This window comes from Fluviicola taffensis DSM 16823 (genome assembly GCF_943372375.1).
Classification (GTDB): domain Bacteria; phylum Bacteroidota; class Bacteroidia; order Flavobacteriales_D; family Crocinitomicaceae; genus Fluviicola; species Fluviicola taffensis_A.
Genome location: NZ_CALRYJ010000004.1, coordinates 230,687 through 288,357 on the forward strand (window position 1 = coordinate 230,687; position 57,671 = coordinate 288,357).

Below are 57,671 nucleotides of genomic sequence, written 5' to 3' on the forward strand. Positions count from 1 at the left end.
TTCCGCGCAGCATACTCGTTACCACGAGGTCATTGAATTTCAAGGGAACTAAATGGGACTCCTGATAGGTTTCAAACAAATTCAATTCACAATAATCCAAGGTGTGAACGGTTCGGTTCTCCACCAATGTTTTCAAGGAAGATTCATTGGTCAGTCCGGGTGTCAGCAATTTTTGTCCTGAAGTTCTCATAGTTCCAATTAGCTCCTTAAGGTAAGCATTTTCAGGGAAACTTCGACTACGTTCAGCTACCTTTTATAAAAAATCTTAAGAATTCAGACTTGACAAAAGTACTTGGCTATATTAAACATAACTCCTTATAAATAAGGAAGTTGACTGAGTGTAGTCGAAGGCAACTTATTAATGGATCACGCTCACATTCCCCCGGAAAAAGTACTCCTGATTATTTCCATCTACTACTTTGAGAACATAGACGTAGAGATTTGGAGCAACCAGTTTTCCGCTTTGCTGATGGACACCATCCCAACCTACTGTCGGGTCATTGGTTTGGAATACCACTTGTCCCCAACGATCGACAATGGAAAACTCGTATTTGGAAATATCCTGGAAGGAAACCACCGGAATGAAGATCGGATTCAATCCACCCGGAGTAAACGCATTCGGCACGTAAACCAATGGTTCAATAACCGCGCATGCATCATTTGAAAGACTCAATTCCTGAATCCCATATTGATTGGTCGCTTCTTCTGCAATCACATAATAACAAACTTTACCGCTATGCTCGAAGCCCAATTCATCCACCAAATCTTCAAAATAACGTTGACTTGGAGGGACAACTGCTGTCGGTGTTGGCGGGAAAAACCCATCAATTCCGCGATAAATCTGATATTGCAGAACGCCTCCGTCGTAATCCCCGTATTGGGACCAATTCAGATAAGTCGACAATTTTGTCTGATCCGCTGTCACCCGCAATAAGACGGTTCTCGCTTTATTTGAAATCGCACCCAAACTTCCACAACTGTCCACAACAACTGCACGATAGGTATAACTGAAGTTATCCACGTCGACATCCGTGTCTGTGATTGAAAGCGTAGAACTGGATGCGGGAACTTCTCCCAATAAATCAAATTGACCTGTTGCCAAATTGAACTTTTCAAAACGCACTGCCTGCACATTGGTTCCGGTTGAAATCTCATGACGCAGAACGATCGTACTTTGATCCACTGTTGCTACCCGCAAATAATTGATCGCAGGTGGCGTAGGTGCTGTGATAAAAAACGATTGAAGGTTCGAAAATGCCTCAAAACCATTGGAATTATTCGCTTGGATGGTGACTGTGTAATTCTGCAACGGAATACAATCCAAATTGTAAAATTCGTCCGTAGTTGTTCCAACTGCTACCCAGGGACCAGTTCCCTGTTTCACGAAAATCGTATAACCTGTCAGATTCGCTCCCCAACCGACATAAGGTGTCCAAGTCAATTCTGCTTGCGCGTTACAACTATTGGTTGAATACGTGAGATACATGCTGGTATTCAATTCGGCTTTTGCAGAAGTTTGATAAGTTGGTGGAATTGCAGGAGTGAAACACGAATCAAAGGCTGCTATCGAATACGTTTCAGGTCCTGTAATCGGAATCGGATGATTGTATGTTGTATTGGCGATTCCCCAAACGGTATCGATTTCAACAATGAATCCATTCGCATCTTTATGATAAACAATGTATCCATAAGTATCCGGCGCATAATTCTGATCCCAGGTAATCACCACATTCCCCGTAAGCGTATCAATGGAAACACTTGAAATAACCGGGATTTTCGGCGTGATGTCATCTTGCAGATTATCTCCGATAATATTGGACGACCACTGACAAGTCGGAGTGGAATAAACGACCTGGTAATTCAAAAACGCGGAACAGATATCGATGGTATCGATGAAATGGGTGGTAGTGTATGGAAGTACCGCTAACGAAGTCCAGGTTCCGGTCGGATATTCTCTGTAAATCGTGCAAAAATTATCCATTCCCGGAAGCGGGTTCGGAGCCGGAAGATTCCAATCCAACACTGCTGTTCCATTTGCAGGGTTCAACAAATCCAAATGGACATTTTTAACCGTATCACTCGATAAAGTGACATTACATCCTGATTTCACCTGAACGTAGTAATCGTTTTCAATCCCGGGATTTGGAACCGTAACAGTGGTTGTTCCGATCGGATAATTTCCAATCAGTCCGTTTTGAATGGAATACAATTCAAAATCCACAAAGGTGTTATTCGGGTTCAGAACGGGATCCCATGTGATATCCAGGTTGCCATTCGGTTGCGAAGAAATGCAGTTGATCGTAGTTGCAGGAATGATTCCCGGATTCTTCACATGAATGGTAATTGTCTTGAAAGTCGTTTTAGGGATCTGACAGAAATTATCCTGCACTCTGAACACAAATGTATAGGTCTTTTCGTCGTCACTATTTCCATGTGCATCAACCAAGTGTGCACAATCTGTTTGCCACGAAAAATTGGTCGATACTCCTTGAACTCCTGTAATAATCGGTGTTTGATTCAAGGTTGCGCAAGGTGCCACGTCACAACCGGAAGTACTTGTAAAGTTCGTCCCGAATTGGGAACCACTTGCATTGAGGTAATTGCTCTGAGGGGTTCCGTCTTGCAAAAATTCCACATCCGTTGCCGTAAGTGTAAAGTTGACCAATGCTCCGGCATTCACCGTTGTTTCAAAAAGACCTGCAAAAGGACCATTGATCACAGGAGCGTTATTGGGCGCCGCACAATTCGTGACAATTAACTGCATTTCGCGCTCAACTTCAGCTATCAGAACTCCATTCCGATAAGATTGTGCAATGACTTTGACTACAAATCCACCGATGGTGAACGAACGAAAACTCAAATGTCCGTTTTGTGAGTCCAGGGTCAGAGGAACATTCCCGGCATTGAATGTCGCATCCGGTGTTGGATTCGTAGCTCCAAAACCAGGTTCATAGGGAACAAAATCAGGATCTACCGGAGGATTATAAGTGGTTCCTTCAATGCGATCCATTGGGGCTGCCAATATCGTTACGACAGAATCCAGGTCTTCATCTACCGGATGCATGTTGTATTCGTAGTTTTCACCGGCACAAAGTACCAGGTAAGGATCTTGCAAAAATTGAGGCGAATTGTCGTTACACACACCAGCCACAGCTCCTGGAATCGCATACATCGTAGCCCGGATTGTCACCCCGTAATTGGTCGGGTTCGACAAATTGGTGATGCTTCCATTTCTGGAAAAGTTACTGTAAGTGATAATCCAACCTTGTGAAGGCGGAACTCCGGACAAAATAACCGGACTGGATTGATAAATGATCTTTTCAATGGCTCCTACTCCATTTCCTGCATTTGCTCCTGAGCCACATGAAAGTGGATTCGGAGAACCGGCAACTTGTGTACAACTGGGGGAAATATCCGTTCTGCTTACAAATAAAACGGGGATTGTCGACAAAGAGGGATGATTCCAGATTTTCAGATTCTCCGAAACAGGATTTACATCCACACCATTGCAATCGCGGTAAAAAACCAATTGAAACACGTAGCCATTTCCCGTACATTTCCACGTGATTTCACCACCCATCACATGAGTAGCATTTGCTTTAAAACATAAAGCACTTAGGATCACGAAGAGAAATACCCGAATCATAAAGTCTATAACGTAAAAATCGTCGTTTTAGTTTATATTGTTATCTCCCGCGGATTGCACGGATTTCGCAGATTATCTGAATTCCATAATATGAAATAAAAATCTGCGTCTTCTGCGAGATTTGCGGGAAATATTTAAAACATCTTAATACATTATTTAAACGTACAAATTCCAAATGAGTTGTGTCTTAACCCGCAGTAACAATTAAAAAGTCTTCGAAATTCAAATATTGCTTTGCCAATTCCTGTATACGAGCCGGAGTAATGTGTTTCACTTTCTGGATCGCCTCATCGTAAAATGCTAAAGTAAGATCGTACATATCCACACTGTTGTACATGTCCAGCATGGCGTACGGTCCATCGGCACTTTTCAACAATTGACCCAACATGTAATTTTTTACCAAGCCCAATTCGTCTTCCGATACCAATTCATCCTGCAAACGCTTTAGCTCGAATTTGATTTCATTCAGCGTCAGATCCAGCACCTCTTTTCCAACTTCGGTAACAATGACGAAATAACCTGTCTGGTTCATATCCATCATTCCGGAACCGATTCCGTAAGTATATCCTTTGTCTTCGCGGATATTAGACATCAATCGGGAACCGAAATAATCACCCAAAATGGTGTTCAGGACCTGGAAATCGATGTAATCCGGATGTGATTTCGGGAATAGGAAACGCCCCATTCGAAGAGCACATTGTACGGCGTCGTTTTTAGGAAAATCAATGCGTTGTGCCTGAAATTTAAAGTCTCCGGCATGCTGCGCTTTTCCATCAACTGCCCATTTACCGAACAGATCGATCAAAGCATCCACTTCATCCACTTCCAAATCTCCTACCAGCGTAATCCGTGTCAGACCTTCCAGATAATGTTGTTTCCAATATTTCTTGTATGCCATCAAACTCGGTTCATCGTAATCGGATTCATCTGAAATAGTGGAATAATCGACATTTGATGCAAACAGGTGTTTTCTGAATTGTTGTTGTGCAACGTATTTCACTTTCTGCTGATTGACTGCAAATTGCTGTCTCATGGAGCGTAACACATCTTCGACTTCCGATTCCCTGAAAGCAAGTCCCTGAATTGCATCTGCAACAATATTGGAAATCGCGCGGATGTGTTCGCGCAAGCAATAAATGCTTACAACTGCTGTTTCAAATGAGATATCCGTATCTAAAAATCCGCCTAAAGCATCAATTTTCTCATGAATTTCAACGGATGAAAGTTCATTCGTTCCTGATAACAAGAGACTATGGACAATGGCAGGAATACTTTTGTTTCCGCGCGTAATTCCCGCATCAAAAAACAGGTCCAGGCGAACCGTTTCATTCGGAACTTCTTTCATCCAAAGCAATTTGACGTCTTGGGTAACGTCAAAAATATGAGGTTTGACAAACGAAATGTGATCTACCTGTTTCGTTTCTGGCTGTTGGTTTCTCACACTCATTCTTTGATGGATTTAACGCGTAAAAGAGAAGTATTTTCTTTTTTAAACAATTGGTTTGCAACTATTTTTATCTGCTCGGCAGTGATACTTTGGTATAGGTTATTTTCCTCGTTCACGCCGTTGGCATCTCCCAGCAATTCATACATGCACAAATTCATGGCACGGTTCAGAAGACCCTGTTCCTGGAATTCCTTTACTGTCCGGATCTTATTCAAAAGCTTGGAGGTTTCTGCTTCGGACATGAGTTCTTTTTTGATATCATCAAACAACGGCCAAAGTGCTTTGTCCAGTTCTTCGAATGAAACACCATCACTCAACTTCCCGTCAATGATTAATAATCCTTCGTCCAATGACCCGGTAATGTATGCATTGATCGAGGTCACCAATTTCAGCTCTTTTTTCAGTTTGGAATACAAACGGGAAGATTTTTCACGCCCCAAGGCATCCGAAATGATATCTGTCACATAGTACTCAAAACTCTTCCGTTCCGGCATTTTGAAGGAATAGTAAAAGGCATCATTGGGAACTTTCCGTTCGATGGTCAATTCACGGAATTCGGTTTGAACGGGTTCCTTTGGCAGAATCCGCTCCGGTTTTAAAGATGCAGGAATATCTCCGTACCACTTCTCCACCAAACGTTTGGTTTCTTCCAAAGAGATGTTTCCCGCAATACACAAAATTGCATTTGCAGGATGGTAATGTGCTTTAAAGAATGCCTTCACATCGTCCATGGTAGCTTCTTCGATATGCTGGATGTTTTTCCCGATGGTCGCCCATTTATAGGGATGTTTCTTATATGCCAAGGGTCTCAATTCCAACCAGACGTCTCCATAAGGTTGATTCAGGTAACGTTGTTTGAATTCCTCAATCACCACGTTGCGTTGTACTTCCAGACTTTTCGGAGTGAAAGCCAAAGAAAGCATCCGGTCGCTTTCCAGCCACAAGGCTGTTTCAATATTTTGAACCGGTAAGGTGTCGTAATAATTGGTAATATCGTTTGAGGTGAAGGCATTGCTTTCACCACCGGCACGCTGCAACGGAGCATCAAAATCCGGAATATTCACGGAACCACCAAACATCAGGTGCTCAAACAAATGGGCAAAACCGGTTTTCTCTTCCGATTCGTCCCTTGCACCCACATCATAAAGCGTATTGACCACCGCCATTGGAGTGGTCGGATCAAAATGGTGCAGGACCGTCAATCCGTTTTCTAATTTAAATCGGTCAAATTCAATCATTCAAATGCATATTTTGCGTCACTTCGTTCGTTCAAAGCAAGCTTAAATTCGGTAATTATTTCGTTGACAATTTCTCCTGCGGGTTTCATTTCTTTGATCAATCCGGAAATTTGTCCCACTTCCAGCTCACCTTCGATCAGATCTCCCTCAAACATGCCCTTTTTTGCTCTTCCTCTTCCCAACAACTCATGCAACTCTTCATTCGTAGCGCAGCGTTCATAAGCTTCCTCCACTTTTTCAAAAAATGGGTTCTTGATGAGTCGAACAGGTGTCAATTCTTTCAGAGTCAACATCGTATCTCCTTCATTCGTTTTCAATACTTCTTCCTTGAAATTCGGATGTGCGGATGATTCCGGTGATGCGATAAAACGGGATCCGATCTGAACCGCGTCTGCTCCTAGTGTCATTGCGGCAAGCATTCCTCTTCCTGTTCCAATTCCTCCGGCGGCAATCAATGGAATCGAGACAACAGCTTTCACAAGTGGAATCAGGCACATAGTCGTTGTTTCATCGCGACCGTTGTGACCACCTGCTTCAAATCCTTCTGCAACAATGGCATCCACTCCGGCTTCCTGTGCCTTCAAAGCGAATTTTGCCGAAGAAACCACATGAACAACGGTAATTCCGGCTTCTTTCAAGCGAGCGGTGTATGTTTTCGGATTTCCCGCTGAAGTGAAAACAATGGGAACCTGGTGTTTGATGATCGTTTCGATATGTGCTTCAATATTCGGGTAAAGCATCGGAAGGTTTACCGCAAATGGTTTCTGCGTTGCTTCTTTGCATTTGCGGATATGTTCATCCAGAATTTCAGGATACATGGATCCGGAACCGATGATTCCGAGTCCGCCGGCATTGGAAACAGCGCTGGCTAATTCCCATCCGGAACACCAGATCATTCCTGCCTGGATCAGGGGATATTTTATTTGAAAAAGTTCAGTGATTTTATTTTTCATGAGAGAGATTCCTGCTTTCGACTATTCAATAACGAAAATACAAAGAATACCTTGAAAAGATGACTTTCAGGGTATACTTTACCACAGATGCACAGATATTGGAGGCGCTTACCAGTCGCCTCTTAAGTAAACACTCGAAAAGCTTGCCCGGTAGTTGAGCAATAATCAGCTCATTTGCAGATCAAATACCAAAACAATTTGAGTCACAACATCGAAGGTGGGATCGGAATCAAAGTTGGTGTTTAAAATTTATACCCAATAAAAACAGAAGCTATACCTCCCCATCCATTATCGGTCCTTTTATATGATAGTATTCCATCTCTAACATCCGTTTTAGATTGATACCAACCAATACCAAAATAAGAGCCTAAATAGAATCCTTTTACAATTGTGAATTTCACCCCATATCCAAGGTATGCTTCAGTACCGATTTTCGTTTCTTTTGCAGATGGTTCAAAAACAGTAGAATAATTTAATCTACGATAAAAATACCCCATATGAAATAATACAAATGAACTAAACCATTTCTCATCTCCAGTTGGATAAAACTTGTAATTCAATTCTCCACCAATGACTTTTTGATATGACCCCACTGCGAAATCACCAAGCCCAAACCGTGGACCTAAATCAATTTGGTGTTTTTTATAATTGATAGTAAACAAAACCGAAGCGGGTAATCCATCAGACGTTACCGATAGATTAAGGGCAAAACCATATCTTACAAGTTTTTTGGAGATTTCTTTTTCTTCATCCTCACGAATGGAATCAACCAACACGTTGTAATTGGTAGAGTACGACAAATTATTATCTAACTTTTCGTTTGAATATCTATTTTGAGCACTTCCTAAAAATGATAATGAGCAACAAAGTAGTATGATCTGTTTTTTCATGGGTACAAATTTTCAAAATAGTGGAAAATGTCATTTCAGTGAATTAGCTCTTGACTTTGCAAGTTTAATGCTTTTTTGATTTTTAGTTACACTTTTGCGCACTAAAAATCAGTTCGGTAGACTTTTACAACTAATTTACTCAATTGTGTGTAATTTCAATTAACCTGCAAGCTAAAATTCCTCCTTGCGGCTAATCAAAAACACAAAAGAATCCCCTCTTAACGTTGGAAGAAGTAGTTTTTTGCTGGTAGGTGTGAAAAATTTTTCACACCTACCAGCAATCACATCCGTATATAGAAACTTCTAAACAAAAAAATCCCCAATCTCGCATGCACGGGATTGGGGATTTTTTAAATTCTTGAATGAATTATTCCGCTTTCAATTGCTTGATAGACTCATCAATTTCTTTCGAAAGTTCCGGCATTTGTTTTTTCAGGTTTTCCATAGACTTGATTGTCTCTTCCTTAAACTCACCGTAACCGCTGCATTCTTTCATTTCTTTACGCAATTTCTCCTGACTTTCCTTGTCATTCTTTCCTTCGTAAATTTTCTTACATTTCGCTTCTTCCGCTTTATGTCCTTCGATAAATTTCTTTTGGAAAGTACCGTCAAAATTATGCTCACGATCACCTTTCATCATTTCCGTAGCCATGTCAGTACATTCGCACAATTCACTCTGTTTTGTACAAGATTGAATCGTCATGAATCCCAATCCGATTACGGCAATTAGTTTTAAATTTTTCATTCCTCTGAATTTAAGTTGAGTAAACATAGTAATATAATTCCGAATGCCGAATGCCGAGTTACGAATTCTAGAGGTCATCTTTCGGAATACTCCGATTGCTTCAGGCTAACTATGATGTCAACAGCTTACTTTATCACCGTAATATGACCTGTCAGATCATAGTGCACATCATCTTTTCCAAGCGCTGCAATTTTGTACGTGTAAATTCCATCCTGAACCACCTTTCCTTTATAAGTTGCATCCCAACCAAAATCCACCTCTTTCGATTCATAGATCACTTCTCCCCACCGGTCAAAAATGAGGATACGGAATTCGGAGATATTGGTGTACTTCACCCGGAAAATATCGTTGAATCCATCTCCTGTTCCCGGGGTGAACGAATTTGGAACATACAAGGTGGACGTTTCGGATAACCCGACATAGATGCTGTCAACTACAATACACCCATTCGCATCCATTACTGTAACAGCAAACCAATTGGAGCTGATAACTGTTGTGAATGGATTTTTGATCGCGTTATCATTCAGGCTTCCTTCACTCGACCAAAAGTAAACCAATGGCGCTGTTCCCCCAGTAGTTTGAGCATCCAGATGAACGACATTCCCATATTGCACATCCAGTGCATTTGTAGCTGTTGCATTGACAGACAATGGCGGGTAAAGCATAATCTGAATCGTCACAACACTATCACAAGTGCCTGTAGGAAATGTTTGCGTATAGGTTCCTGCTTGCGTGTAAGGGACATTATTGTGAATAAAGGTCTCACCAACACATATAGTATGTGTAATCGTGGAAAATTTAGCCGGTAAAACGGTTAAATGTAGTGTGGCAATGCTATCACAACCAGAAACCGTTGTAATGGTCTCGATATATGTTCCGGTGTTTTGATAATAGTTATTTCCCAGCAACACACTGTCCCCACTGCAAATGGTTGAATCCATTACTGACGGAACTCCATTTACACTCAAATAAGTAACTGTGAAATCATAACAACCGGCCACATTTTGGAGCGAATCAATATAAATACCTGAACTGTTGACAAAAACTCCCGGTCTGATTTCCAGACTATCTCCATAACAAATCACCACCTGATTGGTATCAATTTGCGATTCCAGAATCAAAACAGAAGTCTGGATGATGCTGTCACATCCGTTCACTGACTGCAAAACTTCGTTATAGACTCCGGGTTCGTAATAGGTTCCCGAAATCAAGATAGAATCTTCCGGACAAACAAAATAATCGTGGTTAACGATGCCGTTCATTGTTACATGATAGTTCATGTAAAACGTATCGATACAACCATTGATATTGACAATTTTTGAGATCTGGTAGATTCCCGTATCAGCAGGAGTCACCGGAATAAGAACCAAACTATCTCCAATGAATATCTGATTGGAAGGTGTAACCCATTCATAGGTTGTATGAACAGATGATGGAAAAACAATGTGTGAATTATTGCAGTCTGTAATTGCTTGCGGATCGATAAAGGTGATCGAATCTACTGTTACTTGTTTAGAGGAGGCATTTCCACACGCATCAAAAATCCGAACGGTGTAAATTCCAGCAATACTTACCAAAAAAGTATTGCTGTTTTGAAGCGGGAATAATTGAGGTCCTGCAATAATCTCGTATTGGTACGGAGCAACTCCTTTACTGGTATCGGGAATCAATTCCAGGTGTAAACTATTGTTGCACAAGATGGTATTATTGGTCAAAACATCCGGAAATTCATAGGGTTCAATGTTGATTGTATCAATGATCAGGGCACAAGGCATAGGAGTATCATTGATCTCATATTGTGGGATGGCTTCATACAGAAAGGTAATCTCGTATGGTCCGTCCGGTAAATTTAAAAGGGAATCATTGTTAAATGCCCCATAAAAACTAAAGATTTGATCCTTCAGGATTGTATCATTGATAAGATCACGGATTATTACATGTCCGCCGCCATTCATGGTATAGTAAATTCGGTTCTCACCCGGACAGCCTTTTCTATAACTATGATTGTAACCCAAACTGGTCACATCCTGTGGAAGAATGGTAAACGAACCCGGAAGTTCATTTCCGCAATCGTCTATTACTTGGTAGGTATAAGTTCCTACTGCCAGATTGCTTATAAAGAAGTAATTTATTCCTGGAATAGTATCGGGATAGGAATAGGTGTCGGAATAAGCAAATTCAGGATTTGTACTTCCTAAAGTTGCAGGGCCGGAGAGCAAAACAAGTCTTGAATTCGTGCCGAAACCACTGGTTCCGACTCGGTAAGTTCCAACAACAGAATCAATACAGGCATCGTATAGGACACTCCCACCGTTTATAACTGGCGGAGCTTCACCTGGAATTAAATAATCTTCTTCGAATGTCTGACCACAGCCATCCGTAATCACCAAATGATAGTTTTCTCCAGGTACCAATTCATCCACAATCGATACTCCGGCAATCATTGAATTTCCGGGAACAGTTACGGAAGTAACAATTCCTGTGGATAAATCGGTCAACGTATAACTTACCGGAGGCATCAGAAAGGTGTGATAAGTTAAATAAGGGTTTGGAAGATTTGTAAATGATGCATTGACCGAATTCCCACATTGGTTAAAACTGTAACTCGGATAAAAGTTAAACGGATAAGAATTTAGTAAAGGTGAAGTCACCTGGTACCCGCAGCTATTGGTAACAGTTACCTGAACAAAATCCCCATAGGTCAATCCCGGAATTGTTTGTGCAATCTGAATATACCCGTGAAGATCCAATTGGGATGAATCGATAAAAGTCTCTGTTGCTGTTGTGAAAGTTCCGTTTGAAGTAGTGTATTGATAAGTCAATGGATAACGTAATTCATCCAACGTCAGATAAAATGAAATGCGCATAGTATCACATCCAATCTTTTCAGCAGTCAAATCACTTCCAAACATCATATCGGTACCGGGATCCTCAATAGTCACGGCAATCGTTCGCAGGTTGTTGCAGGCATCTATTGCCCGTATACTGTAATTTCCAGCTGAAAGATTCGGAAATAAAGAACTGCTTTGAATGGGGCTGGCAGGACCGGATGCAGGAAACAATTGCCAGGTAAATGGCGCTAATCCTGTATTCGGGATTAGGTTTCCGACCAAACTTCCGGTATTATCTCCGGGACAATAGGGCGCAACTTTCACAGGATCAAAATCGACAATGGAATACGTTCCGGCAACCGTCACATTTTGGGGAGAATGGTGTCCGGCTGCGTCAGTAACATCAATCGAATAATTCCCTGGAGGAAGTGACGTAAATGAATTATTGGTTTGAACAGGTTGAGTTACAGGACCTGAAACAATACTGTAAGTAAGTGGTGGATTTGAAGTTGAAGCAGTTATTGTAATACCGCCATTGTTGGCGCAGGTACTCACCGAAGGTGTAACGGCAGTTACCGTTAACTGACCAAAAAGTGTTCCTGATATCAGAAACAAAAAAGAAATAAGTATCGAAAACTTCATGGAGGTGTGTATAGCTAAGCTTAAATAAAAAATCAGTTCAGTCCATTGAAAGACGTAGCTCAACCCGATCAGTTGCGTTTATTACAAATAAAAAAGGCGATTAATCTTCAAATTAACCGCCTTTCATTTTATTGATAAATCAACTATTTCCAGCCTCCTCCAAGTGCCCGGTACAAATTGACAACGGATTGCAACTGATCCAATTTGTCGTTGATCCCATTCATTTGAGCTGAAATGAGATTTTGCTCGGAGCTTAAAACGTCTGTGTAATTCGTTCCGGAACGGTTACTGATCAATTCCTGGGTGTTTTCAACTGCCACTGTCAAGGATTCGATCTGCATTTTGCGGATCCGCTCTCTTTCGGTAGCATTCTGGTAGGCATAAAGCGCGTTCGAGACTTCCATCCCACTTCGTAAAATCACATCCTGAAAATTGTAGAATGCAATTTGTTGATCCGCCTTCGCTGTTCTCAAACGCGCTTTATTCTGACCTCTGTTAAAAATGGGCTGAGTGAGCCCACCAATGATGTTATAGAAAATGGACTGACTGAACAAATCCTGAATCTTGAAGCTTGCAAACCCACCATTCGCCGTTAATGTCAACGACGGATAGAAATATGTTTTTGCCACATTGGTGTTTTCAAAAGCTGCAATGAATGAATATTCCGCAGCCTGAACATCCGGTCTGTTTTTCAATAATTGAGAGGAAACTCCCAAACGCAAATCCGTATAGATTACCTGCTCATCCAATGTGCCGCGTGTAATCTTTTCAGGACCACGAGCCAGGAGGTAATTCAATAGGTTTTCTGCTTGCCAGATTTGGTTTTGCAGTTCCGGAACCATGACTTCTGCCGCATATTGATTCGCTTGACTTTGCAATACTTCAGCACTGGTAATCTTCCCTGATTCCTGTAAAGCGGTTAGTGTTTCCACCTCTTTTTTGCGGATTTCAATGGTTTCCTGTGTGATTTTCAATTGCTTGTCGAAAGCCAACAAGTTGTAATACGCATTGGAAATGTCAACAATCAATTGGGTCTGGATAGCGCGTTTCGAGGCATCGCTTTGCAACATTCCTGCAATGGCACCTCTCTTGGCGCTTCGCAGTTTTCCCCAAATATCTGCTTCCCAGGATGTTCCCAACTGGATACGATTGGTATGCGTGGTCAATTTGATAAAACCAATAGGCGCATTGACAGCACGACCTGACTGTTTTGCATCTGTGGAATTGACATCCAACTGCAAACTCGGCAAAAAAGCCATTTTAGTTTGCTTCAAATACGCCTGACTGCTATTGATTCGCTCAACGGCTTGTTTCAGGTTCAGGTTTTGTGCAAGCCCCTTTTCAATCAGGTCTTGTAAGATTGGATCTGAAAAAAGCTTTTTCCATTCCAAGTCAGCCATTGAAGTGGTATCCGTCGATGTATTATCACGGTACAATTCAGCTGATTTCACCTCATCCGGTCGCTCATAACGGGTTGTCACACAACTGGAAACAACGAGTATCAAAGCAAATAAGACGGTATCTATTGTTCGTTTCATTTTCATGGATTGATTCATTTTAATGTGCGATTTCTTCATCTGCCTCAGCAGATTCATCTTGGATTGGTCTCACTCTTTCCTGCAATCTTTGGAAAACGATGAACAGGATTGGAATCACCAGGACTCCGAAAATAGTTCCTATCAACATTCCTCCGACTGCTCCCGTTCCGATCGACGTATTTCCTGCAGCTCCAACTCCGGTTGAAAGCATCAACGGCAATAATCCGAAGATAAAGGCAAATGAAGTCATCAGGATCGGTCGAAGACGGGCAGTTGCACCACTTACAGCAGCATCCACAATGCTCATTCCGTTCTTTCTGCGATCCAGTGCATATTCTACAATCAGGATCGCATTTTTTGCCAGAAGTCCCACCAACATCACGATGGTGATCTGCGTATAGATGTTATTGTCCACTTCAAAGATTTTATCGAAGATGAATACTCCGGACAAACCGATTGGAAGTGAAATCAGAACGGCAAGCGGCAGAATGTAACTTTCGTATTGTGCACACAACAGGAAGTAAACAAAGACCACCACCAATAAGAAAATATACAAGGTCTGATTTCCTCCGGCACTTTCTTCTCTTGTCAACCCGGAAAACTCATAGGAATATCCTGCAGGCAGACTCGTTTTGGCGACTTCTTCGATTGCCTTCATGGCATCTCCGGAACTGAATCCTTTATTCGGCGTACCATTCACGGAGATTGCGGTGAATAAGTTGAAACGGGAAATCACTTGCGGACCGTAGACCTGTTTCATCGTGATGAATTCGGAGATCGGAGCCATTTCTCCGGTTGTATTCCGGACATAGATCGAATTCAAACTTTGGATATTCTTTCTGCTTCCCGGTTCTGCCTGGTAAATGACGCGGTATTGTTTTCCAAACTTATTGAAGTTGGAAGCATAGACTCCACCGTAATATCCTTGCAACACACTCATCACATCATTCACGGTCATTCCGGCCTGTTTGATTTTCGGCACATTGATATCAATCTGATATTGCGGGAAATTCGGATTGAACGAGGTTGTTGCATATTGAATTTCCGGTCGTTGAGCCAAAGCTCCCAAGAAGTTCTGCGCCACATTGTTGAATTCATTGATATCTCCTCCGGATTTATCCTGTAACTGGAATTCAAATCCGGCAGTATTTCCGAATCCTTGAATCGTTGGCGGAGAGAAGAATATGATTCGGGCATCTTTGATGTGTGCTGTTTTCGCGAACAGTTCTTCAATAATTTGTTTCACATCGCGTTTGCGTTCATCCCATAGTTTCAATCTAGCCAGAACCATTCCGTAGGAACTTCCCGAACCGGAGATGATTGAACGACCCACTACTCGCAAGGTGAATTTTGTTTCCGGAACAGAGCGAACGATGTTGTCAATTTCTGAAAGCACTTCTGCTGTGCGTTCCTGCGAAGTTCCCGGAGCTAAAGTGATATCGGAGAAAATGGTTCCCATATCTTCTGCCGGAACAAATCCTTTTGGTGTGGTTTTCATTCCCCAAACCAGTAAGCCGGTAAATATGGCTAAGATGAAAACAACAATCCATTTTTTTCCACTCAGGAAAGAAACCGAACGCTTGTAACGATTCGTCAATTTACCAAAAGAAGTATTGAACGCCACATTGAAACGCATCATGAAGGTTTTCTTCTGACCCTGTTCGTCCTTATGCGGTTTCAATAACAACGCACAAAGCGCCGGACTCAGCGTCAAGGCATTTACAGCCGAAAGAATAATAGCAATGGCCAATGTCAACCCGAATTGTTTGTAAAAAACTCCTGTCGATCCTTGAATAAAGCTTACCGGGACAAATACCGCAGCCATAACCAATGTGATTGAAACAATGGCTCCGGTGATTTCATCCATTGCATCGATCGTTGCTTTTTTGGACGATTTATATCCTTCATCCAGTTTCGCATGAACGGCTTCCACCACCACGATGGCGTCATCCACCACGATACCGATTGCCAGAACCAATGCGAACAAGGTCAGGAGGTTGATACTGAATCCAAACAGGTTCAGAAAGAAGAACGTACCGATAATCGCTACCGGAACACTGATTGCCGGAATGAGCGTGGAACGGAAATCCTGTAAGAACAGGAATACTACCAGGAACACCAATATAAATGCTTCGATAAGCGTATGGAATACTTTCTCAATGGACGCATCCAGGAAATCGTTTACGTTTACGATAGTGGTATATTTCACTCCTTTCGGAAAGGATGCCTGTGCGTCATCCAGTACTTTCAAGGTTCCTTCAATTACTTCCTGTGCATTCGATCCGGCAGTTTGATTCACTGCAACTCCTAAACCGAATTTTCCATTTACTCTTACCGAACTGGCATAACTTTGCGCTCCCAGTTCAATGCGAGCAATGTCTTTCAAATATAAGATCTCACCATCTTCTCCTACCCGGATCACGATATTGCTGAATTCGGTTTCCTCTTTCAGACGACCTTTGTACTTGATGGTGTACTGATAACTTTGATCTCCCTGCTCACCGAATTGACCAGGAGCCGCTTCGATATTCTGCTCCGCCAAAGCCTTGTTGACATCATCTGGTACCAAACCGTAACTCGCCATCGCATCCGGTCTGAGCCAAATCCGCATGGAGTAATCCATTAACCCGAAAGCAGTTGCATCTCCAACCCCTTTGATCCGTTTGATTTGAGGAATCAGGTTGATGTTTGCGTAGTTCTGCAAAAAGGTTTGATCGTATGTGGAATCTTCACTGTACAAGTTAAAGATCAACAAGTTACTCGCCTGACGTTTGGTGGTAACTACTCCGGCGCGAGTTACCTCTGCAGGAAGCAAACTCGTCGCTCTCGAAACACGGTTTTGAACATTCACCGCAGCCAGATCCGGGTTGGTTCCCAGTTTGAAATAAACGGTGATGGTTGCCGTTCCGTCATTTCCGGCAGTGGAAGTCATGTAAGTCATATCCTCCACTCCATTGATTTGTTCTTCGAGCGGGATAACGACATTGTTGAGTACCACATCCGCGTTTGCTCCCTGATAGGAAGCAGAAACCTGGACTGTTGGCGGTGCAATATCCGGATATTGGGAAACTGGAATAGCCACAAGGCCCAAAATTCCAAGAATCACGATCAATATCGAGATAACCGTAGATAACACGGGTTTTTCTATGAATCTTTTAAACATAATTCGATTTTAAGAATTGAATGATACGGAAGAATCTTATGGATTCAATTCTGTATAAATAGCTTTTGGGTCTGCCTTTACAGGTTTGATCTTCATTCCGTCTTTCAAGAATTGAATTCCTTCCAGTACGACTTGATCTCCCAATTTCACGCCTTTGGTTACAATATAGAAATGACCGCTTGTTGCTTCCATCACTTCTACATTCACCATGCTGATCGCTCCACCTTTTCCAACTGTATAAACGAATTTCTTCCCTTGTACGTCGGCTACTGCGCGTTGCGGAATTAAAAAGCCTTGGGAAATTTCTTGCGGGATCTGGATTTGAGCACTTCCCCCACTGCGTAGCAAATTCAAACTGTTTGAGAATGTTGCACGGATTCGGGCTGATCCGGTTTGTTGATCGATCAATCCATTGATAGAACCGATCACTCCTTTGTCCGGGTATAAAGAGCCATCCGAAAGAATCAATGAAACAGCCGGTGTGTTTGCAATTTTCGCTTTCAGGTCTGCTCCTTTTGTGTTGCGGATGAATTCCAGTAATTGTTTCTCATTCATGGAGAAATACGCATAGATCTTCGAAATATTGGAAACGGTCGTCAAAGGTTTCGCCATGTTACTTGAAACCAGGCTTCCCGTCTTAAAGGTCAAACTTCCGATCACTCCGTCAACCGGACTGGAGATACGTGTATATCCCAAATTCACATTGGCATTGACTAATGTTGCTTCTGCCTGAGCCAAATCAGCCAAGCGTGATTGTAGAGTCAAATCAGCTTCCTGTAATTCGTACTTATTCACAATGTTCTTATCTACCAGGGATTTGGTTTTTTGAACCTGTAAACGTGCTACGCTTACTCCAGCCTCGGCACTTTTTACGGATGCACGCGCTGTGCGCACCAATTGTTCGTATTGTGGTGCTGAAATAGTGAATAATACCTGACCTTTTTTAACAAACTGACCTTCATCAACGAAGATCTTTTCTACAAATCCGTCAATTTTAGGATGAATATCCACATTTTCTATTCCTTCTAAAGTTGCAGGGTAAGTTGTTTGGATCGTTGTATTTTGTTGTTCAAGGGTTAACACCTGATAAGGCCTGATTCCGCCAGCTGGCGCGGGAACTTCTTCTGAACTACAAGAAGCCAGAAGTACTAACGACAATGCCGCCAGTAAGTGGTTTGTTTTCATTACAATCATAAATTTTTGTCTTTTTAAAACTCTACAATGGGGCTTAGTAAGAGTTTGAATCTTGTTACTGTTGTTAACTATTGGGGCAAATTCCAATGCAAAGGTGTTTCAAAGTCAGAATAAAAACTTATTCAATTCATGCAATTAATTATGTAAATCAAACAATTCACTTTTTTTAACTAATTACTCGATTGCCACGATCCTGATAGCTATCGGGACACGATTTTTTTGCGCTCCTACCGTTAGCGCTTATTCCTCTTATACTATCCAATTTATTTTACAACTAAGCCCGCATAACACAAGATGCTGATAATCTACATCTTACACAGATTCCCGAAACGATTTGGGAGTCAGTTGTGTTTGCTTCTTGAAGAAATTATTGAAATTGGATGGATGCTCAAACCCTAAGGTATAAGCAATCTCAGCAACGGAACTATCCGTATGTCGCAGTAAAGCCTTGGCTTCATTGGCAAGTCGTGAGGAAATGATTTCTGTAGTACTTCGTCCCGTAACGTCTTTAATGGAGCGATTCAGATGATTCACATGAATCTCCAGTTTCTCCGCAAAATCACTTGGCTTTTTCAACGCCAGGGATTGATCCGAAGAGTCGATCGGGAATTGTCTTTCGAGCATTTCCATGAATAAAGCAGTTAACACAACGGATGCAGCGGGCTTTTTATCTTCATGGATATTTTGGAAACACAGTTTGTTTGTATGATGGAGTAAGAGGTGTAAATAATGAACGATCACTTCGTATTTTTTGACATAATCCCCTTCCACCTCATCGTGAATCTGCTCAAAGATGAACTCAAAAATCTTCGCTTGTTCATCCGTTAACGGATATACCGGATTCATTGCCATATTCATCAATGGGGTATCCCTGAAAAGCGTATCCAACAAGTAGTTTTCAATAAAATGACTATTGAACAAGCAGAAAGATCCTTGCTGGTCTTCGGAAATCGGCTCCCAGACATGCGGAACATTTCGATGATAAAAAACAAGTGTTTTTCCGGAAATCGGGACTTTCGAATCTTCGAAATGAATGATCCCGTCTCCTACTACCAGTGAAATCTTGTTAAAATCAGTCCGGTGCAGCTCCGTGATACGGGCACACTGGATTTGTCCTCGCTTAAAGACATTGAAGTGACTCATTTTAGACAAGTGGGAAAACTGTTCCATCGTTCCCTTGTTCAAAATACTTGCATAAAATTCCTGTAAAGTCAATAACCCATTCATGGCGTAGAATTATGTTTTTCAAATATACAGCTTTTCAAATTATCAATTATGAACGTAATTATCAAGAGCAATTTCAACCTTGCCGAAACTACAGGTGTTAGTTTAAGAATTCAATCAAAAGGTTCAAAAAGTTAAAGTGTTCAATTCGAACATTTGAACTTTTGAACTTTTGAACTTTTGAACATTTTCAACTATTACTTAAAAGCATACAAGTCGAAACTCCATACGCATATTTTTTGCCTTGTGAATCGGTTAACTCGGCTTCCACCAAAGCTGTCGAATTTCCCAAATGGATCATTTTTCCTGTTGCGGTCAAAACTCCTGATTTAGCATGCACCATTTTCAAAAAATTGACCTTCAGTTCCAAAGTCGTATAAACCGTTCCTTTTGGTAACAAGGAGTGAAGTGTGCAGCCCATTGCTGAGTCCAGGATAGCTGTGATCACTCCACCGTGCACACTTCCATTGGGATTGTAATGAAATTCCTGCGGCTCAAAATAAAAACTCGCTTTTCCTTCTTCCAATTCACCCAATGAAAAATCAAGTGTATTAATCAAAGGAGAAGCCGGAGCCTCCCCTCTTTTGATTGCCAATAAATATTCCAAGCCTGAAAGGCCTTTAGATAATTCTACTCCTTCCAAGGGGTTTCCCCAAGAATAGACACGTTCACGTTGCTTTGTTAATTCCATACTTCTTAGGTTAAAAGGGTTCAATAAAAAGGTTCAAAGTTGAATACCCTCACTTTTGAATTTTGCCTTTTGAATTTTGAATTTATTGTACGTTCTCAATCAGCATCGCCGTAGCGCCGCCGCCGCCGTTACAGATAGCTGCCATTCCGTATTTGGCGTTTTGTTGTTGCAAGGTATGTGTGAGCGTGACTAAGATACGTGCACCTGAAGCTCCCAAAGGATGTCCGATTGCGACAGCACCGCCTTTCACATTCACTTTTTCCAGATCTATGCCAGCTAAACGTGAGTTGATGATCGGAACATTGGAATACGCTTCGTTTAGTTCGAAGTAATCGATCTCATCCACTCCGACACCGGCTTTTTGAAGGGTTTTCTCCATCGCAATTGACGGCGAAGTGGTGAACCATTCGGGAGCTTGGGCTGCATCTGAAAAAGCGACGATTTTGGCCAAAGGTTTCAAGTGGTGTTCTTTCAGAAACTTTTCCGAAACGATAATCAGGATTGCAGCACCATCATTCAAATTGGAAGCATTGGCAGCAGTAATTGAGCCGTCGGATTCAAAAATCGGTTTCAACTGGCTGACTTTTTCCGGATTCAGTTTCTCGATATCTTCATCCGTATCGTAAACGAATTCGCCCCTTTTCGTTTTCACTGTAACCGGGGTGATCTCATCCTTAAAACTTCCTGATAGGCGAGCATTTTTCGCTTTTGAAAAAGACTTCAAGGTGTATTCATCCTGTTCTTCCCTGGAAATCCCATACTTCGTATTGGCCAATTCAGCAGCACTTCCCATATGGAAATCGTGGTATGGATCCCATAGCCCATCCTTGAGCATTCCATCAATAAACTGCTGATTCCCTGTTTTGTGTCCCTCGCGATGATTTTCGATGTAATAAGGTGCATTCGACATGCTTTCCATTCCACCAGCAACAACTACATCGCTTTCTCCTAAAAGAACCGATTGAACGGCATAGGAAACCGATTTGATCCCAGAAGAACAGATCTTATTGATCGTTGTCGCATCGACTTCATCCGGAATTCCGGCAGCACGGGCGGCTTGCCTGGCCGGAGCCTGACCTACATTTGCAGAAAGTACATTTCCCAAAATCACCTCATTCACATCACCTGGTTTGATTCCGGCTGAACTGAGTGCATTTTTGATGACTTCCGCTGCCAACTGAGGCGCGGAGAATGATGCCAAAGACCCCATGAAACCTCCGGTTCCGGTTCTTTTAGCTGCTAAGATGTATGCGTTGTTTTCCATTTTGTTTTTTATATTATCACAATATACCAATCGGTATATTTTTAGGTAAAAAAATTTCAATTCCTTATTTCCGAAATCATTTTCCGGATCAGGTTCAAGTTCGACATTAGATGCCTTTTATTGTTCAGTGTCTTGGAAAGCAAAACTCCTCCTTCAATCAAAGACAGGAAATTGTCAGCAAATTCTCCCGGATTGGTCTCTGAAGTAAAAAATGACTTCTTCACACCATATTCAACCACACTTTCCACATGTCGGTGCCATTCGACTAATGCAGAACGAACTCTTTGGTATAACATGGGATTACTATCATCACAATCAGTTGCTGTATTCAAAATGGGACAGCCACCAGCGAACACCACTTTTTCAAAAACATCCGCATAGAAATCCACATAAACCAATAACTGTTCTGTGGGATCCTTCAATCCAAGAGAACGGCTCACGATCCCATTCCTGATTTTTTCCAGGTTGTAATCAAAAGCTGCCGCTGCCAATTCATTCTTGTCTTTGAAGTTTCCGTAAATACTTCCTTTTGTAAGCTTCGTTGCAGCCGTGATATCCGAAATAGAAGTTCCCTCGTATCCCTTGCTATTGAAAATGGGAGCCGTTGTTTCTATGATGAATTGTCGCGTACGTTCTGCTTTTGTCATGAATGTTGATTCAAATCCAAAGCAAATGTAATTGATTTTTTTAATTAAATACCATTTGGTATATTTTTATATCTTTTTTGCATTTTAAATCAAAGACGGGATGAAATAGTTCCTCAAAATCAATAATTTCAATATATTTCGTTCCGAATTGTTTTTCAATGCATTATGAGTGAAGATACCATTGTATGGCTTTGTATTGGCGGGTTTGTGATTCTTGCTGTTGTGATTATCATTTTGGTCAATTGGCTAACTGCCAGAGGAAACCAACGGAGAGCCAATAAAATGATGAAAGACATGAAGGGCGGGACTTACGAACCGAACAAGAAATATATGGGAAACCAGGGCAGCTGGGAAACGGGTGATGATAACTATACAAATAGCGAATACAACAGACATTGAGTCAGTGTTCAAAATGTTCAAACTAATCAGGCAGTAGCCAATAGAAATTAGGCAATAGCAGAATCAGCTAAATTTGAACTACTTCACAAACAAAGCCGGGTATTCCTCTTCTTGATTTATAAAAAATTTGATTTCAGCGGGTAAGTTTGTCCGACCGAACAATCTGGAAACAGGATCACCTGTTCCTTCGCTAAAATAAGATTCCAGGTTTCTGTATTGAACGATCTCCACGCTCTTGATAATGTCTTCTCCCAACCAGTAAATATTCTTGATTTTACCGTAAGAAAAAACTTTCAATCCGATTCCTTGCAGATCCGGAATGATGTCAGAGAATTCTATCAAATCCTTGACAAGTCTAACAGGTATAGCCATAACACAACATTTTTATTTTCAGCTAATTATAGGTAAATTTCAATCTGCTGTTTTTAGAATACACCGGAAAGTTACGACTTTTTATCAGTGCCCTGAACAAGAACTTTTGAACAGATTTAAAACTTAACATTCTGTTCACATTGCATTCCTCTATTCTATCCGTGAATTCCATTTTCAAGTTGTTCAAAACCACCTCTTCTTCAATCAATCGGTACGAAACACATTTTTAAGTAATTTCGTTTATGGAATTCGGGAAAATAGATCGCGCTTTACTGGATAAGGTAAACTTTCGTCTACCAAATGATGGTTTGTATACTCAACAATTGAAACCTGCGATTGAGCAACCGAAACTGTTTCTCGGTGGAGCAAAATGGGGAAGAAAAGAGTGGGTCGGACTCATTTACCCCGCCAAAACGAAAGAATCCGAATTCCTGGATCATTACATCAAAAACTTCAACGGAATTGAACTCAATACAACCCATTACCAGATCTATCCCGCGGCGACCATTCAGAAATGGACGGATAAAGCTGCAGGAACAGATTTCAAGTTCTGTCCGAAATTTCCTCAATCCATCAGTCATTACAGCGACCTTTCCGGTACGAAAGCATTTGCAGAAACCGACCGTTTCCTGGGCTCCATTTTCAACTTCGGTGCACACTTGGGTCCATCATTTCTTCAACTAAGTGAGCGATTCGGTCCGCAACGAAGAGAGGCACTTTTCAATTACCTTCAAAAATTACCTAAAGACTTTCCCGTAACCCTGGAAGTCCGTCATCCGGATTGGTTTGGAAATCCTGAAATCCGAACCGAATTGTTCCAGGTTCTCCATGAATTATCCATTGGAGCTGTTATCACGGATGTTTCCGGAAGGAGAGATTGTACGCACATGGAAGTCACTTCTCCGGTTACATTTATCCGGTTTGTTGGAAATGGGCTTCACACTTCTGATTATGAACGAATTGACGACTGGGTAAAGCGAATGAAATCCTGGCTACAAAAGGACATTAGAGAAATTCATTTCTATATGCATCAGCCGGATGAACTCTATACACCACAATTGACGGATTATCTGATCAGGGAATTGAACAAGCACTGTGGTCTATCGCTCACCCCGCCAAAACTGATCGGACAAACGGGAGACCTTTTCGGGTAAGGTGCAATTATGAATGGTCGAATTATCAATTATCAAGCAGTTTCTACCTACAAACTACCTTGATAATTCAATCATTGCTAATTTCATATTTTAAACTTTCTGTTGAAATTTCATTTATTTTTCGGGGAACCCCTTGTCGGTTTCAAACAATTATTACCTTTATCGCTCACTGTTCACTAATTCCAATGGTCAAAACCATTATACCATTTTTCACAATCTCTTGCGTAACGAGTTTAAACTTGGTGTATCATCCTTTTGGGATTGATCGGAATGACACTATACACACAACATGCCTCAAAACAAATTTGCCATTGCCCGCTATGCACTCATCGATGAGTTGCTTCAGAAAAATCCCTATGTAAAAACCTCCACCATTACTGAAACCTGCAAACGGAATCTCGGATATGAGGTTTCCCAGCGGACTATTCAGCTGGATTTGAATTCGATGAAGAACGATACCTTTCTCGGATTACTCGCCCCGATTGAATATTGCACCAAGAGAAAGGCCTATTACTACAAGGATTCGGATTATCAATTCGGTTATCAGCAATTGAATCTCACGGAAGTGGATCTGCTTGAGAATGTCTGCAAAATCGCTGCAAGCCATTTGAAACCGGACCAACGGATCATTCTTGGAGACGTCCTGTTTAAAATCAAGAAAAGATATATGGCGAAATAAAATTTCGCCATCTGAACTTATCCTTGTAAGCTATATTATTTTTCACCATTCACCGAGTTATGATTTTCGAGGCAATACAACTGCTTTCCGTACAATTGAACGACTACTTGAAGATCCGCTTCAGGTTGACGGAGGATATTGTCTTCATTTCACCGATCAAGGATTCAGCGAAAGCCTTCCCGAACCGGGTTGGGATAACACTCGTAGGATTGGAACGTGAAACAGCGGGAGGAATCAGCTTTCAAAGGAGGACCATTTCAGATTCCACTTCGGCACAAAGTGCTCCATCCTGGCAAGTCAGTTTGAACCTATTGATCTCCGTCATTTTCCAGGAAAAACAATACGAAGAATCACTCCGCTTATTTTCAGCTGTCATTGCGTTCATCCAAAAGAACAACATGATCCGGTCGGCAAATGAAAACCTGTCTTTTTCCCTGGAGGTTGTGAATCTGAGCTTACATGAACTATCCAACCTTTGGAGTATTTCGGGGGAAAACTATTATCCGTCTGTGGTTTGCAAGATCCGATTGCTGGAAGTAGACGCCGGAGAGATCATCGATCTTTCTCACATTATTTCCAAACCGGAAAGTAATACGCAATTGAAATGAATCGGCAAGGGGCATATCGTATCTGGCTTAAGCTTGTCATCAAGCATGCCTATTTCGATACGCAACAATGCGGCTTGATTCTGGAACCGGATTCCATTACAAACAGATTGCTTCAAAAGGCGGGGATTCTACTGAAACAGCAAAATTCATGTACCTGGATCCTGGTAGCGGAAGATGAAATCAAGTTAGATACGGAAATCAATTTGTGTTTTCAACTCAAAACGAAACAAGCGGATTTTTACTATTACACAGACCAATCTACGGTTGACGATAAATCCTGGTCACTTTCAGACTATAATAAATCCGGAATCTGGAAATTATTGATGATTCCTGTTACTGATAAACGAATTGGTGCAACCGATCCCGAAACAATTGAAATTCAACTGAACAGTGCTTTAAAACACATTGAATTCCTGGTATTCCCGAATCAGTCCTACCCCATGGAACCCTTGGAAGTACGCGAGCACCGTGGGAAAGTACTGTTTGATAAACGGGAAGAACTGCCCCTTCCGGGAACGGAGAAAACAGTATTCCGCTTTGTTTCTTCGGAGACATTGCCCTTGAAACAACAGAGTGCCTATCAATTCCATTTGTGGGAACTTCGAAACAGCGGAGAAAACTTACTGAGCAGACTTCCTGATTTCCCACTGGTCCAATCGCTTTCACCTTTCAGTCCGAAGGATACTATAACAAGCTACATCTATTTATAAATCAATACAATAAATCCAATATGAGTACAATGAAAACACCAGGAGTATACGTCGTTGAGAAGAACGCGTTTCCAAATTCCGTTGTTGAAGCTGCTACTGCCGTACCCGCATTTATCGGGTATACGGAGTTTGCCAAGGACGGAAACAAATCTTTGTTGAATAAGCCATGGAAGGTTAATTCCCTGGCAGAATTCAGACAATATTTCGGTGGAGCTCCGACTCCAAAGTTTACCGTAACCGAAGCAAAAGAAGGCGATGAAGAAGATCCTAAATTAGGAATCTCTTTTCTTGAATTAAACGGAAAGAAGTACTCTGTACAACGAGACGATAAGTACAACTTCTACTACCAGATGCGTTTTTTCTTTGCTAATGGCGGGGCTACCTGTTACATTGTCTCTGTAGATGAAAAATACACCAATGATTTGTCAGAAGAAAAATTGACAAATGGAATCGCTGCACTTTTGAAAGAGGAAGAGCCAACGATGGTTTTGATTCCGGAAGCGGTTTATCTGGAAACGGTTGACTCCTGTTCAAATGCTCAGGTAGCTGCATTGACACATGCCGGTGGAGACATGAAAAACCGGGTAGCTATATTCGATGTTTTCAATGGTTTCATGGATGATGATACCAAAGTAAATGACTTCCGTGAGAAAATCGGTACGGAATTCCTGGATTATGGAACAGTCTATTATCCTTGGTTGAACACTTCCATTGTTCCGGATACGGATATCACTTTCCTGAATTTCACGGAGGTTGACAAAATCGTTCCTATCCTTACGGAGGCTGACAAAGACGGTAAATTAACGGATTTCATAGCAAATGTGGGTAAAAAGCCGGAGGAATTGGCTGTTTTGGATATTGAAACGACACACAAGGTCTTGGCTCGCCATTCTTCCGCTTACAGTGAATTAATGCGCGAAATGTTGCTAATCGTAAACATGTTACCTCCTTCAACAGCTATGGCTGGAATCTATACAATGGTGGATGCTACCAAAGAAGTTTGGAAAGCGCCAGCTAATGTTGGGGTTAACAATGTTATCAGCCCGACAGTAAGTATCTCATTCAAGAATCAGGAAGATTTGAACGTTCCTATGAACGGTAAAGCAGTGAACGCAATCCGCTATTTCGTAGGTGAAGGTGTGAAAGTTTGGGGAGCACGCACCCTGGACGGAAACTCATTGGATTGGAGGTACATCAATGTTCGCAGAACCATGATCATGTTGGAGGAATCCATTAAAAATGCAGCAAAAGCATACGTCTTCGAACCAAATACAGCAAATACCTGGGTAACGGTAAAAAGTATGATCTACAATTTCCTGAACGGTATCTGGAAAAGAGGTGGATTGGCAGGATCCACTGCGGATGATGCCTACAGTGTTCACATCGGATTGGGAGACACCATGACTCCGGAAGACATTTTGGAAGGTATCATGCGTATCACCATTCTGGTTGCAATTTCAAGACCGGCTGAGTTCATTGAGATCACATTCCAACAACAAATGCAAAAAAGCTAAATAAATCCGCCGCGGCGGAAACACTTTGAACTTTTAAAAAATTTAAATTAAAATATAAGAAATCATGGCAGGAGAAAAGCAAGACAATGTATGGCCTCTACCGAAGTTTTACTTCCAGGTAAAATTAGGCGATAAGGAAGTTCCTTTCCAGGAAGTGTCCGGATTAGACATTGAAGCTCAGATTATAGAGTACAGACATGGAAACAGTAAGGAGTTTTCAACGATTAAGATGCCCGGAATCAAGAAAACAGGAAATGTGACCTTGAAAAAAGGTGTTTTCGTGAAAGACAACGGATTCTGGGATTGGTTCAACAAGATCAAGATGAATACGATTGAACGTCAGACGGTGGTGATCAGTTTATTGGACGAGGCAGGAAAACCAACGATGGTTTGGACGCTCAACAATGCCTGGCCGACAAAAATCAGCGGAACGGATATGAAATCCGACGGCAATGAAGTAGCGGTTGAAACATTGGAGATCGCTCACGAAGGATTAAGTATTGCTAACAGTTAATAATACGAAAACATGGCCGGTCAAACTTGGGAACTTCCCGTTGCTTTTTATTTCCAGGTGAAAATTGGAAATGAAGAATTTGCGTTCAAAGAAGTCACCGGATTATCAGCTGAAATAGAAACAGAAAGTGTTAAAGAAGGAGGTATGAATGAATTTACGTACCTCCTTCCCAAACAATTGAAGCATGGTAATCTGAGTCTGAAAAGGGCCTTGAATCCGATTAACCGCAATGATGTGGTTTGGATCAAGAAAATACTGGAAGGTGATTTTTCACAACCCATCGTTCCGCGAGACATCATCGTGAATTTGTTGGGACAAGATGGAAAACCTATTTACACCTGGACTTGCTCAAAAGCATATCCTGTAAAATGGGACATTGCAGGTCTTGATTCGCAATCCAACACCATTTTAATTGAAACGATAGAATTCGCATACACGACCTTGAAACGATCTTAAATAGCATGTCGATAATTATTAAAGAAATCAGTATCCGAACTACCATTGAGCGAAAATCGACCTCAACGGGTGATCTTGATTTAAAGGTGGCCAAACTCAAAAAAGACATTTTGAGAGAAGTACACGAAACATTACGTAAACAACGAATTAGAAAAGGAGAGCGGTAATGGGTGAATTGGTCAAGTTGAAAATAGCGGGATACGAAACAGAAAGTTATTCCGAGGCAAAAAAGAGTGGAGAATTTACAACACAAGTGAATCCTGCAACCTTGAAACTTGGAAAAAAACTGAACTATTCCGAGAATGGGGAAGCTCATGGCATAGCGAATTTGAAAAAATTCAAATCCCAGGCACTTGACAGCCTTTCTTTTGATGTTTTGATGGACGATACCGGAATTATCCCTAGTAAAACGGGGAAAATCAAAGACCGGATCAATCAATTGGAAAAAGCCATTTACCGCATTAATTCCGAAAGTCATGAACCAAGCTATACCAAAGTAATATGGGGGACATTCATCTTTCGCGGACGAGTTGAAAGTATCAGTTACGATTACAGCTTGTTTTCACCGGAAGGAGCTCCGCTAAGGGTCAAGGTTTCCTTCTCTTTTGCAGGTCATTTTGACAAAGATACCACGCAAATGAACTCTCCCGATCTTTCACGAGTGATCACCTTCCGTGCCGGGGATAGTATTGCCCGTTATTGCGATGAAATTTACGGCGACGCATCTTTTTGTCATGAAATAGCAGCATACAACAATCTCAGTGAATTTCGAAAAATTGAACCCGGGACAAAAATCCAATTTCCTCCATTAGCCAGACGATGAGCGTATCTCCAGAAAAAAATAGCGAAGGGCTTGTAACTTATTCCATTTATAGCGAAGGGAATAGAATCAACGATTCATTCGAACCGGTTTCTATCCTGATTCATAAGGAAGTGAACCGTATTGGTCGCGCAACCTTGGTTTTTGAAGCAGGAAACATGCCCATGAAAGAAATTCCCGAAAGTGACGACGATACATTTGCTCCGGGGAAAAATATTCGTGTGGAAGCAGGTTATCAAAGTAATGAGCAAATCGTTTTTGAGGGAATTGTCATCGCACACAATGTAGATATTCCGGAAGAAGGAGCAGCTACTTTGGAAATCGAATGTGCCGACTTTGTTTTCCCCTCAACCTTTTCCCGAAAGAACAATTTCTATGAGCAAAAAACGGACAGTGCCATCATCAAAGAGATTCTCGGTACTTATTCGGATATTTCAGCCACTGTAGATGCAACAACGGTTACTCACCCGGAACTGGTCCAATACTACTGTTCCGATTGGGATTTCATTTGTTCGCGCGCAGATGCGAACGGACTCATTATTCTTTCGGATGGAAAAGCAGTGAAGGTCATCAAACCACTTGTCTCAGCTTCTCCTGTTTTGAAAGTTACCTATGGTGAAGATTTGATTGCATTCAGAGGAGAACTTCAAACCTCCGACCAAACAATGGGAGTGGATGCCTATGCCTGGGACATCGCCTCTCAGGCAATAGTTAAAGCCGCATCAGCAACTCCGACATTAAATGAACAAGGAGATCAAACTCCTTCCGCTTTATCTGAATCAGTAGGCGGTGATCGCTGGAATATACAGACGGAAAGTTACGGTGATTCCTCACAACTCCAAACCTGGGCAGACGCCCAATCGTTGAAAGCCGGTTTGGCACGCATTCGGGGAGAAATCAAATTTCAAGGAAGCTCACTTGCAGTTCCGGGCTGTCTGATCACATTGGATGGTCTTGGAAAACGATTTAATGGAGATGCCTTTATCGGGTTTGTTGAACACGAAATTGCAGATGGTGAATGGATTACTACTGCAGGAATGGGTATTGACCCCGAAATGGCAACACAAAATCCGGATGTGGTTACTCCTCCGGCATCAGGGCTTCTTCCGGGGATTGAAGGTTTACATATTGGAGTGGTTCGCAAAATTGATGGTGACCCGGCAAAGGAATACCGCATTCAAGTGGAGATTCCGCTCCTGAACGCAGACAAGAATCTGGTTTGGGCGCGCCTGAGTAATTTCTGGAGCAGTAAAAGCTTCGGAGCATTTTTCATTCCGAACATTGGTGATGAAGTGGTGCTCGGATTTCTAAATAACGACCCTACCTACCCCATCATTTTGGGAAGTATGTACAGTTCGGCAAATGCTGCTCCCCTAGAAATAGATACAAAGAATCCGATTCAACTGATGCAGACCAAAAATGGAATCAAGTTCGAAATGGATGATGAAAACAAAGTGGTAACTGTAAACACTCCCGGCGCAAATAAAATGGTTCTGAGTGACAAAGAAAAGTCTGTCACCCTGGCAGATCAAAATGGAAACAAGATCGTGCTTTCCGATAGTGGAATATTGATCCAGTCAGCCAAAGAGATTACCATCAAAGCCGGTACAGAAGTAAAAGTAGATGCAGGAACAAATGCCAATGTTAAGGCAGGAGTCAATGTGGCAGTAAAAGGTACGAATGTAGAACTGACTGCCGATGCAAGCTTTACAGCAAAAGGAAATGCCTCTGCAGAATTATCCGCTGCCGGACAAACTACCGTAAAAGGCGCAATTGTAATGATAAATTAAACGAATATGAGTTTAGCCGCACGATTAACAGACATGCATACTTGCCCCATGGTGACACCCGGAGTTCCTCCGATACCACATGTTGGCGGACCAATTACCGGACCGGGAGCTCCGACCGTTTTGATCGGTGGATTACCTGCCGCAGTGATGGGTGACATGTGTGTATGCGTTGGTCCTCCTGATAGTATCGTGATGGGATCGGCCACTGTTCTGATCAGCGGAAAACCTGCCGCCCGAATGGGTGATACCTGCGCTCATGGTGGTGCTATTGTATTGGGATGTCCAACTGTACTAATTGGAGGATAAGATGGATGATAAGACTTATTTAGGAACCGGTTGGGGATTTCCCGTGCGATTCAATCAGCGCGGAGTGCACCTGGTTTCCGATGAAGAAGACATTTGGGAGAGTTTACGGATTCTATTCTCTACCATTCCGGGTGAACGTGTTTTTCGCTATAACTACGGTTGCCCGATTGACAAATGGGTTTTCTCGAAAATCGATCTTTCGGAACGCACCATGATTATTGACATCATTGAGCAAGCGATCCGTGAAGGAGAACCACGAATTATTACAGATTCAGTGGACGTGGAAATTCGGGATGAGATGGAAGGGATTTTGTGGATTAAAATTGATTTCACCATCCGTCAAACAAATAGTAGAAGTAGTATGGTTTATCCATTCTACTTTTTGGAAGGAACACAACTTTAATTAAAAATTGAAAAGGGCATTTCGACTTCGCTCAATGACCTTTTGAGCCAAGGTGACTGAATGCTTGCGCTGAAGCTAAAGCATAGGCGCAGCCGAGTCGAAGGCAACATGTGAATAGGAAATAGATGGAACCAAAGGATGGACATAGCAGAAAAGATCGTTTAGATCGCCTGAACGTTCCCAGCACATTCAAAATGCTGGATAACGATAAGGCTGTCATGCTCCAAAAGCTGATTCAGATCGCCGGTTGGATCCGTTTTTACAACGAACGGGAAATTCCCGAGGGCTATTTCAAAGGGTTTCTGCATGAGTTGGAAGATGTGCTTAAAGGTATGCACATGAAGCATGCTCATGAAGCAATCGGAAAAATGGAACCTTCTCAGGCTTTGCTCCTTGCCTTTGTAGAAAACCTGCAAAAGGTGACCGAGAGTTACAATGGTCGCTGGAATGATTTTGCGAATTGGTACCTGACAGAATACCTGAAGGTTAGTCCGCTTTCCGTAAAAGGAGATCGTGTCTGGTTGGCATTTGATAAAGCAACTCCGGGCACAATCACGATCGAAAAGAACACCGGGTTCAATCGGAAAAATGGAGACCAGAATATATTGACTTATCGATTGGAAGATGAGTTGACAGTTCAGGACATTGCTGCTATAAGCGCATATTCCGTGTGTTTCGAACGGAACCCTTACCATTATCCTGCTGCAAATCTGAATTTTGTAACAGCCATTAAGACCCGTAATCTGATTCACGACAAACCGGTTGAGGATCGTACATTGATGTTCGACCACCAATTTCATTCGAATGAGACAAGGGCCATTGGAATCCGGATTTCAGCCCCTTCGCTTTTGCTTCGTGAAGGAAAACGAATCGTCAAAATCTATTTCGAAGCTGAAAATAAGGAATGGTTGAAACTACTTGAAAAAACGGAAGAGGAATTACTGAAAGTTGAAAATAACCTTCAAAAATTAAGAGCAAATATTTTCAACAACCTGTTCTACATCACAATCAGTACGGCGACCGGCTGGACGAATGTGTCGATTTTTAAGATCCGAAAAGATACTACCAAAAACAGGTTGATCCTCGAGTTTTTACTTCCTGAAGATTTCCCTTCCACAGTCGGATGTACACAGGATGTGCATCATTTTCAATCCGAGTTTCCTGCCATTCAGATCCGTCTCAATTTCGATGCCTGGCTTTATCCTTTCTCCTGGATCCATAAATTGTGTATTCAACGAATCATTATCCGCACAGCGGTTGAAGGAATCAATGATGTACAGGTTTACAATGAATTGGGGAAAATTGATAATACCAAGTCCTTCCCTCCTTTCGGAATCAATACTTCTGCAGGAACCTGGATGGCAATTGGAAATTATGAAATGGCTATTAAAAATACCAGCAGCATTGATATTTGCGTCAAATGGAACCAACTTCCTTTGCATCCAAAAGGCTTGAAAGGGCATTATGCTGCCTATTCGGGAAATATCGATAATGAGTCGTTTAAAATCCGGACCCGTTATTTGAGTGACAACAGCTGGTTTCCCACAACCGGAAAAAGTCTCTTTCCTTTATTCAGGGACGCGGAAGTATTGGATTCGAATGCCGCAAAACTGGACAAAGCTGTTTCAGATGACAGTGATTTCAATAAAATCATTATCAAAAAAATGGTTCCTTTCGAACTACCCGAAGACGCATACAAATACACCATTAAAACGCGCACCGGCTTTGTAAAGTTAACCCTGGTAAGTCCGGATATGGGATTTGGTAATCAGGAATACCGGGACTTGTTCACCGAGCGCATGATGATGAAGAAATGGAGGAAAAAACGCCTTCCTGTATTGCATCCTCCAATCTTTCCACATGTAGAGAATATTACCTTGGATTACACTGCTGAAGACATCATTGATTTGCGGAAAAACACCCGGAACAGTCAGGTTATTGTGGATCAACTGCATCCATTTGGAGTTGTTTCCTCACTTGACTCAAGCACCAATACCGGAATCCCTTTTGTTTTCTCCCAAGCAACCGATGCAAGCATCCTGATGGGGTTCAAGAACGTGAAAGGAGGAGAAATCTTTTCAACTTATATTGTTTTCAAGGCGATCAGCAATGAAATGACCCTGGATGACATTCCAAAGATTGTCATGTATTGGGGAGATGGATACTACTGGGAAGAAATTCCCAGGGGATTTATCCTGAAGGACGATACCAAACAAATGACGGTAAGTGGGAATCTGGTTTACAATTTCCCGATACACATTCCACCCAATCTATACGACAAGGATGGAATTTTATGGATTCGAACAGGTTTCGTAAAGAATCATGAATTTGTTCCGGAAATACAAGCGATTCACAACAATGCCGGTTTGGTCATTCTGGAAACGGATGATACCTCAATCGAAAAATTGCAGTCGTTTAAAACCTCTCAGGGAGCCTTGGAACCGGAGAAAAAATTACCCGGAATTACGAGTATTAAACAAATCACTTCCTATTATGCCGGTCAGGAATTGGAAGATTTGAAAAGCATGCAAGCACGTGTTTCGGAATTTGTAACGCATCGCGGAAGAGCTGTAACTGCCAGGGATTTTGAATTGATAACACTTCAGGAATTTTCAGATGTCGGTAAAGTATTGTGTCTGCCGAATACCAACCTGAAGAACGACAAACAAGGAGTTGTCACCGTAGTGGTCGTTCCTCAAAACACATTCAAAACGATCGAAAATTCAAAACCGATGGTTCCTTCGGGATTACTTTCACGAATTGAGGATTTTTTGAGTGAGCGGACTTCAAAAAATGTATTGGTAGATGTGATCAATCCGGTTTATGAGGAACTCCAAGTGAAATGTGTCATCCGCCTGGTTGATGCAAATCAGGCCGTTTCTTTGGAATCCATTCAGGAAATCTGCGACAATTTCATTGCACCCTGGCAATCCAGGGAGATGCTTCCCAAATTCGGAGAAGGGATTCACCTTTCACGGGTTTACAATGCAATCAAAGAGATTGACTTCGTAGCTGAAATAGCATATTTTGCTGTAATCAGAGTATCACAAGACAAGACACCATCCGGAAAACGGATGTTCTATCATTTATACAAACACGAGGAAGAAGACGATATTTTGATTCCCGACCAACCATACAAACTATTCGTTCCGGCAGAAACACACATCATACAAGTGGAGGAAAAAGACAAATCCTGTTCCCCTTATGGCTTAGGCGATATGGAAATTGGAAAAACATTTATCCTTTGAAAAAATCAGGATCATGGCTATTAGAAACAGAAATACATTAATTGAGGGTTTTAGTAAAGGGCAACGTCCGACTGCTGATGATTTTAAGAATCTAATTGATTCGAGTGTCAATATTCTGGATGACGGTTTTTCAAAAGATGCACAATCCGGAATCAAACTTGCTCCCATTTCCGAACAGGAAGGAACCGTAATGACTTTCCTCCAGAACATGACAGACGAGATTGGCGGCCGATGGGAATTCGACGTTCTAAACAACGACCTAAAAATCAGCCATGTCAACAAAACAGGAAAGGGACAGCTGATCCTTTTAAAACAAAATGGGGAGATCGAGATTGGAAAAGACGCTTGTGATTTCACGGTAAAAGGAACCTTGAATACAGAACAGCGCTCCGGAAAAAAAGTAGACAAGAAAATTCCGGCAGATGGAAAATGGCATGATCTGACAGACTTTTTGGAAGGAATCCATGCCTTGGAAGTGGTTTGCGTTATGGGAAAACGACATACCGGAAAACACGCCGTCTTAGTTGCATACGCCACGCATTGTTTTGGAGCAAAACCACGCATCCGGAAAATCAGGTCACATTTTGGAGTCTTTGGAAATAAGCTGCTCATCCGTTGGGTGAAGGCTAAAAATGAGCGTGCTTGTAAGTTACAAGTCAGAACACGGTTCATGCTTGGAAATGACATCCTGATCCAGGGATCTATCACCTCACTTTGGGACAATCCATTGCTGGAAAATTTGTAGGCCATGTTTATCAAGAAACGAGAACGTACGGATAATTTTTACCAGGAGCTCCAGGAGAAAACCCTTGAGCGACTGCAAGAACTCAGTGGAGATGTCTGGACAGATTTCAATATCCACGATCCCGGTGTCACCATTTCGGACAATATGAATTATGCTTTGTTTGAACTCCAATACAAACTAGAGCTTCCTTTTCGCTCGTTCATTGGTCCGGATAGCAGGGACTATGCTAGCAAAGGGATTTTGTCCGCCGAAACCCTGTTTTCCCAATCCATTGTGACACCCGAAGATTATGAACAGTTATTTATAGATACCATTGAAAATCTGGAAAGCTGTTCGGTTGAATTTGACAAGGGATTTTACCACATCCGTGCTTGCGTTTCAGTTAGGAATCCTTCCATCACCAGCGAAAATATCAAGGAGGAAATCTTCGTCTTGTATCATGAAAACCGAAATCTGTGTGAAGACTTGCGTTGGGATGATATCCAAATTCTGACAAAACTGACGGGAAAACGCAAAAAAAGAGCCGAAGACACTCCTCAAATTGAAAAGACGGATCATTCAAGCCATTCGGAAGAGCCAATCAAAATTCATAATTACCATTCGTTCCAATTGGATTTCCCGGATGTGTACGGACTTGGTCAAAGAGGGCTTCCTTATGAAGCCACAGAACGCAACAAGGCGCATGTATTGCAGCTGAAAGGATATCTGTTGATGATGGATTTCCTGATTGCAAATGTCACTGAACAGATCCAGAACACACCGAAACTACTAAGTTTCAATGATCCTTCTCCGGCAGGAACGGTTTCTTTGGTTTCTATTCCCGACGTGGCAAAAGTGGTCGATCGCGCCAAATTCAGCAAGAATAATCAATTGCAAACGGCTGCTTCGATCCAGAGCAAAAAATCCGGATTTCTGGATATCCTGGACACCTTGTATGGGGAAGACACTGCCCGGTTTTTCCAGGATTTTCAACCTCCGAAATCGAAGATCAATTATCGCTCTACCCTTACCCAGGAATTACCGGAGCTGAACAGGAACCGTTTCCGTTCATTCAACAAACTGAAACCTACTGAAAGCAATATCGTTTTCAAGGAATTGTTTTCACTTCTTCACGGAAGTAAAATTGAATCGGAAATTCCTATTCGCGAACTGCTCAGAAAACGAGACCTGGATTTACTTCCAGACTCCATATTCTTTGAGCAATATGAGGTTTATCTTGACATTGCTCCGATTTCGGGAGTTTTCTATAACCCTATCTTCAATGAAACTCCACAGAACATTCCCGAACAGGAAATGGAGTGGAAAGAAGAGTATTTTGCCTCCTTGCAAGCAGAAATCAGTCTGATCCGGAGAAATGCCATCTTTGAAAGTTTCCTGGAAGTTGGAGCCAATCCCAGAAATTACCGCATGATCCAACTGAGTGAAAACAATCGCTGGATTTTGGTATTTCGCTATCCCGGAAAGGAAGATTGGATGATTTTAGGTTCCTATCGGACCAAAGAGCATCTGATCCGTTCCGCTAACCGCTTTTGGGCATTCATGCGTTTTTTAAATCCGGAAAGACATCTGTTTTACCTGGTTGAACATCGTTTATTGCAGGTTGCTTATCCGAACAAACGAACCAGGGAAGAAGGAAACACCTTATCGATTGTAGCTTCCAGCCGTTTTGAAAACAAAGAAATGCAGGCCCGTTTGGAACAATTGTTACGAGAGCGACTTCCTGCACATTTGAGAATCAGATTGTATTCCGTTGAACCGGATCACATCTATGATTTCGAGCAGATCTATTACAAATGGCGTGAAGCTTTAGCAGATCGGAACACGAAGAAACTGATCCATTTTTCGGAATCGATTCAGGCATTTTTCCGTGTGAGCAAACCATTTCTGCACAACATCCAATGAACAGCATTTCGTCCATAGCGCTCCATGTCACTGCCAGCGATGAATCCTTTATTCAAAACTGGTATCGGGATTTTGACCTTTTCTGCGAGAAGCACATCACTGCGGTGGTAGATCGGGTATTGATGCGCTGTGACCAATACGGATTCGAAATTGAAATTTCAAAATTGGACATTGATCTGGGAAGTATTCTGGAAGATAATTTTGAGGCGGATTTTGAGCGGATTCTGGAAGAAAAACTGGAAGAATGCTTAATCCGGGAAATTCTTTATCCCACTAAGAAAGAGGATAAACGATTAGAGGAATCGGATTATCAACTGGAGGCGCTGAAGCAGTTCCTATTACATGGAACCTTGAACTGGAACCTTGCCAAACGTTTCAAGAACATCACAGAACTATTTCAGCAGGTACTCAAAAACAGGACTAAAGAACTGAATTCATTCCTGAAATCTTATGGTCATTTCACCAGTCTTCAGCACCGCATGATCTACCAATTTGAAGATCCGAGTTTGTTCCAGGTCGTGAAATTGATGGCTCCCGAAGAGTTTTCCTTCATTCAATCCTATGTGATGTACTTGCGTATCAAATATGCGGAGGTTCCAAATAGTACCATTCGGGAAGAAGAGCGAAGAGTTGTGATCTGGAAAGTCGTCTATTCCTATTTATTGAATAACCAAAGTTCGACTTTCAACACGAAATTGTTTGTCCGTGAAACCATCGGGAACCTGGCTTCACACATTAATTTGAGTTATGGCCAATTGCTGAAGACGCTCACTTTTTTCCTGGACAATGGTTTCGGAAGTGCGATTCCCTCCGGTTTGCAAGTTGTATTACGCGAGCTGAAAGAGGAAGAATACAGTTCTTACATGGCGCTCCGGATTCAAAAACCGGATGAGTGGCCACATATTTTGCGTGAAATGAAATCCTCGAAACAAGATTTCAAATTGCAGGATACTGATTTGGAACAATTGCGCACCTTGCTCGAAAACGAGAAAAATGTACTTCAAATCATCAAACCGCTCAACGAAACAGAGATCTTCGACCTGGTTCGTATACTCGTTCCTTCGGATGCTCCTTTTGTGATCGAATATGCCAAGCATTTGAATACGCAAAACCAAAGCGGTGCACTGCAAGGAAAATCAAGTGGTGATTTTTTACTTTTCAAATGGCAGGTCATCCTTCCCTTGCTCGCACTTTCGAAGAGTTCAGCTATCAACAGGGAATACTTAGTCTGGCAAGTTTTCAAAAGGTTATCTGCCCGTTACAACATTGAAATCTGGCAAATAATCGCCTTTGCATACAAAGAAACCAGTACCTGGAAAGTCCAGAACGGGCTTCGGGAATTAGTGCTGCAACTTTATCTTGAATTGGTTCAGGGGAAACCCAAAAGGGAGGAGACCAAGACATTCGATTCGGTACATTTCCAAATCCGATTATTGGAGGAAAAAACCAAATTGAACAAAGACCAATTGCTTGAATTGAAATCCAAACTAAGCTCTTCCTTATTCAGGGAAATCCTGCTTGACAGTTTGGGTGAATCTGCACGGCACCGTTTACTCGCCATCGTCCTGCCTTCCAAATCCATTGAGCTTTCCGCATTCATGCATGTTCTGAATCAATCCGGAAACGGAGCGAAAATAGAAGGTCGCACAATCGGTTCCATTCAACGATTGAAGTGGTCCTTCCTGTTTGATGTACTGGAAAACGTGAAAAATCAAGTCTTTAACCAGGAAGCGATTGTCACGCGTATTTTGGAACGGACAGGAGCCCATTATAACCTGACCTTGAAACAATTGGTGGATTACTTCTATTTGGATTTCAGACATTCCAATTTTTCACTACCTTTTAACCTGTTTAAAATACTGGCTTCCATCAAGTTGAAAATCGATTCGGATGAATCAGTCACTGCGGACAAAAAATCAGCTGACCAATCATTCGATTCAAAGATTCAAGTTGAGAACAGGAAGCTATTGATACACTATTTCACTGAAAACGAGCAAAGCATGCCGATGATCAATGCTATTTCACAGGATTTGGAGTGGATGAAGTTCCTCTCCCCGATTTTGGATGCGACAAAGCGATTGGTGGATTACATTCAGCTCAAGTGGAGAATTCGGATCAATAATCAATTGCTGCTGCAAACCGTTTTTCAGTTCTCAAAAAATGCTTCACACCGAAGTCAAAAAGAATTGATGGTTGAATTATGGAATCTGATTCAGAAGAGCCTGAGTCGCACCCAACGGATTCAATTGATGAAGGAATTCCTATCCTCGAACAGTCAGGAGACCTTGCTTAAAGAATTGAATTCAACTCTTAAGAAAAATACCGCTAACGAGACGGAAGAGGAAATTGAAGCAGCTCTAATCGATGAAGAGGAAGAATTGATGGAAGAAGAAAACAACAACGCCAATGTATTTATCGACAATGCAGGATTGATCCTGCTTTCTCCTTTCCTACCGAGACTTTTCACCATGTTGGAACTCACCGAAAACGGAAAATTCAAAAACAGGGATGCTCAGATAAAGGCTATTTTCCTTACCCAATATGCTGTTTTTGGAAACGGAGAATTTCCTGAATATACATTACAACTGAATAAACTCCTGACCGATTTCAAAACAGGCGTTCCTATCCCAAGAAAATCCGTTCTGACGGATGAGGACAAAACCATTGTTGATAGTATGCTGGAAGGTGTCCTACAAAATTGGGGACGCTTGACCAACACCACCGTTGCAGGATTACAGGAAGGTTTTTTACGCAGAGAAGGAAGACTGGAAGAATTGGAAGAAACTTATTTATTGACAGTTGAATCCAAAGGATATGACATGTTATTGGATCACGTACCCTGGAATTTCAGGACCGTCAAATTCAGTTGGATGCAGAAAGCAATTCAAGCAAAGTGGAGGTGAAAAAAATTCAATCCCGATAGCTATCGGGATAAAAATTCAAAATCTTAAAAAGATAAATTATGAAAACAAGTAAAAGTAACATCACGGACGGAAAGCAAAATTCGGCGATTCAATCGAAAGCGCGAAATCAAGGGAATGAAGGTTCTATTCTTCAGGCTTACAAAAAAGGAACCGCCCAGCTTGCTGCTGATAAGGAAGAACCTGTACAGGGAAAGTTTGATACGGCGCAATTGGCAGAAGAGGAAGAAGAGATTTCCTGATCCCAAGAGACACTTAAATAAAATTTGAAACGTCATGAAAACACATTCGCAATCCAAACAAACGGAAAGTTCTTCCATTCAGGCAAAAGCTCAGAATCAAGCCAATGAAGGGCACATTCTTCAAGCTTATAAAGCCGGTATTTCTCAGTTAGCAGAAGATGAAAACTCCATACAGAAAAAAGAAAATAAAACGGGCTTACCTGATAACTTGAAATCCGGGGTCGAAAACCTTTCGGGGCATAGTTTGGATGATGTGAAGGTTCATTACAATTCTTCGCAACCGGCTTCTCTTCAAGCACATGCTTATGCACAAGGAACAGATATTCACGTGGCTCCCGGACAGGAAAAACACCTGCCTCACGAGGCGTGGCATGTGGTACAGCAAAAGCAAGGTCGCGTACAACCAACAAAGCAATTGAAAGGAACTACCAATATCAATGACGATGCCGGGTTGGAAAAAGAAGCAGATGTGATGGGTGCTAAGGCCTTGAATACCGTTTCAAGTGACACCCAACTACAATTCAAAACTCCGGATAACAAAACCAAACAAATGGCTTTCACTGGTCCGCAATTCAATCAGGCAGGAACTCACAATGGTAATTATCCGACTCACCTGTTTACCAATAATGGTACTCAGCCAAATACGGGCTGCGGAAGTTCTAACACCATCAGGACAGCTGGAGAGCGTCTGGCCCCGGGTGCGGCATCCAAACCGGGGACACCAACAAGTATGAACCTTTATCGTGGCGGTTTTTCCAGAGGTGGAGGCTTAGTTCGGGATAAAAATCTGAATCAGGCTTCTACTAAAATGCATTTGATTAATCATCGTTTAGAAAACAGTAACAAAACCCAAAATAACGCCTCAAATATTTTTCTTGGAACACAGAAAACCAATAACCCGACACATCTTCACCAAGTGGAAAATCCAGTAATTAATTCTGTTACAAATTATAAATCTGGCGCGAATGCTCAATATGAGACTGCTATGCTAAACGCTCAACAATTGCAAGAACCAAACGGTAACCCGGTACTTTACTGGCCAAATGCTGTAATCCCCGCACCTGCAGCTATTCCAGCAAATAATCTAAATCAAGCAGCTCTTGATCTCAACAATGATGTTATTACTCCTCCCAGTATTGTAACAGGTGTCAACAAAAAGAAACCCGGAATTCCAACCGGAAAATATCTAGACCTTAACGGATATATCGGATTAAGACATCTTTGGCTTGAATATACTGTAACTCCGAATTATGCTGGAGCACCTGGCCACATTGGAACAAATATCAATACGGAAACTTTGTTCGCTCAAAGCAAAAAGACAAAACAACGAAACATGTTATTGGGCAAAATTGCAAACTTCACCAATAATTTCCAGGATAATGCTTTTCCAGGAACATTCACTAATGATGTGGATTATTATTATGCAAGTTATGATCCTGCAAATAAATATGCTACGGAAAATGAAAACATGACAATCAATGCCGATCTATAAGCTCAAACCATGAAAAACTCCATTCAATACTTCCAAACTTTGCTTCATACAGCTTTCGCCCTCTATTTCGGGCAGGAAAGTGAGTACAAAACACTGGAGGAAATTCCGTTTCCCAAAAGCAATGAATTGGAAAAATGGACGGGAAAAGAGCTTTTATGGGAAGAGAAAATAGCTTTATTATTGGCGCTCATGCCACATGTCAGCCCTCAAACACTGGATCTGTTTTTCATTCTGAATAAGAACCTGGATCGTCCATACACCGAGTTTGGTGGCTGGAAGGGAACATCGCATTCAGGATTCTTACCGACCGGTGAAACAGCAGCTTTTCTATTGGCGCTCAATTCGGAGGAAAAGCGCAAGGTGGTGGTGAATCTCTTTGATCAGACACATTGGTTTTACAAAGAGAATGTGATCCGATTGGAAGGTCAGGGAATTGGTGAACCGTATTTAAGTGGGAAGTTGTGCGTTTCGGATGAATTCCTGGCAAAAGTTTACCGCGATGGGAATTACAGACCGGATTACAGTAGCGATTTCCCGGCACGACGGATGGAAACACCTTTGGAATGGGATGATCTGGTGTTGCAATACAATCTAAAAGAGGAAATTGAACAAATTACCCAATGGTTGGAACATGGTAATGAGATTCGGGAGCAATGGAAGTTGGACAAATTCCTGAAACCCGGTTACCGCTGTTTATTTTATGGTCCTCCGGGAACAGGAAAAACCCTGACGGCATGTTTACTTGGAAAACAGCACGGAATGGATGTCTACCGAATTGATTTGTCTATGGTAGTTTCCAAATACATCGGTGAAACGGAAAAGAACCTGGCAAAAATATTCGACCGGGCAGAACACCAAAACTGGATTTTATTTTTTGATGAAGCAGATGCCTTGTTTGGAAAACGAACGGAAACTTCGGATTCCAATGACCGACATGCCAATCAGGAAGTGGCCTACCTACTCCAACGGATTGAAGACTTTCCCGGAATGGTGATTCTGGCAACGAACATCAAAGACAATTTGGATGAAGCCTTTTTCCGCAGATTTCAATCGATTTTGTACTTCCCTGTTCCCAATCAACAGTTGCGTTATGATTTATGGAAGCGCTTAATTCCACAGGAGTGGCTTGATGAACAAGCTGCCGAACTATTGCAGGAAGCTGCCATGATCAAGCTTTCGGGTGGTAGCATGCTGAATGTCGTCCAATCGTGTGCCTTACAATTATACAATCCGAAAACTTCCAATAAATTGAGTCTGGACATGCTTAAAAATACGATTAAGAAGGAACTGGAAAAAGAAGGAAAATTGGTGAATTAAGAATTGAATTATGAAAACTATTGCAGGGTTATTGATATTATTGGTTGTTTCAGTTCAAGTTGCTGGTCAGGTACAAGGACAACGTGGTCAAACATATACTGCTCCATGGGATATTCCGGCATTGGAGGATCCTTACTTTTTCGAACCTTATTTTGACACTATTTACATCCACGACACCGTTTATGTTACGAATGCAGATGCTTTCCTGAAAAAGTATTACAAGGGGAAAGTCAATCTGAACGATCTGATTAAAAACCAAAAAATACTCGACAGCATTTTACAAGATCTCAGCAAGGTTTCCGGGAAAGAACTATTCTACAATTACTTTGGGAATCATCGATATCCGAGAGCTTTATCCAACAGTATTTCCATCAAGGAATTTTCACTGGGAGAAGACCTTCAATTTCAAAAACGGTTTCAGGAGAAAGAATATGGCGGATCCGGAAATTTAAATGACGGCCTTCTCTTTCGTTTCAACGGAGCTTCCCGGACTAATCGTTTTCTCACCAATGAAGAGGTTGTAATCCGGGCAATTTCTTACATATTCACCGCACTTCAACAAGATAGTTCCAAAATCAAAACGATCAGCTTATACTTCCCGGATTTCAATTTCAAGGAAAAAAGAGCAATGGCTCAATTCACAAAATCGATCCGGAGAGTCATGGATGCTTCCAAGTATCCGTCTATTACAAATATGAAACTCAAGGTATTTTTTCATGAGCCGAAAGATCGCGAGATCATCGGTGAAGATTTCATGTATGCGTTGACTCTAATGGCTGATGATGTAATCTTATTGGACCCTACCAATATCATGGATGATTACTACGTAAAAGGCGATCCTTTTACCTGGTCGGAAATTGAGGATCTCAGTTTATTTACTCAGATTAACAGTCATTTTTACCTGGCAAAGTACAGTACCAGTGATACGGCTTCCTATAAAGGCACTCTGAGTAATTTCTCAGTAAATTCCATCCGACCTGTTGTCATGGGTGATAATCCAAATAATAACTGGGAATCCTATTTATGGTTCCTGATCGGTTTAGTATTCCTCATTGTTTTGATTATCTTGTTATACCTGCTCTATCCTCCCTTCTCCTATTTATTGAATCAGAATATGGGAATCATTTTGGCTTCAGCTATTATTTTTGCTCTTGAATTCTTCATACTGGTAGCAGCTCTTTTCAATTACATGTGCACGGAAGATGATGAAATTTCATCCAGCAAGAACTCCTGGATCCTTTTCTGCATGCCGATTTTGATGGTCGTCGTTTTGCCTTTGATGCGGCAATTTACGCGGAACAAAAAACTCCCATAATTCAGAATGAGAAACAGAAACAGAATGAGAAACAGAAACAGAATGAGAAAGAGAATGAAAATGAGGAGGGATTCTAGTAAAAGATAATGATCTGAGTTCTTATTCTGAGAATTTCTCAATAAAAGTAGGAGAAGGAGAATGAGGAGGAAGATTGTAGTTCTGAAAAAGAATTATTATCTTAATAGTAACAACAATCTTTTACTACTATGTTCGAATTTCAGAATCTTGAAGTCTATAAAAAGGCAAAAACATTTCACCTGGAATCAAAGCAATTAATAAACTCTATTCAATTAGACAAAATAACAGGAAATCAATTATTCCGTGCCTCTTTCAGCATTGTGCTAAACATTGCGGAAGGCTCCGGAAGATATTCTAATCCTGACAGACGACATTTCTTTGTTATTTCAAGGGGATATCTGTTTTTGAATGCATAGCTATCATAGATACCTTATATGACTCCAATTCCATTAATAAAGACACTTTTGACTCATTCTTGAAAAAAGCGGATGAATTATCAAGAATACTCTATGCAATGGTGAAAAATTTGAGCAACTAACGATTTCTCTTCTTGATTCTCATTCAAAACTAAAACCCCAAAACCGGATTGTCTTGGGGTGAGCTCTCGATAAAAATGAATATAGGAATTCGAGAGCGATGGATTAAGTTTGATTATTTTTCGTTTTTTTGTCTTTCTTCCATTTTACGAAGTCTTTTTTGTTTCCATGGAGCATTTTTCTCCCAGTCGCCTGCCATGATACACCCAAATGGCATCACCTCATCGATCACCTTCCCTAAACCGAACTCGTCCATCTGGTTTCGAACTGTTGTTGCATTTTTATATGCTGATGGCAATTCCGTGATATCGATCTCTTTCGAGAAAAAACGCACATCCAAACCAGCAGTCTCTTCTGCAAAAATAGATTCGATCGATTGATCTCCTTTTGATCGACGGTGTTGCGTTCTACTCAAATTCCGTCCTGCTCCGTGTGGAGCGAATCCTAAATTCGAACCCGTTGTTTCACCTTCTACGATCAAAACCGGCTCCGACATATTCAAAGGAATCAAACGCGGTCCGGTGATATCCGGCATAAATGCAGCATCCAATGGCGTCGCACCTTTTGCGTGATAAAACAAATCGTCTTTTTTGAAAACAAAATTATGTTCGTTCCAAAATCTGTTCTCCACTTCAGCACCTAATTTTTCAGCTGTTGCATTATGAATCACTTCATGATTTGCTTTGGTCCAGGATCTGATCACCTGTAGAGCATCCCAATAGGCTTTCCCTTCTTCGGTTTCGAATGGAATCCAAGCATTTTGTTTCAAGGTATCCGGAGAAATTTCTTTTCTGAATTTCTCTGCTATTTTCATTCCTTTATCATACAAACGGGCTCCTACCCCACGCGAACCGTGATGCGTGATCATCATCGTGTTTCCGGTCAATTTGGAAGTCCCCACAAACAAAAAGTGATTTCCATCTCCTTGTGTTCCTAAATGAGAACGTGCCGCTGCAATCATCTGCTGATCTTTCAAGAAGGCATTTTGTTCAAATGCTTCCAATAACTCCGTTGGAAAACGGAATTGTGTATCCCGATCTCTTCCACCCGGTCCGAAATGCGTTATTGAATGTGCTGCATCCAAGACATCTTGAGGATTTGTTTTTCCAAAATCTGTCAATAAGACCGAACAACAAATATCCGCGCTATGCATTCCCGGGTGAATGGAGTTTCTTGTCACCACCACGCCACCTACCGGAATAGTTCCGATAGGGCCTGTTGGACAAGCATCCGGCATAATCGCCCCACCGACCACTGTCGGTGTTTTCACGATTTCCTGCATGGATGCAATAACACTTTCCACATTGGAGATTTCCACCTCTTCTTCCGCCCGGATATTGATCGCAAACGGAGCACCTGCTTTATTCAATGGAATGATCGGTTGTGAAACATAAGGCAACAAATATTCCGTCATTGCTTCTTCTGTCAATTTATTTTCATTGATGTATTCGATGGCTTCTTTAAACCATTTTCCTGGACGGTATCCCAATTTGATCAATGTATCTCCTGATATATTTTTGTAATTTTCCATGTTCTAAATTTGTTTCGTAGTAACGTTACCAAGTTTGATGAAGCAAAGGTTAGAAGTGTCTACGCAATCATTTTGCGTAGATAAAAATAAATTTTACTTTTGTTGATGGCACAAAATAAAAACGCGCTGATCCGCTACAAAACCATTGATAAATGTTTACAAAATAAATACCGTCAATGGACGCTTCAGGATCTGGTTGAAGCCTGCTCCGATGCACTTTATGAATACGAAGGTCGCGATGTGAATGTGAGTTTGCGCACTACCCAGCTAGATATTCAACTCATGCGCAGTGATAAATTGGGTTACAATGCCCCGATCGAAGTATATGACAAACGCTTTTACCGATATGCCGATGAGGATTACTCCATCACCAATATTCCCTTAACGGAAAACGATATGACGATTCTCAATGAATCGGTCGAAATGCTGAAACAGTTTAAGAATTTTTCCCTATTCCATGATCTGGACGGGGTGATCCAGCGCTTGGAAGATACGATCTATGTGGAAAAAACACATCGTTCAGCCATCATTCATTTGGACAAGAATGAGCAATTAAAAGGACTGGAACACTTCGATTCGATCTATCAGGCAATCGTAAAACAAATCTGTTTGGTATTAAGTTATCGATCATTCAAAGCACGCGAGCCGATTCAGGTTCTCTTCCACCCCTATATTCTAAAACAATTCAATAACCGTTGGTTTGTTGTTGGAAGAGAAGAAGGCAGAACACAGATTATGACTTTTGCTTTGGATCGGATTGAACAGGTCGATTACAACCTGGAACTGGATTATACTACTCAGAATTTCAACGGAGATGACTTTTACAAGGATACTTACGGAGTAACGGTTCTAAATGATTCCATGTTAATGGATGTGACTTTAAAAATTGATCGAAGTAATGCTCCGTACGTACTAACCAAACCTTTTCATCATTCACAAGTGTTACTGGAAACATTGGAGGACGGAGCAGTCATCATTCAACTGCGTGTTCATCTGAACATGGAATTTGATCGCTTGATTTTGGGATTCGGACCTTCCATTGAAGTTCTCAAACCAAAGATTTTGAGAAACCGCATTCGTGGAAGATTCAAACTGGCTTATGAACAATATTTGCAAGAAAGGCCGAAAAGTTGATCGTAAAGCAAATTACTTCAACCTTTTCATACCAATATAATTGTAGTTCTGGTTTTCAGAATCCACCATCGACATCTCTAAAATGGTGAGGTGAAAGATGTTGTTTCCCGGATTTTCAGCAGTCGCTCCACCCGGAACCGGCTCTTTCGTTATGGAAGTGCAAATCACTTTGATTTGAGCGAAAGCCTTTCTGTTTCCATTGTAATCCGCTGTGTTTACATTGAGGAAAAAATCTGCATTTTCTTTTGCGGATTTGATGGTTGTAAAGTTTTTGGAGTTGTCGAAAAGCACTTTATTATCTCCGGAATATTTCAGAGGCTTGGAACCATAAACTGTCGGATTGTCTACAATTTGAAACTCCCCTTTATCAAAAGCATACTTACTCAAATAAGCAGGTAAGGTGATGAAGAAAGTATCTTTTAAACGCACCTCTTTCCGGGCAAGATCCAATTTCTGAATCCATTCCTTCTTTTCCTTTTCAAACCCATTCAGGTTCAACTCGAATGCTTTTCCCTTTGACGGATCAACAATCTTACAATATTTCAAAGCGTTATCTGCAGAGCTTCCTTTCGATTGTTCCAGGTTCAGCAAAAAAATCGTTCGTTCATCCAAGAAATCAAATCCTACCGATTTGTTCGGATTCGTGAAAACAATCAGTTCTTTTGCCTGCAGTGCTTTCTCGATAGGCATATACAAAGTCAAACCATTCGGTCCTTGCAACTCAAAAACTACCGAATTTTTAAACTCAAATGTACAATGCTCCTGGAACGACAAGATATTCTTGATGACGCATTTCGATCCGGTAATTACCGTGTCCAGTTCACGGTATCCACATACATTTTTCTTGTCCTTGATAAAAATCCCTGCGTATTTCTTTTTTGCACTGAATACATTCTTTCCCGTTTCACCAACAACGATCGTATCTCCTTTGGAATACGTATGCTTCGAGACAGTTGACTGATACTTTTTCAATTTCTCGGCTTCCTGAGCGAAGATTGAATGGAACGAACAAACAACGAATAGAACGAATAAGAATAAATGATGCATATTTCAGTTTGGTTTTAGTGATTACTAAAAGTAATGCCAAAAATAGGAGAATTAATTGCGAATTGCGATTATGTCCAATTTAATAAACTCCTTTAATTCATGTTTTCATGTTATCTCTATATAGCTTTAAAGGTTATTTTTTAGTTCGGAAACAAAAAACACCAATTGGGAAATAAATTTTAGTGATTCGGAAATTAAATTTCGTCATTCAATGCTCCTACATTCTCTTTGACTCGAACAAAAAAAACAGAGCATGGGAGGTCAATACGAAGCTGATAAAATCATTCAGCTTCTTCAATTTTGTTCATGGAAAGCACACACTTCCATGAGCCACAGTGGACTTATCGAATTAGCATCTAAGCTAGGTGAATTACCTGGTGAAAAAGAAAAATATCCAAACGAAAAATATCTTGTGGATCTACTTAGTGATGCAAAGTCAGCAATCAAGCAAGATAATATTATCCGTAAACGGAAAAGTTATATTGATCTATTATTAAATTATTCCGGATATAACAGTTGGAGAGACTGGAAAAATAAATTCTATATATCTAACGAATATATTCATTCTAAAGATTTTGAATCAACTCCTATTCATCAAATGAAAACAGCAATATGGGTACCGGAATCATTAGGAAAGCAACTCCGTGCTTTATTAATACAACTTCAAAAGACTTCGTCTTTGTCATTAGAACATTTCTTCTATAGGGATGAAATTGAGGAAAATGATATTAAACAGGAACTGATTCAGTTTAATGAATATCATTTTATTATTTGGGTTACATCAACCTCTTGGACTGAACGGATGAAAAGTTCAACCTTACAAGAACTATCAAAGTCAAAAGGGGTTATCCCGGTTTGGATTGACCCAATTGATGTATGGGAAACAGACCCTCCATTTATCAGCTATTTGAAACAAAAAGAAATAATCGGAGGAATCCCAGGAATAATTTGCTCACTACTCCAGATAGATGAATTATTCAAAACCGATTCCAATTTGAATCACTCGGATACTGAGAATTCTAATCCTGTAACGCCAAGTACACAACACTTTCATGATAACAGTAGTGGTTTTATAAATCAAGGAAACATAAGTAATCAAAATAACACCGTCCAAACAATAACTAATTATCACACCAAAAATTAACATTGGATTTCTACTACTCAAATAATATAAATCTAAACTCATAACTTATGGAACAAGAAAATACTACCAGTGGCATTAGTCCGCATTTGTATAATCAAAATAGTAATGTTGCCACTCAAAAAATTGTAAATAATTACTACAGTACAAAAACTGAAAAGGTAGACATTGAAGGTGCAAGAGAAATCAATCCCAAGCTCAAAAAAATAATTGATAAAGTTAAGCGTCAAGCAAGTCCTCCTTTAACTGATGTAATAGATTTCAGAGATGAACTTCGAGAACGATTTGAAAGAAATATCCAATTAGTGCCTACAAAACATCTTCGTTTTAGAAAGAATAACGGTCGTATCATTGCGGATGTTGAGAGTTATGAGCAAGAATACCATATTAAATTGGACGAGGAGAGTGACCAAACCCAAGAGATATTACGTTCCTTTTTATTAAACAATGATAAAGAACGTAATGAAGAATTAAAGCGATTACTTACACATAAAGGACAACAACGGCCTGCGATAATCACATGCGATGGTTTTCTAATTAATGGAAATCGCAGAAAAATGATTCTGGAAGAGTTATTCCGAATTTACAATCAAGACCCTCGTTTTGAAAGTATGAGAGTTATTATTTTACCCGAGGGAGTAAGCGAACTAGAAATTCAACAAATAGAAAATCGTTATCAACTTCAAAACGAAGGAAAATCTGAATATCAAGGTCTAAATCGTGCAATTAAATACAAACGTAACATCGAAAATGGTTTTTCACTCGAAGCCCAATTGAAGGATGACCCCAATTACCATGAACTCCCCCCCAGTGAGTTTAAAAAGGTTGTCTTGGCATTCGAAAAAAACTTTCTTAATCCCTTAGTTTGTATTGATCGTTACCTAGGAGGGTTAAATCGTAAAGGAATGTATAACACAATTACGGAAAGCATCAATGACAGAGAGGGTCGTTGGCAAGCTTTTGTGGATTACAGCAATTTTTATAATGGCACTTTAGCTAGCAAATCAAAACTCGCTCAACTCAAAATCAAAGAAAGCGAAGTTGGAAAACTCGAAACGGCAATTTTCAAAATCATAAGAAAACGTAGTCTTAGTAGTCGTTCTGGAGACAGTCCAGTAGGAAAACTCCATGAATTCATTAGGAAACTACCCAAATATCTTAGCAATACGGAAGCCGCAATAAATATTTTGAAGATTGCCAATATTTCTGATGAGATTTCTCAAGAATTAAAGCAAGACAAACAAGGAAATAAATCACCTGAACGCGAAATAGATAGTAGATGGGGAGCACTTCATGAAACCGAGATATTAAGTAATCTATTTCAAGCACAACGCCATCTAAACAATCAGGAAAATAGAGATAAACCTCTCGAATTGTTAGAAGATGCTTTGAAAAAATTGAACCATAATAACTTGAAAATAGAAAATATGGGATCAGAATATTTTGAACACGGACTGGAATTAACTCAGATGATTAGTATTAAAGCTGATGAAATCTATAAAGCAATTGATCATGCGCGCTACAATTTCAAGCAATCAGAAAAAAAAGGTAAATAGTCTCAGAATAGACCTATTTGAGTCTGTAATTTCAATTTCAGGTGGTACCATCTTACAAAAATACCAACTTGCTCAATTTGAATTCTATGGTTATAAACCAAATGAAAATAACCTATACAAACATTCGGATTTACCTATTCAAGATATTATCAAAACTATTGATTATCTGGATGAAGAGAATTTAAATTATACCCTCTCGAATTCCTTAGCCAGTATGATTAATTCATTTCAAAAAAAAAGGCAGGCTTTAAATGAGGTGTTCGCGAAAGTAAAGTCAATAAAAGAAGATGCTTTGCTTGATGAAACATTTGTTGAGTTTAAAAAATTCACGGATACACTACCTAGAAAATTGAAGCCACATCAATTGAAATCCGCATATCATTTCTATGCATTAAAAAACGGAGCCAATTTTTCTGTGCCGGGAAGTGGAAAAACCTCAACTGTTTTATCAGTATATGAAAAGCTTCGAACGGAAGGTAAATGTAATTTACTTTTTATAGTTGGTCCTCCATCTTGTTTTCAACCTTGGAAAAATGAATTTAAAGAAACTCTCGGTCGCACCCCTGACTCACTGATCCTTTCCGGAGGAAATAAGCAATTTAGAAAAAGTGAATATCAAAGACCTAGAGAAAGCGCTTCGGAACTATATCTGTGTACTTTCCATACAGCCTTAAATGATACTAAGGATATTATAAAATTCCTTTCTCAAAATGGTGTAAATGCGCTCATGATTATTGATGAGGCTCATTATATGAAGCAATTGGGTGGGTCCTGGGCAAATTCTTTATTGGAGATTGGACAACATGCATTTTATAAAGGAATTCTTACAGGTACTCCTATTCCCAAAAGTTATAAAGATCTATTTAATCTGTTCGATTTTCTATGGGAAGCAAACTCTTCACTCACAGAAAATGAAAAGATTCAGATTGAAGTTTGGGAGAAACAAAAGAATACCCTAGAAATAAAGAAGATTCTGAATCAAAAAATCGGCCCATTATTTTATCGGGTTCGAAAAAAGGACCTTGGATTAATCCCTGCCAAATTTCACCCTCCTATAGTTGTGAAAATGAATGAAACAGAAAAGTGCATTTATGATTATGTCCGAGCTAAAATTCTTGATTTAAATGAACAGGACTATTTCAAAAATGAAAATACATTAACCAATTTATGGAGAGGTCGAATGATTCGTTTAAGACAAGCTGTTTCGTATTCTGGATTACTCTCATCCTCAGTAGAGGATTATACTGAAGCTTTTATAAATAATGAGGATTTAAACTCTAAAATAATAAACTACAACACATTAGAACTACCGGGGAAACTACAAACATTAACTGATTTAGTTTCCACAATACGAAAAACGGACAAAAAAATATTGATTTGGTCTAATTTCGTTGGAACATTGGAATTAATTAAAAATCATTTTATCACATTAGGGTATGGAGCTGAACTCATTTATGGGAAAACACCTATTCGAAAGGATGATACAATTATTATAGGAGAAGAAAAAACTAGGGAAGACATTCGAGATGAATTTCTGGATATGAAAAGTAATCTCGATATACTAATTGCGAATCCTGCAGCATGTGCAGAATCCATCTCTTTACACAAAACATGTTTTCATGCAATTTACTACGATTTATCATATAACTGTGCCCAATACCTTCAATCCTTAGATAGAATTCATCGCGTTGGTGGTTCTGAAGTTAATGAAGCAAACTATTACTTCTTGCAATATGCAAATTCTATAGATCAGGATATCAAGCGCAACCTGGACGAAAAAGCTCAAAAAATGTACGATGTAATCGAACAGGATTACAGTATCTACGACCTAGATCTATATGATAATGAGCAAGACGATATCACAGCTTACAAAAGACTTTTCACTAAACACTGAATATGGAAACATCATTAATTAAACTATCAAACAAACCGAAAAAGATCAATACTCCCTTTGGTTATTTTGGCTCTAAAAATAAAATTGCTTTGCAGTTATGCGGAGACTTACCACCTCATAATTGTTGGGTTGAGGCATTTTGTGGTTCAGCAGCACTGACTTTAAGAAAAGAACCTGCCCCGATTGAAATCATTAATGACATAGACAATGAGATTTACAACTTTTTTCAGCAATTACGAAAAAATCCAGCAGAGCTTATCCGGGTCACTAGCTTAACACCATATGCCGAGCAAGAACTTCTTAATGCAAGAATCCCTTCAGACGGATTAAACGATTTGGAAAGAGCCCGTCGGTTTCTTGTACAATCCATGATGTCTATTAATGGAATATTTGGGGAAGCTCGAAGCGGCTTTTCTTACTCAGATTCTTTCTCAAGAAACGGTCAGGATGCAAGAGTAAGCAGATGGAACAACTTACCTGAAAGGCTCGCACTTGTTGTTCAAAGGTTAAAAAAGGTTCGGATTGAAAATAAAGATGCTCTGAAAGTTCTAAAAAGGTATATTGATAGACCCAATACTTTGGTCTATTTAGATCCACCATACTTAGGGAACCGATCAAATGGATATAACAATGATGCAAATGACATAGAATTTCACACCAAACTATTGGAATTAGCAAATCGTTCTAATTGCATGATTTTTATAAGTGCCTATGAACATCCTCTTTATGAAAAAATGCTTTCGGATGGCTGGTGGTGTAAAAAGGAGATCGTCACTTCTACTAAAGGTTCAAATGGAAAGTTCAAAGAGAGGATTGAAGTTGTTTGGATGAATAAACATTATATGAACGCTTTAAATAACAAACAAGTTCCCAGCCCACTTAGTGCTAAAGAAAAAAGTGAGGGAAAATATAATCCGGAAAGAAAAGAGTGATTTAGAAAATAAAAGCCCATTCTGCAAATCGAGAATGGGCTTTTATTTAATTTGTATGAAATTAAATCTTACCAAAGAATAATTTAACATCCTATTTGATCCGATTTCCCAATTTGTTTTTAGATTTTTTGAACTACAATAAACTATTTAGAAAATTTTACACTAGACATTTTTCACTTAATTTTTGTTATCTACGATTTAAGATTTTACAATATATTTCTTTACGTGGATTTAAATGAATTATTCTTGCTTCATTTACGGGATTTGAATAACTAAGTTTTGTACTTGAATTGAAATCAAAACTTAATTGTTGATTATTATCAACTTGTTTTTTCAAGTTTTTTTTCATGTCAATGATATTAATTCTTTATTTTTCAATTCTTGAGTTACCTGACTTTCTAAAAAAGGAATTGCTCGTAAAGATAAAGTATTTTTTGGTTTAACTTCTTTTGGTGGAATAGAGATTTTAACACCGTTATGTTTACGTTTATAACCATCCATTTTAAAGAAATCTAAGTATCTTCTTGGTGAAACACCATCATACATTAAAACTCTTACCAATGTCGTATCTGATTCATTTTCTGTAAGAGCGTCATCGTGTAATTTAATTGCGAGACTTTTTCTATAAGGTTCTATATAATAGACTTCCTTAATCCCCGCTGCAATGATATGTCTTGCACAATTATGGCAAGGGTATGTTGTACAAAATAATTTACCTCCTATCATTTGTGTACCTGACTTTTGACTGCCTGAAATAATTGCTAGCATTTCTGCATGTACTGCACGCGAAAATTCAATTAATTCTTTAATTCTAGAATTTTTTATTAATTCATCTAGCTCATCCCTTCTAGCACTCAAGACTAAGCCTCTAGAAATTAATGAGTTGACCAATAAATCACGAATTATTTCCTTTTCTTTATCATTAAAACATAATCCTGCTCCTTTATGCATACATCTTTTATCACTTGAAACATTGTTCATATCCGTCTGATAAACACCGCCGTTCACTTTTGGCACATCATTCCAACCTATTGACAATATTTCACCTTTTTCATCCGTAATACAAGCTCCTACTTGCCTACTTAAACATGCTGAATTCCCTGCAGCTGAAGAGGCTAAGTACATTGCCGTTTCATTAGCTGTAGGAGTAACAATCTCATTATTAAATAATAAATTTAAAAATCGCTTAATTTTAGGATCAATTACATTTGGAGAGTTATCTTCAATACGCAGAAAGAAATCTGAATTCACAAATGTATCTGTCACCATTTGTCCATGATGAGTTTCTTCTCCTGAATCTCTATCAATCAATCTGTAGATTTCTTCTTCTTTCAGACCTTTATCCTTAAGAATCTTTACTCGAACATCAGTAGGAGAATAAACACCAAAAAAATAAAATATATCACGATAAATAAGCCTAAATAAATTTAATTCTTCTTTATTTTTAATTGAATCAATAATATAACAAATTCTATTTGATTCGAATTCAGTGTCAGTTTGTTTAAGTTCTTCTCTATTAACAGCTATTTCATTTATTGCTAATTCAGCTAAAACTGAATTGTCATACTTTTCTCTTAAAGCATTTCCTTCATCAATGAGGTTATTATATCTTTCAAAACCCTTTATTTTTTCAAGTTTTAAAGAATTATTACTATGGCGAATGATCAAATCACTTAATTTAATTCTTCTACATTGATAACCATATTTGCTCTCCAAAATTTCAATTAATCTATCTGAAACAAAAGAAATATCAGTTCCAATAGGTCCACACAAACCAATTACCAATTCCTCAGTGTGAGTATCATTTATTCTTTGCTTTAATTTGCGAGTATCTTTTTTTGCGTCTTCGACTTCTACAAGTTTTAATTGTTGCGCTGGTTCTGTCATTTGTGAATAGTGTTAATTATATAATAAATATATCCAAAAAATCAATTACTTATGTATTAATAACTTTAGAGAAACTAGAAATAATTAATATTAACTGGTAAAACTGAAAAAGAGGAGTTTCCTCCTCTTTTCCTTTACGCGTAGCTAACCAATTTCCATGTTACTGCTTTTCCGGCATAAGGTGGCATTGTGTCTCCTTCTGCAATTGGTGCTGTTGTAGAAGGCGTTCCCACTACTTCCCATTTTCCGCTTTCCGGGCACTTCTCACCCGTTTTTGCTGTTGTTCCAAGAGGTTTTCTCATGTGATTTGTTATTTAATTATTTCCTCAAAATTGAGTTGATTTAGGTGGCCCGTAAAATTTATTCTCCGAATCTCGTTTTTAACTTTCCGAACCGGGGAGTTTGGTTTCCGAAAATTAAAAGAAGCGTGTCAACCACTTAGCTAGCCTACTTGTAACTCCTTGCTGTGAACTGTTTTTCCAACGCTGGATCAGGCTCATCAAATCATCAGATGTATAGCGGTTCACATTCAAAAACAACAGGATGGTGTCTTTCAACAGAAACTTATTGGTGTTTGAAGAGAACAGGAAATAGAAGAAAATACGAATTCGCAATGATAAATGTAATCCCACTTCTGCTGATAAAGATGGCATTGGGCGAGTAGCTGATGGAGCTGGAGATTGCTGCTGAAAACGGTATAGGTCTTGTTCACGTTTTAGTAAAATATAGGCCTCACGTTCATATCTGTCATGGGATTTTGTTAATTCTAGAAATGTCAGTGTCGCAAAACGACGTTCCGTCGATTCTCCATCCATCCAGGAATACAAAGTTTTTTCCACAGTTGTAAGAGGCCTCAATTGTTGTCCCTCATCCCAAACCGGATAAGTTATGAAATCGATTTCATAAGTCGTCTTTGTTGACTCAAGTCTTTGCTTACGATAAATCATACCCCAGCCCATAACAACAAATAGCCGC

Annotated in this window: 46 protein-coding genes (2 of these 46 running past the window's edge); 25 read left to right on the plus strand and 21 right to left on the minus strand. The window is 40.3% G+C overall.

Annotation, left to right across the window (positions count from 1 at the left end):
* The 15 genes from AAG807_RS08320 to AAG807_RS08390 all read right to left on the minus strand — a co-directional run.
* Positions 1-190, minus strand: the start of a protein-coding gene (locus tag AAG807_RS08320; protein ID WP_341902289.1) for an AraC family transcriptional regulator. It extends 743 nt beyond the left edge of the window; the window shows 190 of its 933 coding nt (coding positions 1-190); its start codon is at positions 188-190; the stop codon falls past the left edge of the window.
* Between the two features lie 168 nt (positions 191-358).
* A complete protein-coding gene (locus AAG807_RS08325; protein ID WP_341902292.1) occupies positions 359-3,646 on the minus strand; it encodes a gliding motility-associated C-terminal domain-containing protein in 3,288 nt (1,095 codons plus the stop codon).
* Positions 3,647-3,833: 187 nt separating this feature from the next.
* Entirely contained in the window at positions 3,834-5,093 is a 1,260-nt protein-coding gene (locus AAG807_RS08330) for a pitrilysin family protein (protein WP_341902294.1), read from the minus strand.
* Positions 5,090-6,331, minus strand: a complete 1,242-nt coding sequence (locus tag AAG807_RS08335; protein ID WP_341902296.1) for a pitrilysin family protein — start codon at positions 6,329-6,331, stop codon at positions 5,090-5,092. Before AAG807_RS08335 ends, AAG807_RS08330 begins: the two co-directional genes overlap by 4 nt.
* On the minus strand, positions 6,328-7,284 hold the full coding sequence (locus tag AAG807_RS08340; RefSeq protein ID WP_341902297.1) for a nitronate monooxygenase: 957 nt from the start codon (positions 7,282-7,284) through the stop codon (positions 6,328-6,330). The genes AAG807_RS08335 and AAG807_RS08340 overlap by 4 nt, the downstream gene beginning before the upstream one ends.
* 242 nt (positions 7,285-7,526) lie before the next feature.
* Entirely contained in the window at positions 7,527-8,174 is a 648-nt protein-coding gene (locus AAG807_RS08345) for a hypothetical protein (RefSeq protein WP_341902298.1), read from the minus strand.
* Positions 8,175-8,541: 367 nt separating this feature from the next.
* Positions 8,542-8,919 (minus strand): hypothetical protein, encoded by a 378-nt coding sequence (locus AAG807_RS08350; protein ID WP_341902299.1) that lies wholly within the window; start codon positions 8,917-8,919, stop codon positions 8,542-8,544.
* A gap of 125 nt (positions 8,920-9,044) precedes the next feature.
* Positions 9,045-12,392 (minus strand): gliding motility-associated C-terminal domain-containing protein, encoded by a 3,348-nt coding sequence (locus AAG807_RS08355; RefSeq protein WP_341902300.1) that lies wholly within the window; start codon positions 12,390-12,392, stop codon positions 9,045-9,047.
* A 143-nt stretch (positions 12,393-12,535) separates the two neighbouring features.
* Positions 12,536-13,930, minus strand: a complete 1,395-nt coding sequence (locus tag AAG807_RS08360) for an efflux transporter outer membrane subunit (RefSeq protein ID WP_341902301.1) — start codon at positions 13,928-13,930, stop codon at positions 12,536-12,538.
* Between the two features lie 19 nt (positions 13,931-13,949).
* The gene (locus tag AAG807_RS08365; RefSeq protein WP_341902302.1) at positions 13,950-17,093 is read right to left on the minus strand and encodes an efflux RND transporter permease subunit; all 3,144 of its coding nucleotides are present in this window, start codon (positions 17,091-17,093) and stop codon (positions 13,950-13,952) included.
* A gap of 36 nt (positions 17,094-17,129) precedes the next feature.
* Positions 17,130-18,278, minus strand: coding sequence for an efflux RND transporter periplasmic adaptor subunit (locus tag AAG807_RS08370; protein ID WP_341902303.1), 1,149 nt, complete (start codon positions 18,276-18,278; stop codon positions 17,130-17,132).
* A 321-nt stretch (positions 18,279-18,599) separates the two neighbouring features.
* The gene (locus AAG807_RS08375; RefSeq protein WP_341902305.1) at positions 18,600-19,514 is read right to left on the minus strand and encodes a helix-turn-helix transcriptional regulator; all 915 of its coding nucleotides are present in this window, start codon (positions 19,512-19,514) and stop codon (positions 18,600-18,602) included.
* Between the two features lie 187 nt (positions 19,515-19,701).
* Positions 19,702-20,202, minus strand: a complete 501-nt coding sequence (locus AAG807_RS08380; RefSeq protein WP_341902307.1) for a PaaI family thioesterase — start codon at positions 20,200-20,202, stop codon at positions 19,702-19,704.
* A gap of 82 nt (positions 20,203-20,284) precedes the next feature.
* Positions 20,285-21,466, minus strand: a complete 1,182-nt coding sequence (locus AAG807_RS08385; RefSeq protein ID WP_341902309.1) for an acetyl-CoA C-acyltransferase — start codon at positions 21,464-21,466, stop codon at positions 20,285-20,287.
* A 56-nt stretch (positions 21,467-21,522) separates the two neighbouring features.
* Positions 21,523-22,113: a TetR/AcrR family transcriptional regulator gene (locus AAG807_RS08390; RefSeq protein WP_341902311.1), complete on the minus strand. Its 591-nt coding sequence runs from the start codon at positions 22,111-22,113 to the stop codon at positions 21,523-21,525.
* A 165-nt stretch (positions 22,114-22,278) separates the two neighbouring features.
* On the opposite strand from AAG807_RS08390, the gene AAG807_RS08395 reads away from it, so the two are divergent.
* Positions 22,279-22,512 (plus strand): hypothetical protein, encoded by a 234-nt coding sequence (locus AAG807_RS08395; RefSeq protein WP_341902313.1) that lies wholly within the window; start codon positions 22,279-22,281, stop codon positions 22,510-22,512.
* 78 nt (positions 22,513-22,590) lie between these two features.
* Here AAG807_RS08395 and AAG807_RS08400 read toward each other — a convergent pair whose 3' ends face one another.
* Positions 22,591-22,884, minus strand: a complete 294-nt coding sequence (locus AAG807_RS08400) for a hypothetical protein (protein WP_341902315.1) — start codon at positions 22,882-22,884, stop codon at positions 22,591-22,593.
* Between the two features lie 242 nt (positions 22,885-23,126).
* Here AAG807_RS08400 and AAG807_RS08405 point away from each other — a divergent pair, with 242 nt between their 5' ends.
* The 19 genes from AAG807_RS08405 (at position 23,127) to AAG807_RS08495 (ending at position 45,020) form a co-directional block, all read left to right on the plus strand.
* Positions 23,127-24,038, plus strand: a complete 912-nt coding sequence (locus AAG807_RS08405; protein WP_341902316.1) for a DUF72 domain-containing protein — start codon at positions 23,127-23,129, stop codon at positions 24,036-24,038.
* 289 nt (positions 24,039-24,327) lie between these two features.
* Complete coding sequence (locus tag AAG807_RS08410) at positions 24,328-24,717, plus strand: hypothetical protein (RefSeq protein ID WP_341902318.1); 390 nt, start codon at positions 24,328-24,330, stop codon at positions 24,715-24,717.
* Positions 24,718-24,776: 59 nt separating this feature from the next.
* Entirely contained in the window at positions 24,777-25,325 is a 549-nt protein-coding gene (locus tag AAG807_RS08415; RefSeq protein ID WP_341902319.1) for a DUF4255 domain-containing protein, read from the plus strand.
* Positions 25,322-26,035 carry a hypothetical protein gene (locus AAG807_RS08420; protein WP_341902320.1) on the plus strand — a complete coding sequence of 238 codons (714 nt, stop codon included), beginning with the start codon at positions 25,322-25,324 and terminating at the stop codon, positions 26,033-26,035. The genes AAG807_RS08415 and AAG807_RS08420 overlap by 4 nt, the downstream gene beginning before the upstream one ends.
* Positions 26,036-26,055: 20 nt before the next feature.
* Entirely contained in the window at positions 26,056-27,549 is a 1,494-nt protein-coding gene (locus AAG807_RS08425; RefSeq protein ID WP_341902321.1) for a phage tail sheath C-terminal domain-containing protein, read from the plus strand.
* 64 nt (positions 27,550-27,613) lie between these two features.
* The gene (locus AAG807_RS08430; protein WP_341902322.1) at positions 27,614-28,063 is read left to right on the plus strand and encodes a phage tail protein; all 450 of its coding nucleotides are present in this window, start codon (positions 27,614-27,616) and stop codon (positions 28,061-28,063) included.
* Between the two features lie 12 nt (positions 28,064-28,075).
* A complete protein-coding gene (locus AAG807_RS08435) occupies positions 28,076-28,519 on the plus strand; it encodes a phage tail protein (protein WP_341902324.1) in 444 nt (147 codons plus the stop codon).
* A gap of 166 nt (positions 28,520-28,685) precedes the next feature.
* Positions 28,686-29,342, plus strand: coding sequence for a hypothetical protein (locus AAG807_RS08440; protein WP_341902325.1), 657 nt, complete (start codon positions 28,686-28,688; stop codon positions 29,340-29,342).
* Positions 29,339-31,129, plus strand: coding sequence for a type VI secretion system tip protein VgrG (gene vgrG, locus AAG807_RS08445; RefSeq protein ID WP_341902327.1), 1,791 nt, complete (start codon positions 29,339-29,341; stop codon positions 31,127-31,129). The genes AAG807_RS08440 and vgrG overlap by 4 nt, the downstream gene beginning before the upstream one ends.
* Before the next feature lie 6 nt (positions 31,130-31,135).
* Positions 31,136-31,435, plus strand: coding sequence for a PAAR domain-containing protein (locus AAG807_RS08450; RefSeq protein ID WP_341902328.1), 300 nt, complete (start codon positions 31,136-31,138; stop codon positions 31,433-31,435).
* 1 nt (position 31,436) lies between these two features.
* Positions 31,437-31,838: a GPW/gp25 family protein gene (locus AAG807_RS08455; protein ID WP_341902330.1), complete on the plus strand. Its 402-nt coding sequence runs from the start codon at positions 31,437-31,439 to the stop codon at positions 31,836-31,838.
* A 125-nt stretch (positions 31,839-31,963) separates the two neighbouring features.
* Positions 31,964-35,086 (plus strand): hypothetical protein, encoded by a 3,123-nt coding sequence (locus AAG807_RS08460; protein ID WP_341902333.1) that lies wholly within the window; start codon positions 31,964-31,966, stop codon positions 35,084-35,086.
* A gap of 13 nt (positions 35,087-35,099) precedes the next feature.
* Complete coding sequence (locus AAG807_RS08465; protein WP_341902336.1) at positions 35,100-35,831, plus strand: hypothetical protein; 732 nt, start codon at positions 35,100-35,102, stop codon at positions 35,829-35,831.
* A 3-nt stretch (positions 35,832-35,834) separates the two neighbouring features.
* Positions 35,835-37,733 carry a hypothetical protein gene (locus AAG807_RS08470; RefSeq protein ID WP_341902339.1) on the plus strand — a complete coding sequence of 633 codons (1,899 nt, stop codon included), beginning with the start codon at positions 35,835-35,837 and terminating at the stop codon, positions 37,731-37,733.
* Positions 37,730-40,636 carry a contractile injection system tape measure protein gene (locus AAG807_RS08475; protein WP_341902342.1) on the plus strand — a complete coding sequence of 969 codons (2,907 nt, stop codon included), beginning with the start codon at positions 37,730-37,732 and terminating at the stop codon, positions 40,634-40,636. Before AAG807_RS08470 ends, AAG807_RS08475 begins: the two co-directional genes overlap by 4 nt.
* Positions 40,637-40,695: 59 nt before the next feature.
* Positions 40,696-40,896 (plus strand): hypothetical protein, encoded by a 201-nt coding sequence (locus AAG807_RS08480; RefSeq protein ID WP_341902345.1) that lies wholly within the window; start codon positions 40,696-40,698, stop codon positions 40,894-40,896.
* 34 nt (positions 40,897-40,930) lie between these two features.
* A complete protein-coding gene (locus AAG807_RS08485; RefSeq protein WP_341902347.1) occupies positions 40,931-42,388 on the plus strand; it encodes a DUF4157 domain-containing protein in 1,458 nt (485 codons plus the stop codon).
* 9 nt (positions 42,389-42,397) lie between these two features.
* Complete coding sequence (locus AAG807_RS08490; RefSeq protein WP_341902350.1) at positions 42,398-43,705, plus strand: ATP-binding protein; 1,308 nt, start codon at positions 42,398-42,400, stop codon at positions 43,703-43,705.
* Between the two features lie 10 nt (positions 43,706-43,715).
* The gene (locus AAG807_RS08495) at positions 43,716-45,020 is read left to right on the plus strand and encodes a hypothetical protein (protein WP_341902352.1); all 1,305 of its coding nucleotides are present in this window, start codon (positions 43,716-43,718) and stop codon (positions 45,018-45,020) included.
* A 669-nt stretch (positions 45,021-45,689) separates the two neighbouring features.
* Here the strand turns inward: AAG807_RS08495 and AAG807_RS08500 are convergent.
* Positions 45,690-47,105: an RtcB family protein gene (locus tag AAG807_RS08500; RefSeq protein WP_341902355.1), complete on the minus strand. Its 1,416-nt coding sequence runs from the start codon at positions 47,103-47,105 to the stop codon at positions 45,690-45,692.
* A 105-nt stretch (positions 47,106-47,210) separates the two neighbouring features.
* Between AAG807_RS08500 and AAG807_RS08505 the strand changes: the two genes are divergently transcribed.
* On the plus strand, positions 47,211-48,239 hold the full coding sequence (locus tag AAG807_RS08505; protein WP_341902358.1) for a WYL domain-containing protein: 1,029 nt from the start codon (positions 47,211-47,213) through the stop codon (positions 48,237-48,239).
* A 12-nt stretch (positions 48,240-48,251) separates the two neighbouring features.
* Here AAG807_RS08505 and AAG807_RS08510 read toward each other — a convergent pair whose 3' ends face one another.
* Positions 48,252-49,286, minus strand: coding sequence for a DUF4852 domain-containing protein (locus tag AAG807_RS08510; protein ID WP_341902361.1), 1,035 nt, complete (start codon positions 49,284-49,286; stop codon positions 48,252-48,254).
* A 253-nt stretch (positions 49,287-49,539) separates the two neighbouring features.
* On the opposite strand from AAG807_RS08510, the gene AAG807_RS08515 reads away from it, so the two are divergent.
* Genes AAG807_RS08515 through AAG807_RS08530 form a run of 4 tightly spaced genes read left to right on the plus strand, consistent with a single transcriptional unit; the run spans position 49,540 to position 54,809 of the window.
* Positions 49,540-50,430, plus strand: a complete 891-nt coding sequence (locus AAG807_RS08515; RefSeq protein WP_341902364.1) for a hypothetical protein — start codon at positions 49,540-49,542, stop codon at positions 50,428-50,430.
* Positions 50,431-50,477: 47 nt separating this feature from the next.
* Positions 50,478-51,983, plus strand: coding sequence for a hypothetical protein (locus AAG807_RS08520; protein WP_341902367.1), 1,506 nt, complete (start codon positions 50,478-50,480; stop codon positions 51,981-51,983).
* Positions 51,940-53,877, plus strand: coding sequence for a DEAD/DEAH box helicase (locus tag AAG807_RS08525; RefSeq protein WP_341902370.1), 1,938 nt, complete (start codon positions 51,940-51,942; stop codon positions 53,875-53,877). The genes AAG807_RS08520 and AAG807_RS08525 overlap by 44 nt, the downstream gene beginning before the upstream one ends.
* A gap of 2 nt (positions 53,878-53,879) precedes the next feature.
* Positions 53,880-54,809, plus strand: a complete 930-nt coding sequence (locus AAG807_RS08530) for a DNA adenine methylase (protein ID WP_341902373.1) — start codon at positions 53,880-53,882, stop codon at positions 54,807-54,809.
* A 345-nt stretch (positions 54,810-55,154) separates the two neighbouring features.
* Here AAG807_RS08530 and AAG807_RS08535 read toward each other — a convergent pair whose 3' ends face one another.
* The 3 genes from AAG807_RS08535 to AAG807_RS08545 form a co-directional block, all read right to left on the minus strand.
* Complete coding sequence (locus AAG807_RS08535) at positions 55,155-56,696, minus strand: anti-phage dCTP deaminase (RefSeq protein WP_341902376.1); 1,542 nt, start codon at positions 56,694-56,696, stop codon at positions 55,155-55,157.
* 134 nt (positions 56,697-56,830) lie between these two features.
* Positions 56,831-56,998, minus strand: coding sequence for a hypothetical protein (locus AAG807_RS08540; protein ID WP_341902379.1), 168 nt, complete (start codon positions 56,996-56,998; stop codon positions 56,831-56,833).
* 114 nt (positions 56,999-57,112) lie between these two features.
* Positions 57,113-57,671: the 3' portion of a hypothetical protein gene (locus AAG807_RS08545; RefSeq protein WP_341902382.1), read on the minus strand. The gene runs 2,099 nt beyond the window's last position; 559 of the gene's 2,658 nt are visible here — the last part of the coding sequence; its start codon lies beyond the right edge, outside the window — the gene reads right to left on this strand; its stop codon occupies positions 57,113-57,115.

Bases quoted from the DNA above. Each gene is read 5' to 3' on its own strand.
- AAG807_RS08450 (WP_341902328.1), top strand. From the start codon at position 31,136: ATGAGTTTAGCCGCACGATTAACAGACATGCATACTTGCCCCATGGTG.
- AAG807_RS08515 (WP_341902364.1), top strand. From the start codon at position 49,540: ATGGGAGGTCAATACGAAGCTGATAAAATCATTCAGCTTCTTCAATTT.
- AAG807_RS08420 (WP_341902320.1), top strand. From the start codon at position 25,322: ATGAATCGGCAAGGGGCATATCGTATCTGGCTTAAGCTTGTCATCAAG.
- AAG807_RS08455 (WP_341902330.1), top strand. From the start codon at position 31,437: ATGGATGATAAGACTTATTTAGGAACCGGTTGGGGATTTCCCGTGCGA.
- AAG807_RS08360 (WP_341902301.1), bottom strand. From the start codon at position 13,930: ATGAAACGAACAATAGATACCGTCTTATTTGCTTTGATACTCGTTGTT.
- AAG807_RS08350 (WP_341902299.1), bottom strand. From the start codon at position 8,919: ATGAAAAATTTAAAACTAATTGCCGTAATCGGATTGGGATTCATGACG.
- AAG807_RS08435 (WP_341902324.1), top strand. From the start codon at position 28,076: ATGGCCGGTCAAACTTGGGAACTTCCCGTTGCTTTTTATTTCCAGGTG.
- AAG807_RS08415 (WP_341902319.1), top strand. From the start codon at position 24,777: ATGATTTTCGAGGCAATACAACTGCTTTCCGTACAATTGAACGACTAC.
- AAG807_RS08410 (WP_341902318.1), top strand. From the start codon at position 24,328: ATGCCTCAAAACAAATTTGCCATTGCCCGCTATGCACTCATCGATGAG.
- AAG807_RS08490 (WP_341902350.1), top strand. From the start codon at position 42,398: ATGAAAAACTCCATTCAATACTTCCAAACTTTGCTTCATACAGCTTTC.
- AAG807_RS08330 (WP_341902294.1), bottom strand. From the start codon at position 5,093: ATGAGTGTGAGAAACCAACAGCCAGAAACGAAACAGGTAGATCACATT.
- AAG807_RS08375 (WP_341902305.1), bottom strand. From the start codon at position 19,514: ATGAATGGGTTATTGACTTTACAGGAATTTTATGCAAGTATTTTGAAC.
- AAG807_RS08475 (WP_341902342.1), top strand. From the start codon at position 37,730: ATGAACAGCATTTCGTCCATAGCGCTCCATGTCACTGCCAGCGATGAA.
- AAG807_RS08460 (WP_341902333.1), top strand. From the start codon at position 31,964: ATGGAACCAAAGGATGGACATAGCAGAAAAGATCGTTTAGATCGCCTG.
- AAG807_RS08440 (WP_341902325.1), top strand. From the start codon at position 28,686: ATGGGTGAATTGGTCAAGTTGAAAATAGCGGGATACGAAACAGAAAGT.
- AAG807_RS08535 (WP_341902376.1), bottom strand. From the start codon at position 56,696: ATGACAGAACCAGCGCAACAATTAAAACTTGTAGAAGTCGAAGACGCA.
- AAG807_RS08430 (WP_341902322.1), top strand. From the start codon at position 27,614: ATGGCAGGAGAAAAGCAAGACAATGTATGGCCTCTACCGAAGTTTTAC.
- AAG807_RS08425 (WP_341902321.1), top strand. From the start codon at position 26,056: ATGAGTACAATGAAAACACCAGGAGTATACGTCGTTGAGAAGAACGCG.
- AAG807_RS08405 (WP_341902316.1), top strand. From the start codon at position 23,127: ATGGAATTCGGGAAAATAGATCGCGCTTTACTGGATAAGGTAAACTTT.
- AAG807_RS08520 (WP_341902367.1), top strand. From the start codon at position 50,478: ATGGAACAAGAAAATACTACCAGTGGCATTAGTCCGCATTTGTATAAT.
- AAG807_RS08390 (WP_341902311.1), bottom strand. From the start codon at position 22,113: ATGACAAAAGCAGAACGTACGCGACAATTCATCATAGAAACAACGGCT.
- AAG807_RS08480 (WP_341902345.1), top strand. From the start codon at position 40,696: ATGAAAACAAGTAAAAGTAACATCACGGACGGAAAGCAAAATTCGGCG.
- AAG807_RS08400 (WP_341902315.1), bottom strand. From the start codon at position 22,884: ATGGCTATACCTGTTAGACTTGTCAAGGATTTGATAGAATTCTCTGAC.
- AAG807_RS08525 (WP_341902370.1), top strand. From the start codon at position 51,940: ATGCGCGCTACAATTTCAAGCAATCAGAAAAAAAAGGTAAATAGTCTC.
- AAG807_RS08355 (WP_341902300.1), bottom strand. From the start codon at position 12,392: ATGAAGTTTTCGATACTTATTTCTTTTTTGTTTCTGATATCAGGAACA.
- AAG807_RS08335 (WP_341902296.1), bottom strand. From the start codon at position 6,331: ATGATTGAATTTGACCGATTTAAATTAGAAAACGGATTGACGGTCCTG.
- AAG807_RS08465 (WP_341902336.1), top strand. From the start codon at position 35,100: ATGGCTATTAGAAACAGAAATACATTAATTGAGGGTTTTAGTAAAGGG.
- AAG807_RS08485 (WP_341902347.1), top strand. From the start codon at position 40,931: ATGAAAACACATTCGCAATCCAAACAAACGGAAAGTTCTTCCATTCAG.
- AAG807_RS08395 (WP_341902313.1), top strand. From the start codon at position 22,279: ATGAGTGAAGATACCATTGTATGGCTTTGTATTGGCGGGTTTGTGATT.
- AAG807_RS08530 (WP_341902373.1), top strand. From the start codon at position 53,880: ATGGAAACATCATTAATTAAACTATCAAACAAACCGAAAAAGATCAAT.
- AAG807_RS08470 (WP_341902339.1), top strand. From the start codon at position 35,835: ATGTTTATCAAGAAACGAGAACGTACGGATAATTTTTACCAGGAGCTC.
- vgrG (WP_341902327.1), top strand. From the start codon at position 29,339: ATGAGCGTATCTCCAGAAAAAAATAGCGAAGGGCTTGTAACTTATTCC.
- AAG807_RS08510 (WP_341902361.1), bottom strand. From the start codon at position 49,286: ATGCATCATTTATTCTTATTCGTTCTATTCGTTGTTTGTTCGTTCCAT.
- AAG807_RS08380 (WP_341902307.1), bottom strand. From the start codon at position 20,202: ATGGAATTAACAAAGCAACGTGAACGTGTCTATTCTTGGGGAAACCCC.
- AAG807_RS08325 (WP_341902292.1), bottom strand. From the start codon at position 3,646: ATGATTCGGGTATTTCTCTTCGTGATCCTAAGTGCTTTATGTTTTAAA.
- AAG807_RS08370 (WP_341902303.1), bottom strand. From the start codon at position 18,278: ATGAAAACAAACCACTTACTGGCGGCATTGTCGTTAGTACTTCTGGCT.
- AAG807_RS08505 (WP_341902358.1), top strand. From the start codon at position 47,211: ATGGCACAAAATAAAAACGCGCTGATCCGCTACAAAACCATTGATAAA.
- AAG807_RS08500 (WP_341902355.1), bottom strand. From the start codon at position 47,105: ATGGAAAATTACAAAAATATATCAGGAGATACATTGATCAAATTGGGA.
- AAG807_RS08385 (WP_341902309.1), bottom strand. From the start codon at position 21,466: ATGGAAAACAACGCATACATCTTAGCAGCTAAAAGAACCGGAACCGGA.
- AAG807_RS08345 (WP_341902298.1), bottom strand. From the start codon at position 8,174: ATGAAAAAACAGATCATACTACTTTGTTGCTCATTATCATTTTTAGGA.
- AAG807_RS08365 (WP_341902302.1), bottom strand. From the start codon at position 17,093: ATGTTTAAAAGATTCATAGAAAAACCCGTGTTATCTACGGTTATCTCG.
- AAG807_RS08495 (WP_341902352.1), top strand. From the start codon at position 43,716: ATGAAAACTATTGCAGGGTTATTGATATTATTGGTTGTTTCAGTTCAA.
- AAG807_RS08340 (WP_341902297.1), bottom strand. From the start codon at position 7,284: ATGAAAAATAAAATCACTGAACTTTTTCAAATAAAATATCCCCTGATC.
- AAG807_RS08540 (WP_341902379.1), bottom strand. From the start codon at position 56,998: ATGAGAAAACCTCTTGGAACAACAGCAAAAACGGGTGAGAAGTGCCCG.